Genomic DNA, 55,852 nt, shown 5'->3' with positions numbered 1-55,852 from the left:
ATACCTGCTGATCGCCGCCGATAAGGTGGGCAGGTGACCGAGACCTTCGCCCAGGCGATCACCGACCGCGAGGCGCTGCCCGTCGAACTCGTCGACGACGCGGGACACGCGATCGGCACCTGCCCGGTGTCGCAGGCTCACCAGGCGCCCGGACAGCTGCATCGCGCGTTCTCGGTGCTGCTGTTCGACGACGCGGGACGGGTGCTGCTGCAGCAGCGGGCCGCGGTGAAAACCCGCTTCCCGTCGCAGTGGGCCAACACCTGCTGCGGCCATCCCGCGCCCGGCGAGCCCGTCGCCGCGGCCGCCGCGGTCCGCCTCGCCGAGGAGATGGGCCTGGCCACCTCCTTCACCGAGGTCGGCGTCTACCGCTACCGGGCCGAGGACCCGTCGACCGGCCGCGTCGAGAGCGAGTGGGACCACGTCCTGCTCGGCAGGCTCAGCGCCGGTGTCCCGCGTCCGGATCCGGCCGAGGTCGCCGACTACGCCTGGATCGAGCTCGACGCGCTACACGAGGCGATGGCCGCCGATCCGGCGGCGTACACGCCGTGGCTGGCCGGCGTGCTCGAGCTGGCCGAGCGGGCGCTCACTGAAACGTAGCGGCGCTGAGCCGTCCGACGCCGGTGCGCACGCCGGGGCCGAGGCAGCCGCCGATCATCGCGGGCGTCATCCACTCGTAGTCGGCGATGATCCGGACCTTGCTGCCCTGGCCGAGCCCGTCGACGACGTCCAGGGTGCCGACGGTCGGCTGCTGCATGGTCACCGGCCACGGTCCCCACAGCCTGCTCGTCTCGCCGTCGGACCAGAGCACGTCGACGGTGATCGGGCCGTCCGCCGGGCGCAGGCAGTCCGACGTCGCGATGTGCGTGCCGGTGAAGGTGCCGCCGGTGATGCCGCCGGGGCCGCCGGTGCAGTCGCGGAGAACGCCGACGGAGGTGAAGGTGAGCGCGTGCGGGGTCATGTCGATCGCGCCGTCCGCGACTGTCCAGCGGAAGTCGCCGTTCGCGCAGCTGCCTGCGGGCGGCAAGGCGGCGGCCGGAATATCCAAGGGGACGAGCAATGCCGCGGCAATCGCGGCGGTGCTGACGATTTTCCCGAGCATCGACAACCTCTTCTCGCGGGCGGTGTACCTGCAGAAACGGATGGAGCACGAGCACGGTGAGAATCCCATACCGTCCGTGCTGTTTTAGTCCGACACACTCAGGACCGAGTCTGGATCGTTCCAACCGACAACGTTGATAGATGCGCATATCTACGTAAGCCGATATTTCAAACCCTGAGAGAAATCATAGGAAGGGCACAGGCTATGACCAGGTCGGCCCGGCAGTGTGGGGTGTGTTGGAGTTCTCCACGAAGTGAGGTGTGCGATGGTCGAAATCGAGGTCACGGGGACGACCGTGACGATCCAGGTGGTCGGCGGGCATCAGGTCCTCGCCCTGCGTGAGCACATCACCTTCGACCTAGCGAACATCACCGCGGTGGTCAGAGCCGAAGTGGACCTGCGCCCGCCGTGGGTGCGCGCGCCGGGCACCTTCTTCCCCGGCGTGATCGCGGCAGGCACCTTCCGCGGCAAAGGCCGTAAAGAGTTCTGGGACACCAGGTTCGACGGCCGCGCGGTCCGCATCGAACTCGACGGCGGCCCGTTCACCCGCCTCGTCGTCGATGTCGACGACCCGGACCTCATCCTGCAGGCCCTCCGGACCGCCGTCGCCGCCTAACAAGCCGCACGCCTTCCGATTTCCCGCACCGAATTTCGCGTGCGACTTTCGCTGCGGGAGATCAGGAATGGTGCGGCGAGCCAAAGCTACGTAGTAGGCCGGCGTACGGCTTGGGTGGGGGCGGCGCGAACTCTCCCCTGCCCGACTTGCGCAGTCCGAGGGTGATCAGTGATTGCACGGTCAGGGTCGCCGCCGCCACGCCGTCGATCACCGGCACCCCGATCTCGTCGCGGATATGCGCGCATAGGTCCGCCATGCCCGCGCAGCCGAGCACGATCGCGTCGGAGCCGTCGGCGTCCACTGCCTCGCGACAGGCCTCGGTGACGATCTTGCGGGCGTCCGGGTCCGTGTCCAGCGCTAGTACCGGTAGCTCGCAGGCGTGGATGCCGAGGCAAACCCGTTGCCGCCCATAACGTTCCACCAGATCACTGGCCCGCCCGATGGTTCGGCTCAACGTGGTGACGACGCTGAATCCGCGGCCGAGATGACCGGCCGCCTGCATTGCCGCCTCGGCGATGCCGATCACCGGCCCACTCGCCAACTCGCGCGCGGCATCCAAGCCAGGATCGCCGAAGCAGGCGAGCACATAACCGTCGACGCCCTCGTTCTCGCCGCGTCCGATCGCGGCGAGAATGCCTGGGACGCTGAGGGCTTCGTCGTAATGACTCTCGATCGACGCGGGCCCCATCTCGGCGGTCACCGCATCGAGCAGCGTGCCGGGACCGGCGACGGCCCTGGCACACTGCTCGATCGTGTCGGTCATCGCCCGCGTCGTGTTCGGGTTGACCACACGGATACGCATCAGGCGGGTACTCCCTTCACCGCCAACCTCGTTCGAGTGGCGAGTAGGTAATAGACGGCGAAGCCGAGGCCGCAGCCGATGAACCAGCTGTACTGCGCGGCGGTGTACATGCCGGTGACATCCTTGGCCAGCACCGGAATCACCGCCACCACCGCGCCGATCGCGGTCGCGATCACCGCCGCCGGGTTGTATCCCTTGCTATACCAATAGCTTCCGGACTTCGACATGGTGAACAGGTCGTCCACCACCACACGCTGCTTGCGCACCAGGTAGTAGTCGGCGATGAGCACGCCGAACAGCGGGCCGATGAACGCTCCCAGCACTTCCAGGGTGTAGTGGATCACCTCGGGGTTGTTGTACAGGTTCCACGGCGTGATCAGCACCGAGCCGACCGCGGCGATCATGCCGCCCGCGCGCCAGCTGATCCGCTGCGGGTTCACGTGCGAGAAGTCGAAGGCGGGCGAGATGAAGTTCGCGACGATGTTGATGCCGACGGTCGCGACGGTGAAGGTCAACGCGCCCAACACGATCGCGAACGTGCTGTCGATCCGCGCGACGGTCGCCACCGGGTCGGTGATCAACTCGCCGTAGACCGGGAAGGTCAACGAGGCCGTGACCACCACCAGCAGCGAGAACAGCAGGAAGTTGACCGGCAGCCCGAGCAGGTTGCCGCGGCGCACGGCGGCGAAAGTCTTTCCGTAGCGGGAGAAGTCACCGAAGTTCAGCATCGGCCCGGAGAAGTAGGACACCACCAGCGCGATGGCGCCGAGCATCACCGGAACCGAGTCCCAGCCCGTGTATTTCACGTCACCGAGGTTCAAATCGATGGCGCTCCAACCGGCTTTCGCGATCAGGTACCCGCAGAGCAGGAACATCACCACGTAAACCGCGGGCCCGCAGAAGTCGATGAACTTGCGGATGGATTCCATGCCACGCCAGAACACGCACGCCTGCACCACCCACAGCGCGAGGTAACTCCCCCAGCCGAGCAACGAAAGCCCCAGGAAGCCATAGTCATCGGCCACCGCGTACGGCGCCAAGCCCGGAAAGAGCTTCACCAGCACCACATCCAGCGCCGCCGAGGCCAGGAAGGTCTGGATCCCGTACCAGGCCACCGCGATCAAGCCGCGGATGATGGCGGGAATGTTCGCGCCGATCACCCCGAAGGCGCTGCGGCACATGACCGGATACGGCACGCCGGTCACCTGGCTCGGCTTGGCCACCAGGTTGCAGAAGAAGTAGACGATGGTGATGCCGATCAGCAACGCCGCCAGCACCTGCCAACTGGCCAGGCCGAGCGCGAACAGGCTGCCCGCGGTGACGTAGCCGCCGACGCTGTGCACGTCCGACATCCAGAAGGCGAAGATGTTGTACGAGCCCCAGGTCTGCTTGGTCAGCGGCGCGAGGTCCGCATTGGTGAGCCGCGGGTCATAGTCGGGCGCGGTATTCGGCGGCGCGGTGTCGGGAATGGCGACAAGCGTCGGCGCCGCGATGGTTTCGGTCATGGTTTTTCCCATCCGGGAGGTGAAACTGTGCTCGAAACGACCGTAGGTATTCGGCATTGCCCGGCCATTGCGCTGTTATTTCCCGGCTATTGCGCGGCAGATATATCTTCCGGCGCGAGCAGGCCGGTGTCCGTCGGCAGGGTCGCGATGACCGTCTCCAACCTGCGGTGATGGCGTTCGGCGACCAGCAGCAGGCAGTCGACGTCGCGGGCCAGGAAGGCGTCCATCATGAGTGCGTGATCGGTGTGCAGGCGCACCCGGTCGCCGCAGCTGATGTGCACCATCGACTGCACCGGCTCGGTGACGTTCCACGCCGATTCCAGCATGTGCAGCAGCCGGAACATGCGCGACGGCTTGGTCAGCGCGATATGAAAATTGCGGGATTCGCGGTGGTAGGCGACCGGATCGTCGTCCCGGATCGCCTGTTCCAGTAGCGCGTTCACCTCGATCAGCGCCGCGCGGTCGGCGCCGCTCGCATTCAACGCAGCCGCGGCCAGCGAGGCGTTCTCCAGGGTCTCCCGGACGATGTACATCTCGCGCAATTCGGCGGCGGTCAGCTGGGCCACCGCGTAACCGCCGTGCGGCTCATGGGTAACCAGTCCCTCCCCGATCAGCGTCTTGAGCGCCTCGCGGACCGGGATGTGGCTCACCCCGAACAGTTCGGCCACCTCGCGCAGCGGAATCACGGTGAGTGGTGGTACCGCGCCGTCCAGGATCACCCGGCGAAGCTCACCGAGAATCACCTGTGGTCGGCCGGGTGCGTCGATGACCAACCTCGCGAGCAGCGCCGAACGTCGTCTCGGGGGCATGCGAAACACGCTAGGCCAGGCGTGTTGCGATTTCGGTCAGGTTTGTGACGCTCAGGAAACGTCTTCGGACAGAACCAACCGGTCCCGTAGGAGGCACTGATGTCGACGCGTCACGTCCATGTAATTCTGTTCGGACACGTAACGACAGAGAGTTTCCGATGACGGTTTCGGCAGCACAGTTCGTAGATCGCCGGTTCGCGACCCTGGTCGCGGAGTTCGACCGGCTGTTCCGGCGACCCACCGACGGCGGCGGGGCGCTCGCGGTCTACCTGCACGGCGAGCCGGTGGTGGACGTCTGGGCCGGGTTCGCGCGGCCGGCGGTGCCGTGGGAACGCGACACCGTGGCCATGGCGTATTCGACCGGGAAGGGCGTGGCCAGCACGCTGCTGCATCGGCTCGCCGAGCGCGGCCGGGTCGCGTACGACGAGCCCGTCGCCACGTACTGGCCCGAATTCGGCGCTGCGGGCAAGGAACGCATCACCGTGCGCGAATTGCTCAGCCACCGAGCGGGTTTGCATCGGCTGCGCGGGCTGCTGCCCGGGCCTTACGATCGATTCTTCGATGACGCGGCAGTGACGGCGGCCCTCGCCGCGGCGGTGCCGGACCCACGTCACCTGATCACCAGCGGGTATCACGGAATCACCTTCGGGCACTTGGTCGCCGAGCTGGTGCGCCAGATCACCGGTACGGAGTTCACCGAGGTGCTGCGCACCGAGATCGCCGAACCGCTTGGCGCCGAAGAACTCTGGTTCCGGGTGCCGGACGACGAGCGCCACCGCATCGCGACCAACTTTCCCCGGCTGACGGTCGCGGGCATGAGCTGGGAGAACAGCTCCCAATTGCTCGGCCGGACCAAGTTCTCGGCCGCCATGGACACCACGCCGAAGGGTTTCGCCGATCTGGTTTCCGATCCGCGCCTGCATGATTCGGTGATGCCGGGCCTCAACGGCGTGTTCTCCGCCCGCGCCCTCGCCCGCGTGTACGGCGCGCTCGCCAACGGCGGCGAACTCGACGGGTACCAGCTGCTGCGCCCGGAAACCATCGAGCAGATCACCCAGCGTCAGGTATTCACCCCGGATTACGTGCTGGCCCTGCGTGTCCCGTGGGCACTCGGCTACCACGCCGTCCCGATGAAGCCCTCCAAGGCCGACCCCATCTCCGCTTTCGGCCATTTCGGCCTGGGCGGCTCCGGCGCCTTCGCCGACCCCGCCACCGGCATGTCCCTCGGCTTCGTCACCAACCGCCTGGGCGGCCGCCTGACTCCCCTCGGCGACGCCCGCCTCGCCCGCCTAGGCACCCTCGCCCACAACCTCGCCAAAGCAGCCTGACCGAAGGCCACCTTCCGCCGCCAAGACGCGATGAAGGGCGCCTTCAGTCGGTGAGGTGGCGGCGGGGGCAGTCTTGGGGGCGAGACACTCGGTGGGGAATCGTCGGACGTTTCGGGGCGGGGGTGGCAGCATGTGCGGCATGGAGTTGGTCGGGATGGAACGGATCATCGCTGCTGCGGAGTTGCTGGCGCCGGTGATTCGGAAGACGCCCATTGTGGCGTCGCGCGTGCTGTCCGAGCGCGCCGGCACCGAGGTGTGGCTGAAGTGCGAGAACCTGCAGCGGACCGGGTCGTTCAAGCCGCGCGGGGCCTATAACCGGATTGCTAATCTGCCCGCCGCGGACCGGGCTCGCGGGGTGGTTGCGGCGAGTGCCGGCAACCACGCGCAAGGGGTGGCCTGGGCGGCGACCTCGCTGGGTATCACCTCGACGGTGTTCATGCCCGTCGGCGCCTCGCTGCCCAAGCTGGCGGCCACCAAGGCGTACGGGGCCGAGGTGCGGCAGGTGGGTGAGACGATCGAGGACGCGCTGGACGCGGCCGTGGAACTCGCCGACCGCACCGGCGCGACGCTGATCCACCCGTTCGATCACCCGGACATCGTGGCCGGGCAGGCGACGGTGGCGCTGGAAATCCTGGAGCAGATCCCCGACGTCGGCACGGTGCTGGTGCCGACCGGTGGCGGCGGGCTGCTCGCGGGCATCGCGGTCGCGCTGCATCAGCTGGCCCCGCAGGTGCGGGTGATCGGGGTGCAGGCGAAGGAGGCGGCGGCCTGGCCGGGTTCGCTGGCGGCGGGCAAGCCGGTGCGGGTCGGGCGGATGGCGACGATGGCCGACGGTATCGCCGTCGGGCAGCCCGGCCAGGTGCCGTTCGTGCATGTGGCCGAGCATGTTTCGACGATGTTGACCGTCGACGAGGACTCGCTGTCCAAGGCGCTGTTGCTGTGCCTGGAGCGAGCCAAGCTGATCGTCGAGCCCGCGGGCGCGGCGGCGGTTGCCGCACTGATGAGTTGCGCCGCAACGGATCTCGATCTGAAGGGGCCGGTCTGCGCGATCCTGTCCGGCGGCAATATCGACCCGCTGCTGCTCACCCGCCTGATCGGTCACGGACTGAGCGCTGCGGGCCGCTATCTCGCTGTCCGCGTGACGATCTCGGATCGACCGGGCGGCCTGAGCACGCTGCTCGGGGTGGTCGGTAAAACCGGCGCCAGCGTGGTCGACGTGGCCCATGCCCGCACCGGCGCCCGGCTCGCCCTCGACGAGGTCGAGGTCTCCCTCACCCTGGAAACCCGAGGCCCGAACCACCGCGACGACGTCCTGAACGCGCTCGCCAACGCGGAATACTCTGTCCGAGTCGAGGATTGACAGCGACCTCGCCGTGGTCGGATCTCGGGCAACTCGATCCGATCACGGCGAGGTGCCGTCGAACACTCTCCCGCACAGCCGAACTCACGCCGGGCTACCCGCAGGAATACCGGCGCTCAGCTGCCCAAGAACAACATGGGGCTCACGATGGCCGCCATCGGCAGCAGCACGGCGTCCATGACGGAGCCGCCGATCGGAAAAGCGATGGCCAGGACAGCGGCCATGAACATTGCCAGACTGTTGCCCACGATGGATCCGATCATTTCCTCTTCTCCTTCTGTTCGTTACTTCCGGTAGCTGTCGAGCTTCACAAAGCCTCGAAGTGCCATAAAGCAGAGAACCGAGCAGAGGTCACCTCGCCAGTGGGCGAGGTGCTCGGACGCCTTTCAGATGGGCGCCGCGACTCATGATAAGTCATGAGTGTTCCGTCATGGGTGTTTCCAGGTATTTGCCCGAAGGCCCCGCCAGGGAGCGTGGCGGGGCCGTGACCCGTGCCGACCAGACGCGGTGGCGTCCGGTCGACCCCTCATCGGGCGACTGTCAGCACTTGCGCTTGTAGAAGTACTTCGAGTTGGCGTCCATGTCCGCCTGAGTGATCGCGATCATGTCGGTCTGGATATTGCGGGTGACCGGCTTGCCCTCGATCGCCGCGGCCGCCTGGTCGACACCCTTGGCACCGATGCCCGCCGGGTCCTGGGCGATAAGTGCCTGCACGGTACCGGCTTTCAAGTCCTCGACCTGCTTGGGGCTCGCGTCGAAACCGACCAGCTTGACCTGACCCAGCTTGTTCGCGTTGCGCAGGCCGGTGGCCGCGCCCTCGGCCGAGCTCAGGTTGGTCGCGAAGATACCGGCCAGGTCCGGGTGCGCGGCCAGCGTCGCGGTGACGATCGACGCCGCCTGCGCCGCTTCGTTGTTGTTGTACTGCACGCCGAGCGAGCTGATGCCGGGGAAGCTCTTGACCGCGTCCTCGAAGCCCTGCGCGCGAGCGTCGGTGGTGGACGTGCCCGCCTTGGTGTTGATCACCAGCACCGGCCCCTTCTCCCCCACCAGCTTCGCCAAGGTCTGCGCCGCGAGCGCGCCGCCCTTCTTGTTGTCCGACGAAATCGACGACAGCGCAATGGAAGTGTCGTCGAGCGCGGTGTCGACCTCGACGATCTTGATGCCCGCGTCCTTGGCCTGCTTGATCGGATTGGCCATCGCGGTGGCGTGCGTCGGGGCGATCAGGATGCCGCCGGGCTTGTTCGCCACCACACCGGTCAGCACCGGCGTCTGGGAGCCTGCGTCGAACTTGGTCGGCGCCTGCGTGTCCAGCTTGTAGCCGAGCTTCGTGGCTTCGTCCTGTGCGCCGCACTGCATCGAGATGTAGAACGGCTCGTCGGCGACGCCCGGAATCAGCACCAGCTTCTTACTGTCGCCGCCGCCACCCGAATTGCTCACCTGCCCACTACAAGACACCAGCAGCGCGCTGATCGACGCCATCGCGCCGATCACCACCGCTGTCCGCTTGGCCACCCTCATTGGTTACCTCCACCGTTATTGTGTTGTTCCACTATCGAATTCCTATTTCCGATCGCGGGCCCGGCGGCGGAGCTGGTCGAACCAGACCGCCGCGACCAGGACCACGCTCACCGCGATCGGCTGCCAGAACACCGGCACCTGCGCGATGACGAACCCCTTCTTCAGCACCGACGGGATGAACACGCCGATCACGGTCCCGACGATCGAGCCGACACCGCCGAAAAGGCTGGTGCCGCCGATCACTACGCCCGCGATGGCATCCAGGTTGTCGGTGGTGTGCCCGCCGATGGTGGTGGTGCCGAAGTAGGCCAGGTTCATGAAGCCCGCCAGCCCGGCCAGCACGCCGGTGAGCAGGTACACCGTCACCAGATGCCGGGTGACCGCGATGCCGGAGCGCCGGGCGGCCTCCTCGTTGGAGCCGATGGCGTAGGTGTAGCGGCCGAAGCGGGTGGTGTGCAGCACCCAGGCGGCGAGCACCGTCACGACGGTGGCGACCAGCACCAGGTTCGGTATCCCGCCCAGCGTGGTGCCGAAACCGAGTGTGTCACGCAGGTTTTCGGGGACGGTCCGGGTGTCCACGCCGCCGGTGATCAGCTGGGCCGCGCCGAGTGCGGCGCCGAACGAGCCGAGCGTGACGATCAGCGGCGGAATCTTGGCCTTGGCCACCAGCAAGCCGTTGATCAGGCCCCAAAGGCCGCCGCCCGCAATGGAAAGCAGGAAGCCGACGGCGATGATGCCCCAGCCCGCGCCGGTGGCGTCCTGGTCCGGGCTCAGCCACTCCATCGATTTGGCGCCGATCACGCCGGAGAAGATCAGCACCATGCCGACCGACAGGTCGATGCCGGAGGTGATGATCACGAACGTCATCCCCACCGAAAGGACAAGCAGCACCGAGGTTTCGATGAGCAGCGTCTGAAAGGTGAACCGGGTCGGGAACGCATCGGGCCGCAGCACGCTGAACACGATGCACAATGCGACCAGCACGACGCCGATCCACACCGTGCTCGCGGCCATCAGTCGTTGCAGGACAGTGCGTTCGGGCAGTTCGGTACCGCCGTTGCCGTTTCCGTCGACGCTGACGGACTTGACCTCGCTCACGCGGCGCCCTCCTGTGACAACGCGCCGGTCATGGCGCCCACCAATTGCTCGAGCGTGGCCTCGGCGGCGGTGAACCGCGCCACCCGCCTGCCGAGCCGCAGCACTTCGATGCGGTCCGCGACCGCCAAGACCTCCGGCATGTTGTGGCTGATCAGCACCACCGCGATGCCCTCGCCGGCCACCCGGCGGATCACGTCGAGCACCCGCTCGCGCTGCACCACGCCGAGCGCGGCGGTCGGCTCGTCCATGAACACCACCTTGCTGGCCCACATCACCGCCCTGGCCACCGCGACGCTCTGCCGCTGCCCGCCGGACAGCGAGCCGATCGGCACGTCCGCGCTCTGCAGGGTGACGCCGAGACGCCGGAAGTGTTCGACCGCTTGGGCTCTCATCGCGGTGCGGTCCAGCATGCCGAGCTTGCCGGGTAGCCCCTTGCGCACCAGCTCGCGGCCGAGGAACAGGTTCGCGGCCGGGTCCAGATCCGGCGCCACCGCGAGGTCCTGATACACGGTCTCCACGCCCAGTTTGCGGGCGGCCGTCGGCGTATTCAGCACCACCGGCTTGCCGTCCAGCAAAATCCGCCCGGAATCCGGCTGCTCGGCCCCGGAAAGGCATTTCACCAGAGTCGATTTACCCGCACCGTTGTCGCCGATCAGTGCGACGACTTCACCGGCGCTCACCTCAAAGTTCGCGCCACGCAACGCCTCGACCCCGCCATAGCGCTTCACCAGCCCCTCGGCCCGCAGCGTGACGACGGAATCGGCCTGTTTCGCCGCATCGTCCGAGGTCATCGGCCACATCCGTGCGCGCACAGCTGAGCAAACGTCCAGTCCATCCCGCGATGCTACGTTCGCCCATCATCCCGTGGGACGAATTCGGCAAAATGCGGAAGGCGCAACGGAACTCGGTTTCCAAGCCGAGAAAACAATGCACGCAATGCCCACGTTGGCAGGTTCCTCGGGTAGAGCTCGCGGTGCTCGAAGCTTCAGCGCTGAAACTCGTGGAGATTTCCGGGGACCAACTGGCTGCGTCGCACGTCGAAGAAAATGCACAACCGTTCTGTCGTCGAGTAGAAGGAGTTGCCAATGGACCGTGGACGCCCACGACCGGACCTGGGCCCCGGATGAGCCCGCGCACCGCAGCGCGACATCTGCTGGCGGACGACCAGCAGACCGAAACCGCGCCACCCAGTTACCCTGGGGATATGAGCAGCATGGACGCCGATGTGACCCTCGCGGAGTTCGAGGTACTGGAGCGCGCATCGTCCGAGGAGGTCGACGTCGAGCTGATCAATGGAAGGATCTACGTGGTTCCGGTTCCTGACGGCGAGCATGACGAGTACGCCAGCACAATCGGCGATCAGATTCGCGACCATTGCCCAGAGCTGCGATTACCGCACGAGCGGGGTCTACGCATCCCTTCCTATCGCGAGAGCCGTGCGCGCGTCGATGGGGCGGTTGCACCTCGTGGATATTTTCGTGACCAGCCGCCATGGTCCGATCCCGCCGGAGTCGTGATGATCGTAGAAGTCACCTCGGGCCGCGAACGTGACGCCGACGTCGATCGCACCGAAAAGCGCGACGCCTATGCACAGGCGTCTATCCCAGAATACCTGCTCGTCGACCGTCACCGTGGTGAGGTACTGATCTACTGGGAGCCGGCCGACAACGAATACCGGCACAACGCCACCGCCAAATTCGGTGCATCGCTACGACTGCCGGCACCCTTCGATTTCGACCTGGACACCAGCGAGTTCCTCTGATCCACCCAGCATCCGGGTGTACCGGCGGTTCGGATGGCCGTCGGTACAGCTGGGCTCAATGCGCACCGCCTAGTTCTAGGTCATGTCTCCCAATAGCTTTAGCCATTCGACAACGAGGGCCAGGACGAACGGAATCCCGGTCCGCGGCCGCTACCGCATGCCCTCGACCACACGACGGGTGTTGGCGAAGTTAGGACCAATGCGCCCTTCGGATTTCGGCAGCAACAACTCCAGCAACTCCCACTGGCTATCCGTCAGAACCTGATACCGATTACCGACCGCCGACACCACGACGACCATCCTGCCGGACGACAGCCGAAACCGTTGAGTGACAACGCTTCAGGACTGCCGCTATCCGGCTCGGCGTCGTCCAGGCTCTGCTGGTGATGTCGGCGGCGTCGAGATTCGTTGTGCGCCAGATGCCGCACCTACAGCATCAACAAAAAGTCGAACCTGGCGGCCTGGACCATCGACGGCCGCTTCCACAAAGGCAGCCAGGACGAGGCGACGATTGAGGAACCCTTCCACGCGGCGTTCACGGTGACCAAGGCCGCATGCAAAGACGGGCGTGTGCAGGTAGCCCACGGCGAAATCTCCGACACATCCCGGCGGCCATGGGCGCGGCAATAGCCACCTCGGCGACCATGCCCGCCCCACCAAGGCCACGACGGCGCGCACCCACTCCAACAGCGACTAATGGGAGACACAACCTAGTTGGAACCTCGGCCAATCCATACAGGGGGTCGGCGCCGAATACACGGTCAGCGCTGATCGTGAACCAACACATCGATCGAAAGGTAGTGCACGATGTCTATTCGTTACCACCGCTATGCAGTGGTGATCCTGGCTGGTGCTGTGGGAGCTGTCTCATTCATTGCGCAGAGCGGTGTGCGACCCGCGGCCGCCCAGGCTTCTACGGTGGTTATGACATGCACCGAAGAGGGCAAGGTCTTGTGGCCTGCGCCAGGGATTGGTAAGGAGCCTGCTGTGGTCAAATGGACGGAGGACCTGAAGTACTCCGACTGCAAAGACCCTGATGGTAAGGCGGTCAACCCGCATCCGGTGAGTTCGAAAGCTTCGGGCACCGAGAAAGTATCGTGCAATGGTGATGCCACTGACGACCACGGCACCGGAACGATGAAATGGTCGGACGGCACCACCAGTGAGTTCAAAACGGGCGAGACCTCCGAGACCGTGACGGACGGTAACGACAGCGGCGAGTTCCCGATTTCCATCACGTCAGGGACCTATGCAGGACACTCTGCGAAAGACGTAGGCACGACGACAGAGACCGGCTCCTGTCCGGGCGAGAAGGCAGCGACTGCGACAGGGACGCTGACCATCTACTGATGCCGCTGTCCGGAAGTTGTTTTGCACCACCTCACTCTCCGTCAGTGGTGGAGTGATCGAACAGCGCGATTACCCCGTCGCTGGCGGGGAGATGAATCCCGTGGTGTGGAAGTAGCGGATGTATTGGTCGAGCAGGTCGTGGTCGTCAGGTCGGCAGGTGATGCCGGATCCGTGGAGGTCTCGTTGGATTCGGCTCACGTCGAGAGCGGGGAAGTGGTGATTGTCGTACGTTTCCGCGACGGTGAGGGCGTCGCGGAACGCGGCGAGATTGGTGAACAGTGGATGAAAGGGACCCCATGGATGAGCAGGGTTCTTGGTGAGGTGCTCACTCACGGCATCGGTCCAGTCGTGATAACTGACGTCGCGGATGGTGTGACCGTGCGCGCGGAACCGGTCGATCATGTCGGAGAGCGTGGTTTCGTGGGGGTTGATGAGGTGGTAGGCCTGGCCCTGTGCAGGTTGGGTGAGGCTCAGGTGGATTGCGGCGTTGGCGCAGTAGTCGACTGGCACCAGATTCATGGGAAGGTCCCAGATAGGAGCGAGCCCTGTTTCCACCATGATTTGAAAGAACTCGGTGACAGCGACGCCGTTGGTATCCCAGTTGGATGTGGCGGAGTCCCCGCTGATGTCGTACGCACGGTAGATCGCGGTCGGTAATCCATTGGCGGCGGCATCGAACAGGAGTTGCTCGGAAACCCACTTGCTTTCGCTGTAACCCCACGAGAGCAGTTGCACATTGTCGCGCATCGGGGTGTCCTCGGTGATGTGCCGCAGCCCGAAGGTGTCCACACCCTCGACCGTGACGACGCTAGAGATGTAGTGCAGTGGGACCGCACGCCGAGCGGCCAGGCGGATGAGCTCGCGCGTGGATTCGACATTGGCTGCCCGCAGTTGCTCGTAAGGATAGATGTAATTGACGTGAGCGCCGCAGTGGTGAATTAGATCAGCGTGGGAGGCTTGGTGCTCCCATTCCTGTTCGGACATGCCCAGTCGCGGGCGACCGAGGTCACCGAGTATCGGGTGGATACGGTCAGCGGGAACCGGCCGGGTCAGTCCGCGTCGTAGTTGCGCCTGGATCACTCGGTGGCGGGCATGTTGTTCATTGCGAGCCCGGACAACAACATGGATATCGGCGTCGCTGCGATCCAGCAGCGCACGCAACATGTACGAGCCGAGGAATCCGGTAGCTCCGGTCAACAGCACATGCTTGGGTGCCTGCCACGTGGGCGCGGGTGTGGTAGCGAGCACGGATGGCATATCCCAGTCCAGGTCAGGGCGCCAGCGGTCGACGGGAGCATGCACCGTGGTCGATCCCGCCATGACACGCTCGACGGCGGTGGTAAACCCCTGCAGGGTGGGCTCGGCAAGCAGCGCGTTCACCAACCTGAAGCTATGTTTGCTGCCCAACTGCAAGTTGCGTTCGAGGCGTATGACCAATTGAGCTGCCAGCAGCGAGTTGCCGCCACAGGCGATGAAATTCTCACTGTCCTCGCCGCGGCTACCGGGCAGGGTGGATGCCCACACCTGGGCCACGGCCTCTCGCGTCGATCGCGGTGGCGCCGAATCCTCAGCCGCCACAGCGCCGCCGGACTGCAGGAGGGCGAGCCGGTCAACCTTGCCGGTGGAGGTCAAGGGGAGTCGGTCGATGACGGTGATGGTGGCCGGCACCATGTAATGGGGCAGCCGCCCGCTCAGGTAGGCGCGCAGATCCATGTCCGTGACCGGCCGGTTGGGGGTCCGGAGACTGACGTACGCGGCCAGGTACCGGCTGAGACCGTCCTCTCGGGCGAACACGCAGGCGTCCGCGACATCAGGATGATCGGCAACCGCGGCGCGGATCTCGGCAAGCTCGATCCGGAATCCGCGTACCTTGACCTGGTCGTCACGCCGACCGCAGAACTCGAGGATCCCATCGGGGCGGCGGAGTCCGAAATCACCGGTACGGTAGAGATGTTGGGGTGGATCACCAGGGCGCAGGGTTCGCGTGCAAAAACTTCCGGCGGTCTCGCCCGGATTGTTCAAATATCCTGACGCGACACCACCGCCACCGATAAACAGCTCGCCTTCTTCGCCCGGATCAGCGACGGTGCCGTCGTTGCGCAGCACATGAACGACCGTGTCGGCAATTGGCCGGCCGATCGGCACCGTCGCCGCGTCCGGTGCCAGGTCCTCAACCTCATAGCACGTGGCGAAGGTGGTTGCTTCGGTCGGGCCGTATCCGTTCAGCAGATGCTCGGGCCTGCCGTGATCGAATACCCGACGCACAGCATCAGGATCCAACACCTCACCACAGACCGCCAGATACCGCACAGTTGCGAAGGCCTGCGGTCGCTCCTGCGCGATGTGGTGGAATATGCTGGTCGTCAACCACACCGTGTCTATCTGTTGTCGCTGAATCAGCGTATGAAACTCCTCGGGGACCAGCAGGATCTGCGACGGAATCGGCACCAAACAACCCCCGTTGAGCAGAGTCGCCCAGATCTCCAAGGTGGAAATATCGAACGACAGTGACGATGCATGCAGAACACGCTCCTGTCCTCGCATATTCATAAATCCATTGGCGACCGCAGCGCGCGCCACACCACGTTGCGGAGCCGGAATAGCCTTCGGTCGACCCGTCGATCCCGACGTGAACATCACATAAGCTGGTGTAACCGCCGCGGCCACTGCACCCGGAAGAACCAGCCGATCAGAATCATCCCCGGCAATCAATACATCATCGAACTCCAAAACGCGGACACCATTATCGCAAAGCTCACCCACGCCGGGCACCCGGATCATCGCCGTGGGCTCCGAATCCTCCAGCATCCCCCTGATTCGCTCATCAGGAAGCGACAAATCCACCGGCATAAACGAAGCCCCTGCGTACAGAACTCCTAGAAATGCCATCACCGTCTCCGCGCATCGGGGCCCCAACACGCCGACCACCTCACCAGCCGACACCCCATAGTGATGCAATCCGCGAGCGAATCGCTCCGCCTTCTCGGACAATTCACCGTAAGTGAACCGATGCTCTACAGCATCGACAGCCAACCAATCCGGGTGTGCCTCCGCCTGCGCAGCGAACAGCTCTGCCAACGACTGATTCCACAACGACTCGTATTCCGCTCCGAGTTCGCCTGAACTCGGTGCCGTCTGTGATTTACGCATGAATCGCGTCCTCTCCTGCGTGAGACATGGCACGTCCAGTCGGGTAATTCAGCTGGATGAGATCGGCCGAGTAGCTGCGCTCCCCATACAACCAATCAACGCCAAGAGCGCCCAGTGGTTGTGGCTGACCCTCCTCAGAACTCCGCGATTCACCAGCTGTGCCGCGACCCACTGGCGCGTCGACACCGGCACCACAGTGCTGCGGTCGGTAGGCGCCTGAGCCCACAACCACGCCGGTGAACCCACCCCCAGCGAGAAACCGGCACCGATAGCCACGATCGCGATCGGCACTTCAGCGGTAGCGGACATGACGCACCAACTCCTCACTCAGAGATAGCGGTGACATACGAGAAACCGATAGGCACGCGTGGTAATGGGTCGCCAGACAATCCGGCAAGATCGTGTCGGTGACCTTCTGTGGGTAAGGATTCCCGTTTCGAGTGTCGTTCCCCGCGTGGCGGCAGTTCAATAGCTCCCCAGTGTCGAGCGCCGCCGAAACGGTGCTCGAGAAGGTGTCCGACGACTCGTTGGCGAACCATTAGTTACCGGCTGTTCATCGTTTCTGGGGTCGATCTGCCGCGAAGGCAACGGATTTACACCGACCAGCGCACACCACAGCAACCCGCTGTCCAAGATCTTCCAATTCTCGGCGTGTCACACGGCATGTCGATCGGTGCGACCCCGGATATCAGCTGATGCCGCGATCGTGTCTCACGGAAACCGAATCACTCATACGCCGATGACGAGCTCCTCCGGCACCATTGTCCAGAGCCGACGTGGAGCCGATGCCGAGGCTGGCGTGGGACGGATAGCCGGTGGCTTCGGTGCGCCGCTGCGGCGTAGTCGCGCGGAATGCGATGCGGGAGAGGGCGTACGTTGTCCCGCCGGGCCATATCAGGCCCTGTTGGCACAGTCAACGAGACCTTTACCTGCGAAAACGGCGGACGTTGCGCTGAAATCGGCCTTCGGTAAGTCTTTTGGGCCAACAGTGCTGAACGATTTGCCTGGCCGGCGGTCTGGGTATAGCGGCAAACGCCCCTGACCAGCTGATCAATGCTCTGGTCAGGGGCGTTTGCCGTTTGCGGTCGGCGCTGGAGCACCCGGAGGCTTGCTGATTGTTCGCTCGGAGAAGTTGCGGCAATGGGCCGTGGCTGCCGAGTCGAACCGTGAACGGAGATCAGACGAGACGACACATCACGGCAAATCAACCGTATTAGCAACAAATCACCCCTGCCCGGTCTTCTGCGGCATGCTATGAGCCAGCTGACCTTGAACATGAACCACTGAAACCGGAGATGCCGACGATTCATACTGATAGAATTCATTGTCTACTCAGGAATTTGCGTGACTGTTTCTCGCCGCTGAGGTGAACGATCCCTGGTGTGGCGGCTGGAACAGGGGTCGCAGAATGGCAGAACAAAGGAGTTGGCGCTGACCGAATCGGCCAACGAGGCGATCACTTTGCCGATTATCCGTAGTCCGGGCTGCCCCTTCGATCCGCCGACGGGGCTGGCCGACCTGTGCGAACAGCGCGGGCTCGTCCGAATGACCTTTCCGGACGGACACCTGGGCTGGCTGGCCACCGCTCACCGTACGGTCCGGGCGGTTCTCGGCGATTCGAGGTTCAGTGCGCGCTACCAGCTGTTGCACGATCCGCTCTACGATGCGGACTTGTCCCAGACGGTGTCCCCGGCCGGGGACTTCGGTGGCGCTGACAAGCCCGAGCACACGCGACTCCGGCAGGAACTCACAGCCAAATTCACCGTTCGCCGCATGAGGCTGCTGACCGCGCGCATCGCGCATATCTGCACCGACTGTCTGGATGCCATGGAAAAGCACGGGCCATCCGTGGATCTGGTCGAGGCCTATGCGCGACCCGTCGCGGCATTGACCATCTGTGAGCTGCTCGGCGTGCCTTACGACGATCACGAGTTCTTTCAGCACCAGGTCACGGCGGTCGTGGAGTCAAGTTGGTTCGAGGAGATGGGCGGCGACGTTTGGAAGCGGGTGACCGGCTATATCCGCGAGCTGGTCGTGGCCAAACGTGCCGCACCCACCGACGACATGTTGAGCGAACTCACGACTACCGAACTCTCCGATGACGAAATCGCCGGCATGGGGACCTTCCTCCTCGGTGCCGGTCTGGAGACCACCCGCAACATGATCGCACTCGGCACGTTCGCGCTGCTGCGTCACCCGGACCAGTTAGCCGCACTCCGCGTGGAGCCCGAACTCGCAGACGGCGCGGTCGAAGAGCTGTTGCGCTACTTGACAGTCGTGCACACAGGCGTCCGGACGGCACTCGAGGATGTCGAGCTGGACGGTCTGCTGATCAAGGCAGGAGAGTCGGTCGCGCTCTCGCTGAATGCAGCCAACCGCGACGCCCGTCGCTTCTCCGATCCCGATACGCTGAACGTGCGGCGACGGTCGGTCGGCCACCTGGCCTTCGGTTATGGTGTGCACCAATGTCTTGGTCAGCAATTGGCCCGGGTTGAACTGCGCGTCGCCATCCCCGCGCTGGTGGCTCGGTTCCCTACTCTGCGACTCGCGATCGCACCCGGCGAAGTAGCCATGTCTTCCGGCAACATTTGCGGGACGCACAGCCTCCCTGTCACCTGGGAGTGAATCCCCCCGGTGAGTCCGGGACTTTGATGTGCCCCGGGTTTGCCGGAGTCGGTCTGCTTGACTCTTACATTGCGACTCGCGGTAGATCGAAGTCGGTGCTGCGCCTCCGGGATGTGCGCGCTGACCGCCCCGGATCTCTTCGACCAGAGTCCCGGCGATGGCAGGTTAGTCCTGCGGGACTCTTGACGCACGAAGCAAAACCGTAAACGAGTCAGCGCCTACCGGCGCGTTCTACTTTGCGGCTCGGGACAGCTTCAGGAGTTCCGTGCCAACTTCCCTGGAGACGAGCATCGTTGCGGAGTTCCTCTGGCGTATCAGGTTGCCGGGTCTATCGAATTGCTGACGACGAGCGATACCGGGACGCATACCCCACACCAAAGCCGCTCGACTGCACGAGATCGTTAACACGTTGTCGAACGCGCCTTCAACAAGGTCAAACGCTGGCGAGCCGTCGCTACCCGTTACGACAAGTTGGCCTCGACCTACCGCGCCGGGTTCGTCCTGGCCCTCGTTGTCGAATGGCTAAAGCTATTGGGGGACATGACCTAGTGCGAACACTCCCAGGATCACCAGCCCGATTCCGCCGACCTGGAGCAGTGTCAGGCGTTCGTCCAGGAACAGGACGCCGATGAGGGCGATGACGGCGACGCCGACGGCCGACCAGATGCCGTAGGCGACGCCGATCTGTATGCCGCGCTTCATGGCCTGGGAGAGGAACCAGAAGGCGCTGCCGTAGCCGATGACCACGATGATCGACGGTATGACCTTGCTGAATCCGTCGGACAGCTTCAGCGAAACGGTGGCGGTCACCTCGGACGCGATGGCAATGGCCAGCAACAACAGGGTCATTGCCGCAGCGTAACGAGTGCCGAGCAATAGCTGGGCACCGCGCCCCGCCGACCAGCCGCGAGTGGCACACGATGCGGCCGTTGGCGCCGACGGCTGCACTCTTTCTCGGGATGCGCACTGCTTCCGGGTGTCCGCAGTGGGTGCGAATCCCAACAGAGAGTGCGGATCTCGGTCCGAGGGCCTCCGCCCCGCGAACCCGAGAGGGAGTGCGGATTTCGGCGCGGCGGGGGTCAGGTCAGCCAGGTGCGGAGTTGGGCTGTGGTGGTGGCTATTTCGGCTAGTTGGATGGTTACCTGGGTGCCTGCGGTGCCGCCCCGGGCGTTGCGGGAGGCGATGGAGCCCTGGACGGTAAGGACCTCGCGGACCTGGGGGGTGAGGGCGGGGTCGATGGTGGCGAATTCTTCGTCGGTAAGGTCGGCCAGGCCGACGCCGCGGGATTCGGCGGCGCGGACGCAAGCGCCTGCGGCTTCGTGGGCGACGCGGAACGGGACGCCCTGGCGGACCAGCCATTCGGCGATGTCGGTGGCGAGGGTGAAGCCGGCGGGGGCGAGTTCGGCCATCCGGTCGGTGTGGAAGGTGAGCGTCGAAACCAGACCCGCGATGGCGGGGAGCAGCAGTTCCAGTTGGGCGACCGAGTCGAACAGGGGTTCCTTGTCCTCCTGCAGGTCTCGGTTGTAGGCCAGCGGCTGCGCCTTCAGGGTGGCCAGCAGGCCGGTGAGGTTGCCGATGAGCCTGCCCGCCTTGCCGCGGGTGAGCTCGGATACGTCCGGGTTCTTCTTCTGCGGCATGATCGAGGAGCCGGTGGACCAGGCGTCGGCGAGGGTGATGTAGCCGAATTCCGGTGTGCTCCAGAGGATCACCTCTTCGGCCATTCGGCTCAGGTCGACGCCGATCATGGCGAGCACGAACGCGGCCTCGGCGGCGAAGTCACGCGAGGAGGTGGCGTCGATCGAGTTGGCGGCGGAGCCGTCGAAGTCCAGTTCGGCGGCGATCGCCTCGGGATCGAGTCCGAGCGAGGACCCGGCCAGCGCGCCGGAACCGTACGGCGACACCGCCGCTCGCTTGTCGAAGTCGCGCAGCCGATCGATATCGCGCAGCAGCGGATGCGCGTGCGCGAGCAGGTGATGCGCGAGCAGTACGGGCTGCGCGGCCTGCAGGTGCGTCTTGCCCGGCATCACCGCGTCGGGATGCGCGGCGGCCTGCGTCACCAGCGCGTCGACCACGTCGAGCACGCCGACCGCGACCCGGCGCACGCCGTCGCGCAGCCACATCCGGAACAGCGTGGCCACCTGGTCATTCCGCGACCGCCCGGCCCGCAGCCGCCCGCCGAGCTCGGTGCCGACCCGGTCGATCAGTCCGCGTTCCAGCGCGCCGTGCACGTCCTCGTCGGAGTCGGCGGGGGCGAACGCGCCCGAATCCACGTCCGCGGCAAGCTGATCCAACCCGGCGAGCATCCCGGCGAGGTCGCTCTCGGAGAGCAGTCCGGCCTTGTGCAGCACGCGTGCGTGCGCCTTGGACGCGCGAATGTCGTAGGGCGCCAGGACCCAGTCGAACTGGGTGGACTTGCTCAGCGCCGCCATCGCCTCGGCCGGGCCGGACGCGAAGCGCCCGCCCCACAGCGCACCGGTGTTCGTGCTGCCGCTCTGCGTCATGGTGTGCTGTCTCCTCCGGGTCGGATTGCGGTCATCAGTAAATGGGAATGCATGTTCTCGGCGACGTCGGCGGGCACCGCGCGGCCGCGGTCGGCCAGCACCGTCACCGCGTCGGCCCGTTCGGCGGTCCAGCCGTGTTCGGTGAACCAGACGACCGGATCGCTGCGCCCTTCGGTCGAGTACCACAGCGAGTCGACGTCCAGATCGATGTCGAGCGCGGCCAGCATGCGATCTCGATTGTCTTGCTGCTGTTGCCTATCCGGTATCAGGTCGCCCTGCGTCGTCATATTGAGCGCCACCCGGCTGCCCGGCACGCTCAGTGCCGCGATGTTGGTCAACAGGCGATCCTGCGCGTCCGCGGGGAGGTAGCGCAGCAACCCCTCGACAAGCCACGCGGTCCGCACGGCCGGATCGAACCCGTTGTCGCGCAACGCCGCAGGCCAGTCGTTGCGCAAGTCCACCGGGACCTCGCGACGATCGGCCGCAGGCTCGCTTCCGGCGAGCGCGGACGCCTTGAACTGCAACACCTTCGGCTGATCCAGCTCGAAAATCGTGGTGCCCGAGGGCCAGTCGAGCCGATAAGCCCTGGCATCGAGTCCGGCGGCCACGATGACGATCTGCCGGATGCCCGCGGCGGCCGCCGCTTCGAGGTAGTCGTCGAAGTAGCAGGTGCGGGCCACCAGGAGATCACCGAGCGCACCATAGGAACGCACCACGGACTGATCGATCTCGCCGATAGTGCGCTGACTCAGCCGAGTCCACGACGGCGAACCGACCGCACTCACCAGCACTTCGGCGTACGGGTCGCGGAACAACGCGTCGGCCCGCCTGCTCTCACCCGCGCGCAGCGCCGCGACACCGAGTGCCGTCGCGCCAACACTGCTCACGATGTCCCAGCTGTCGTCATCGGTCCGCATCGTCGCTCCCTTCGAGTCGAGCCGATTCCTCGGCCGCCCCCGAGACTACGACCGCTTCCTGAGTGCCACACGCACCGACCGACCCCGCTGCTCGAGCAACCATCTCGCCCACGCTCGGCGACCGAGCGCGGGCGAGGTCGCGCCTACTTCTGGTTCAGGTCCCGGCGCGCGGCGACCTTGGAGGACAGCCCGTGGATCTGCACGAAGCCCTTGGCCAGCGACTGGTCGAAGGTGTCGCCCTCGTCGTAGGTGGCCAGGTTGAAGTCGTAGAGCGACTGCTCCGAGCGACGTCCGTTGACGACCGCGTTGCCGCCGTGCAGCACCATCCGGATGTCGCCGGAGACGTGCTCCTGGGTTTCGCCGACGAACGCGTCCAGCGCGCGCTTGAGCGGGGAGAACCAGAGGCCGTCGTAGACCAGCTCGCCCCAGCGCTGCTCGACCTGCCGCTTGTACCGGCCCAGCTCGCGCTCGACGGTGACGGCCTCGAGTTCCTGGTGCGCGGTGATCAGCGCGATGGCGCCGGGCGCCTCATAAATCTCCCGGCTCTTGATGCCGACAAGCCGGTCCTCGACCATGTCGAGGCGGCCGACACCCTGACGGCCCGCCCGATGGTTCAGCTCGACGATGGCCTCGAGCACGCTGACCGGGCGGCCGTCGATGGCGACCGGGATGCCCTTCTCGAAGGTGATGATGAGCTCGTCGGGCGCCTCGAAGTTGACCGTCGCGTCGGCGGTGTAGTCGTAGACGTCCTTGGTCGGCGCGTTCCAGAGGTCCTCCAGGAAGCCGGTTTCCACCGCGCGACCCCAGACGTTCTGGTCGATGGAGAACGGGGACTTCTTGGTGACGTTGATCGGCAGCGAGTTCTCCTCGGCGAAGGCGATGGCCTTCTCCCTGGTCCACGCGTAGTCGCGGACCGGGGCGATCACGTTCAAGTCGGGCGCGAGCGCGCCGATGCCGACCTCGAAGCGCACCTGGTCGTTACCCTTGCCGGTGCAGCCGTGCGCGACGGTGCTGGCACCGTGGAACTTGGCCGCCTCTACGAGGTGCTTGACGATGAGCGGGCGGCTGATCGCCGACACCAGCGGGTAGCGGCCCATGTACATGGCGTTGGCCTGGATGGTCGGCAGGCAGTAGTCGTTGGCGAACTCGTCGCGCGCGTCCACCACGATGGCCTCGACCGCGCCGCAGTCCAGCGCTCGCTGGCGCACCACGTTCATGTCCTCGCCGCCCTGGCCGAGGTCGATGGCCACGGCCACCACCTCGGAACCGGTCTCCTTGGCAATCCAGCTGATCGCCACGGAGGTGTCCAGCCCACCTGAGTAGGCGAGTACGACGCGTTCGGACATGGTCTGTGTGCTCCTCGGTTTCGATTCTTGTCTTCGAAGTACGGACAGGCTTCCCGCCCTAGCGGCCCGCACGTCCTACAAATGATTATGCACGATGATGCAAGCCCATTCACAGCGGGGGGCCGGTATTCCGCCCGGCAAGCCCGGATCGTTCGCGAAAGTCACTGCCCATCAAGCGAATTACACCCTTGGCGGGCATCGTCCGGTGTGCGACCCTGAGAAGCGGAATCTTCGGGCGGATAGAAGGACGGACGCAATGCTGCACCTCATCGCGCAAGACTTCAGCACTCTGGGCAACGACGTCCTCAACGTCGGACGGGCCGTGGTGGACCTCATCCAGGACGTGATCAACGCGGGCACGCCGAACCACGGGCCGGGTGGCGGCGGCACCGGCCAGTACCCGTTCTCCTGACCCGAAGGTCAGGCGATCTCCTCGATCTTCGCGGCCAGTTCGGCCCCGGTCAGTGGCTCGCGGGCGATGACGGCGATGGTGTCGTCGCCCGCGATGGTGCCGACGATGTACGGCAGCGCGGCCCGGTCCAATGCGCTGGCCAGGTAGTGCGCGGCGCCGGGCGGAGTGCGCAGGACCGCGATATTGCCGCTGTGGTCCGTGGAGACCAGTAAATCGCCGAGCAGCTTCGCGAGCCGATCGGTGCCGCCGATGACGCCGCGGATGGGGTTGCCGTCCTCTGGAACGACATAGACGCCCGCGCCACCGTCAGCGGCGCGCAGCTTCACCGCGCCGAGTTCGTCGAGATCACGCGAGAGGGTGGCCTGGGTGGTCTCGATGCCCTCGGCGGACAACAGCGCCGCCAGCTCGGTCTGGCTGCGCACCGCGTGCGCGGTGAGCAGTTCGACAATGCGGGACTGCCGTCCGGCTCGGGTGCGAGCGATCTCCGGGCCGGCCTTGCCCTGTTCCGGATGCGTGACACTCACGACGCCACCTCGATGCCCGACCGTCGGCAGCCCGCACTCACGACTCCACCTCGCCGGCGCTCAGCCGCATCGAGCGCACGCGGAATTCTCGCTGACGCTCGCTCACGCCGCACCGTCACTTCGCTTGGCCAGCAACCACACCAGCAGCGCCTTCTGTGCATGCAACCGATTCTCCGCCTCGTCCCACACCACACTGTGCGGACCGTCGAGAACTTCGTCGGTGACCTCCTCACCACGATGCGCCGGTAGGCAGTGCAGCACAACGGCATCCGGTTGTGCCTGCGCGAGCAGCTGGCTGTTCACCTGGAACGGGCGGAACGGGCCGACGCGGTCGAGGCCGTCGTTCTCCTGGCCCATCGATGTCCAAGTGTCGGTCACCAACGCGTCCGCGCCGTCGGCCGCGGCGATCGGGTCGCCGGTCAGCATGATGGTGGCGCCGGTCTCGGCGGCCCGCTTACGCGCGGCCTCCAGGATCCACGGCACCGGCTCGAAACCAGCGGGCGAGGCGATGGTTACGTTCAACCCGGCGGTGACGCCACCCAGCAGCAGCGAGTGCGCCATGTTGTTCGCGCCGTCACCGAAGTAGGCGAGGTTGCGGCCCACCAGGCTGCCCTTGCGCTCGGCGAGCGTTTGCAGATCGGCGAGCACCTGGCACGGGTGGAATTCGTTGGACAGCGCGTTCACCACGGGAACCGTTGCCGTCACCGCCATTTCGTCGAGCCGGGACTGCTCGAAGGTGCGCCACACGATCGCGTCGACATAGCGGGAAAGCACCGTTCCGGTGTCGCCGAGGGTTTCCTCGCGACCGAGCTGGGTGTCGCGCCCGTCCACCACCACCGCGTGCCCGCCGAGCTGGGCGATACCCACCTCGAAGGAGAACCGGGTGCGGGTGGAGTTCTTCTCGAAGATCACCCCGACGCCGCGCGGCCCCTCCAGCGGACGCTGGGAGAACGGCGCCTGCTTGAGTTCGGCCGCGAGGGTGAGGATTTCGGCCTGTTCGGCCGGGCTCACGTCGTCGTCGCGGAGGAAGTGCCGTACCGCGTGCTGTGCTGAAGTCATTGCGCCGCAGCCTCCTTCGCATCTTGGGTCGCCGCGTCCAGGATTTCCGGCAGATCGGCGACGAAGTTGTCGGCCTGGGTTTCGGTGAGGATCAGCGGCGGCGCGAGCCGAATCACGTTGGGCTTGGCCGGATTCACCAGGTATCCGGCCGCCCGGGCGCGCGCCTCGACATGGGCGGCGGCATCGTCGGTGAGCACGACGCCGAGCAGCAGCCCTGCCCCGCGCACGTGATCGATCAGCGGATGCGCCAGCAGTTCGATGCCGTCGGCGAGCCGCTTGCCGACCGACTCCACGTGCGCGAGCAGATCCTCGTCGTCGATGGTGCGTAGCACCGCGAGCGCGGCCGCCGCGCAGACCGGATTGCCGCCGAAGGTGGTGCCGTGCAGGCCGGGAGTGAGCAGTTCGGCGGCCCGGCCGGTGGCCAGCACCGCGCCGATCGGCAGCCCGCCGCCGAGGCCCTTGGCCAGGGTGATCACGTCGGGCACGATGCCAACGGCCTGGTGCGCGTAGAACTTTCCGGTCCGGCCGATGCCGGTCTGCACCTCGTCGAGGATCAGCAGCGCGCCGTGCTTCGCGGTGATCTCGCGAGCCTTGACCAGGTAGTCGATCGGCGGCACGACGACGCCGCTCTCCCCCATCATCGGCTCCAGGAACACCGCGGCGGTGTCCTCGTCGACCACAGCTTCCAGAGCCGCGGCGTCACCGTAAGGCACGTGCACGACGCCCGCGGGCATCGGCTCGAACGGCGTCCGCTTGGCCGCCTGCCCGGTGAGCGCGAGCGCGCCCATGGTCCGGCCGTGGAACGCCTCCTCGCAGGCGACGATCTTGCGCCGGCCGGTCAGCCGCGCGATCTTGAACGCGGCCTCGTTGGCCTCGGTGCCCGAGTTGCAGAAGAAGGCCCGCCCGCTGTGCCCGGATTCGGAGGAGCCGTCGCCGAAGTGCGCGAGCAGCCGCTCGGCCAGTTCGACGGTCGGTTGGTTGATGTAGAGATTCGAGGTGTGCCCGAGCGTGCCGAGCTGCTCGGTGACCGCGGCCAGGATGGCCGGGTGCGCGTGGCCGAGGCTGTTGACCGCGATGCCGCCGAGGAAGTCGACGTAGCGGTTGCCGTCCGCGTCGTAGACCACCGCGCCCGCGCCGCGCACCAGCGCGAGCTTCGGGGTGCCGTAGTTGTTCATCATCGCGGCGGTCCACCGCGTCTGGAGGTCTTGGTCTTCGCTCATTTTTTCGTTCCGTCCAGCGAGCCTGCCCCATTCGAGGACGGCGTCACCATCGTTCCGATTCCTTCTCCGGTGAACAGTTCCAGCAGCATGGCGTGCGGCACGCGGCCGTCGATGACGTGCGCCGTCGGCACCCCGCCCTGCACCGCGCGCAGGCAGGCTTCCATCTTCGGCACCATGCCCGCGTCCAGGCGCGGCAGCAATTCCGCGAGTGCCGAGGTATCGATGCGGGTGATCAGCGACGAGCGGTCCGGCCAGTCGGTGTAGAGGCCCTCGACGTCGGTCAGCACCACGAGTTTCTCGGCGCCGATGCCCTCGGCGAGCGCGGCGGCGGCGGTGTCGGCGTTGATGTTGTGCACCACGCCGTCCACGTCCGGGGCGATGGTGGAGACCACCGGGATGCGGCCCGCGGCGATGAGGTCGAGCACCGCGTCCGGGTTGACCGAGGTGACGTCGCCGACCAGGCCGATGTCGGTCGGCTCGCCGTTGACCTCGACGGTGCGCCGCGTCGCGGTGAACAGTCCGGCGTCCTCACCGGAGATGCCGACCGCGTACGGGCCGTGCGCGTTGATCAGCCCGACCAGCTCGCGCCCGACCTGACCGAACAGCACCATCCGCACGACATCCATCACCTCCGGCGTGGTTACCCGGAAACCGCCGCGGAATTCGCCTTCCAGGCCGAGCTTTTTCAGCATCGCGCTGATCTGCGGGCCGCCGCCGTGCACCACCACCGGATGCACGCCGACGGTGCGCAGGAAGGCCATGTCGGCGGCGAAGGCGCGCTCGAGGTCCGGGTCGACCATGGCGTTGCCGCCGAACTTCACCACGACGATCTTGTCCCGGAACTTCTGCAGCCAGGGCAGCGCGTCGGCGAGGATGTGCGCCTTGTCCAGTGCCGAAAGGTCTTCGTGCAGTTGGCCCGTCATGAGCTGTAGGCCGAATTCTCTTCGACATAGCCGTGCGAGAGGTCGGTGGTGCGGATGGTGGCCTGCGCGGTACCGACATTCAGGTCGATGCGGACCTCGATGTCCATCCCGGACAGGTCGACGTCGCGGGCGCCGGGCGCGCCGACACCGTCGATACAGACCGGATTCCCGTTGAACGACACCGAGATCCGGTTCGGGTCCAGGGTGACCGGCGCCATGCCGACCGCGGCGAGCACCCGACCCCAGTTCGGGTCGGAGCCGAAAAGCGCTGTCTTGACCAGACTGTCGCGGGCCACGGTGCGCGCGGCGGCCACCGCCTCCTCCTCGCTGACCGCGCCCGCGACGGTGACCAGCACCCGCTTGGTGACGCCCTCGGCGTCGCCCATCAGCTGGGCGGCCAGGTCGTCGCAGACCGCGAGGACGGCGGCGTCGAGGTCGGCCTGACTCGGGGTGACCTCGCTGGCGCCGTTGGCCAGCAGCAGCACGGTGTCGTTGGTGGAGCAGGAGCCGTCGACGTCGAGCCGGTCGAAGGTGCGGCCGGTCGCGTTGCGCAGCGCCTGGTCCAGTTGGTCGGCGGTGACGGCGGCGTCGGTGGTCAGCACCACGAGCATGGTGGCCAGCGAGGGGGCGAGCATGCCCGCGCCCTTGGCCATGCCGCCGACGTTCCACTTGTCGTGGTGATGGAAGGCGGCTTCCTTCGGCACCGTGTCGGTGGTCATGATGGCGTGCGCCGCGTCGAGACCGCCGGACAGGCCGCCGCCCATCTCGTGCACGATCTCGGTGATCGCGGGCACCAGCTTGTCCATCGGCAGCCGGTCGCCGATCAGGCCGGTCGAGCAGACGGCGATCTCGCCCGCGCCGGTCTCGGATCCCCAATTGCTCAGTGCGGCAGCGAGTTCCTCGGCGGTCTTATGCGTGTCCTGGAAGCCGCCGGGGCCGGTGCACGCGTTGGCGCCGCCGGAGTTGAGGATCACCGCGCGCAGGCGGCCGCCGGACAGCACCTGCTGTGACCACAGCACCGGGGCGGCCTTCACCTTGTTGCGGGTGAAGACGCCCGCCGCGGCGTATTCCGGGCCCTCGTTGAAAACCAGTGCCAGGTCCGGCTTCCCGCTCGCCTTGATGCCAGCTGCGATACCGGCTGCGCGGAAGCCGAGCGGCCCCGTCACGCCCTGGTTCCGTACCAGCTTGCCGGTCTCGGTCGATGTCGCAGCGGATGTCGTCACGGTGCCACTCCTACGGTGGAAAGTCCTGCGGTCTCGTCGAATCCGACGGCCAGGTTCATGGATTGCACCGCGGCGCCCGCGGTGCCTTTGGTCAAGTTGTCGATCGCGCCGATCACCACGAGCAAGCCCGCGTCGGCATCCACCGCCACCTGCAGGGTGACGGCGTTGGAGCCGAGGACCGCACCGGTCTGCGGCAGCATGCCTTCCGGCAGCAGGTGCACGAAAGGTTCGTCGGCATAGGCTTTTTCGTAAACCGCGCGGGCCTGGGCAGCGTCCACCGCGGTCGGTGCGGTGCAGGTCGCCAGGATGCCGCGCGGCATCGGCGCGAGCACCGGGGTGAACGACACGGCGACGTCGATACCGCCCGCCGCGGACAGGTTCTGGGTGATCTCCGGGGTGTGCCGGTGCGCGCCCGCGATGCCGTAGGCCCGCGCCGAGCCCATCACCTCGGAGCCGAGCAGGCCGACGTCGAGCTTGCGGCCCGCGCCCGAGGTTCCGCTCACCGCAACGACATTCACCCGCGGCTCGATGATCCCCGCCGCGATGGCCGGTGCGAGCGCGAGGCTGGCCACGGTCGGATAGCAGCCGGGCACCGCGATCCGGCTGGCGCCGCGCAGTTTCTCGCGGCCGCCGGGCAGCTCGGGCAGCCCGTACGGCCAGCTGCCCGCATGCTTGCTTCCGTAGTACTTCTCCCACGCCCGCGCGTCGGTCAGGCGGAAATCGGCACCGCAGTCGATGATCACCGTCGAGGCGGGCAGCTGCTCCGCGATGGCCGCGGACGCCCCGTGCGGCAGCCCGAGGAATACCACATCGTGCCCCGCCAGCTCCTCGGCGCTCGTCGGCGCGAGCACCCGGTCCGCCAGCGGCAGCAGATGCGGCTGCAACTCCCCGAGCAGGGCCCCGGCATTGGCCCCCGCCGTCAGCGCCCCGATCTCCAGGCGTCCGGCTCGATACGCCGGATGCCCCAGCAGCAGCCGCAACACTTCCCCGCCCGCGTACCCACTCGCCCCGGCCACCGCGACCCGCAACGCGGGCGCGCCTGGCTCCGGCGCGTGCACCGAATCAACCATGTGATGATTATGCACGACTATGCAATCTCATTCACCCGGTGGGGTCTCCAGCCATCCCCTGATGGCCATCTGAGCCCCGCGTCACACCGCGCTCACACGCCACTGCCACGCGTCGAGATTAACCAAGCCGACGTGATCGCAGTTGCCCACCGACCGCCGCAGCGGCCTTCGTCACACGGCGCCGCCGGGGACGCGCACCCACCCGACGACTGGGGAACCTTCGCGAAGGCAAGTTGTTAGCATGACCGATGGGAGAAATCCCATTGAGCCAGTGGGCATTTCGAGCCCCGTGCGGGCAAGACCCACAGCGTAGGAACGACGCCGCCTCTCGGCGTGGAGAGCTATTTCATGATCGGCTCCGTTGCCGCGCGTCATCTTCCGACTCGACGCCCCCGCGGCTCTCGCACGCCCATCTGGCGGTGTTTCAATTTTTACGTATTCCACTGTGGCACAACAGATTTGATCGATTTCCCCAGTGCGGAACTTGCTACGCTCGATGCCGTCGACGTCGACTGGCCAGGCCAAGACAAACCCCCGGCGCGACCCACAAGGTGCCCGGGAGCGACCACGTTTCACGAGATACGTGGGTAAGGCTCTACGAAAGGCAGATCATGAAACACCTCGGAGGCGCTCTCGCTGCGGCCGGCGCGGTTCTCGCATTGGCTCTCGGCGGAGCTACCACCGCTCATGCCGATACCGATCCGGGCACCCTGGAGGCCAAGGGTAGTTTCATCTACACCCACCACGGCGACCGCCAGCGGCTCGAAGATCCCAAGAACGACCGCTGCTACCGCATCGAAGGCAAGGGTTTCGCCGAGAACAAGACCAATCGCGTTGCCGAACTCTTCCGCGGCGACGACTGCGACGGCAAGGTCGTGAACGCGATGGCGCCCGGCAAGCATGAGCGCGACGTCGAATTCCGCTCGGTGAAGTTCCGCAAGTAACCTCACGCCGTCCACCTCCTCCACCCGCGCACTGGAGGAGGTGGACGTTCGCGGATCACACCGCGGTGGCGTGCCGGATGATGATGTTGCCGAACGAGTTTCGCGCGTACACGTGCACGGTCTCGGCCGACGGGTCGACCGGTGCCATCAGGTTCTGCACGGTGCCGGACAGGGCGTTGGTTTCCAGCCGGGCCGCACTGCCCGGCCGAATACCGACCTCGAGCTCGCCCGTGGACGTTTCCAGCCGGAGCACGCCGCGCGACGCGTCGCCGACGCGGATATCGCCCTTGGCGACCTTCGCGGTCACCGGGCCCCGCGGACTCTCGATGGAGATGTCACCCGCGGCGATCTCCAGGACGGACTCACCGAGTTCGCCGGTCACCAGCAACTGGCCAAGTCCGGCAGTCGCTTTCAGCCGGGAACCGGTGGGCACCTCGATGATCACCTCGATCGACGGGTTGCCACCCAGCGGGGAGTACGTCCGCCACCCGGTCGGCGTCCGCACAGTCAATGTGCCCGCGGCGAAATCGACCTTGGTCTGCGCGGCGACGCGCACGTCGGCTTTCTTGGACTCATCGGTCGGCCGGACCTCGACATAGGTGTCGGTGCGATCCGACGCGATGACCTGGACGGTCCCGGCGGGCACCTCGACGGTGACGGCGATCGGTTCCGGGGTCTGGTAGGTAGGCATGGCTGTACTCCTCGACTGTGAAATGTGTTGGTTATGAAGTGATTACGATCAGGCCTGCACGCCGAACACCTCGTCGACGAGCCGCTGCTTCGCCTGCTGGAACAACGCGGACATGGCGACGAAGTCGAGCTGAGCGTCTCCGGCGGTCAGCGAGGCGGTCATGGTCTTGCTGCCGTCGGCCGTGCTGTACATCAGTGCCGCCCAACCGAAGAGACCGCCGTTGTGGGTATAGAGGATGTCGCCGCCGTCCGTCTCCTCGATGAACAGCCCGAGCCCGTACTCGTTTTTCGGCAGACCGGTCGCGTGCGGTGTCCGCATCTCCGCCAAAAGCGAAGCAGGCAAGAGCTTTCCGCTCATCAGCGCGGAAATGAAGGTCTGCAGATCCCGGGTGGTCGAGATCATGTCACCGCCCGCGGAGATCCAGGACGGGTTCATGCTGGAGGTGTCGACCATCTTCCACTCGTCGCCGTCCTGGTACGGGTAGTAGCCGTGCGCGTGCGGCTCGGGGATCTCGGTCTGGAAGTCCGGCACCACGGTGCCGGTCAGTCCGAGCGGATCGAAGATCAGCCGCTGCATCTCCGCCGCCAGTGAGCGGCCGGTGACGTGCTCGATCAGCAACCTGACCAGCACGTAATTGGTGTTGGAGTAGCTCCAGTCGGTGCCGGGCTCGAACCGCGCGGGCTTGGACAACGCCAGCCGCACCAGTTCCTCCGGCTGATAGCTGTGGAACAGGTTGTCCACCCACTCCTGCCCCTGCCACGGGATCCCCGGCACGATCGTGCCGTCGGGGTAGTACTCGCCGGTGAAGTTGAACACTCCGCTGGTGTGCTGCAACAACATTCGCACCGTGATCCGCCGGTCCAGCTCGAACTGGGGCAGGTGGTCGGCGGCCGGATCGTCCAGCCCGATCGTGCCCTCGGCCACCAGCTGCAGGACAACGGTCGCGACGAAGGTCTTGGTGTTGCTACCGACCCGGAACAGTCCATCCGTCGACGGTGCGGCGCTCTCGCCGAGCTTGCTCACCCCGGCGCTGCCGACCCACTCGCCCCGCTCGTCCTGCACCCGCAGCTGCACCCCGGCGTAACCGGAATCGACGATCTCCTGAATGAGCTGTTGCCGCCGAGCGTCCGTCGTGATGGCCGGTGTGGTGTCGATTGTCATGGTTCCTCATCTCTGGTCTGCCGTTCGATGAGACCAACAATCGCCACCCGCGCTGACACGGCACCGTCACCGCGCTGACGCGGCCGATGACACCGTCAAACAGCGCCGTGACAGGCCGGGGTCAGTTGCTGAAGGCCGACGGCGGAACGGTCCGCGTCGCGGGCCGCGACGTCGCGACCGAGGCCAAGGCGGTGCGCGCCGCGATCGACGTCAGCAGCGCGTCGGATGCCCGTGGGCCTGCGCCACTTTCACGAAGCGAGCGTGACCGCGACCAACTCGCTCCAGCTGGTTTCTGTGCCCGCCCGAGCCGCCTCCGCGAACGCCGCGTCGCCGAGGTGGCTTCGGGCGGCCTGCTCGATGCGGGCCACATCCGGTTGCGAACGATCCGGCAGGCCGCGCATGCCCGCGCTCGCCGCGAGCAGCCGGGCCGCCTGCTCGTACTGTTGTTCGCGCAGCGCGAGATCCGCGATCCCGACGAGCACCTGGGCGATCAGCAGCGGATGCCCAGCCTCCGACGCCGCTCGACACGCCGCGGCGCCGTGCTCCCTGGCTTCGTCGAGATCCTCGGCCAGATAGCCGAGCAACGTTTCGACCATCGACCGGACGATGGCCCGCTTGCCGTCGTCGCCGAGCAGCGCTCGGGCGACGGCGAGCTGCCCGTAGGCCTGCTCGGTATCGCCGCTCCACCGCGCGAGCTCGGCCTTCGACAGCGCCAGCTCGGCCAGCGCGTCCGGCCAGGCGACGCGTTCGGCTACCCGCTGCGCCTCGGCCATGGCGGCCGCACTGGACTCCAGATCGCCGAGTAGCCAAGACAATTGGGCCTGCCGCGAGCGCATCGGCGCGACGTCCTCGATGGCGCCGACCTCGGTGACGACGGTGATCGCCTGCTCGTAATACTCGACCGCGGCCGCGAACTCGCCGCGCGTCGCGATCCGATTCGCCAGTTCGGTCAGCGCGAACGACATGCCGAATCGTTCGCCGAGTGCCCGGAACTCGTTGAGCGCCAACCGGAGATAGTCGTCCGCCTCCTGTCCGCCCTGGCCGAGCTGGATCCGCATCTTGCCCAGCTGCAGCCGGGTCAGTGCGCGCACCCAGGGATCGTTGTCGTCCAGCGAGGGTTCCCACGCGGCCAAGACCTCGCCCGGGTGTCGCAGCATGCGTTCGAGCGGGGCGATCAAGCCGAGCGCCGGGTGGTGGTCGCGCGCCCGCTGGCTGATCTCGTAAGCCTGGTGGATCCACTCCGCCGCCTGGTGTTCGTCGCTCTGCTGACCGGAGGTCACGAACTGCACGACGAGCGCGTACACCCAGGCCTTGGTCTCGTCGGGCACCTCGCCGGGCAGGGCCGCGGCGGCCATGATCAGCTCATTGCCCTCGAGCTTGTGGCCGCCTAGCCACCAGTACCAGCCCGCACCGGCGGCGAGCCGCATCGCTCCGGCCGCGTCACCTGCCGCGAGGGCACCGCGCATGGCAGCGGCGATGTTGTCGTGCTCGGCCTCGAGTACGGCGAGCCAGGCCAGTTGCTCGGCGCGGCGCAGGTGCGGCTCGGCGGTCTCGGTGAGTTCGGTGAAGTAGGTCAAATGCGCCTGGCGGGCCAGATCCGATTCGCCTGCCTCCGTGAGCCGCTGCTCGGCGTATTCCTTGATGGTGCCGAGCATTCGGTAGCGCGGCGCGCTGTCGCCCGCGGCGACCAGCAGCGATTTCTCGACCAGCGCGGTGAGCAACTCGTCCACCTGATCCTGGTCGACTTCGGTGTCGGCCCCACTCGCACAGACTCGTTCGGCCGCTTCCAGGCTCGCTCCGCCGGAGAACACCGAAAGCCTGCGCAGCACAACGCGTTCGGCGTCGGTGAGCAGCTCCCAGCTCCAGTCGACCACCGCGCGCAGCGTCTTGTGCCGCGGCAGCGCGGTCCGGCTGCCGCCGGTCAGCAGGCGGAACCGGTCGTCGAGGCGGTGGGCGAGCTGATCGAGCGACATGGTGCGCAATCTGGCTGCGGCAAGTTCGATGGCCAGCGGCATCCCGTCCAAAGCCCGGCAGACGCGCATCATCGTTGCCACCGTGTCCGCGTCGGTCGCGAGGTCCCGGCTCACCGCGCTCGCTCGATCGCGCAGCAACCGAATGGCCGGAGCCGCCTCGATGTCGGCGGGGTCGGCGTCTTCCGCAGGCAGGACCAGCGGCAGCACCGGCCACAGTGCCTCGCCGGTGATGCCGAGGGGTTCCCGGCTGGTCGCGAGGATCCGCACCCGCCTGCACTCGCCGAGCACCCGGTGGGCGAAGGTCGCCGCGGACTCGATCACGTGCTCGCAGTTGTCCAGAATGAGCAGCATCGACCGGTCGCGGATCGCGGCGACGACCCGGTCCGTCGGCTCGACGTCGGCCGCGTCGCTGAGCAGTGCGTCGCGCAGTTTCAGGGTGGACAGCGTCGCCTGCGCGATGTTGTTGCCGTTGCCTTCGACTCCCGCGGCGCCGTCGGCGCCGATGGCCGCGAGTTCGACCACCCAGACTCCGTCCGGCAGGTCGTCGACCAGCGTGCGCGCGGTCTCCGTCGAGAGTCTGGTCTTCCCTGAGCCGCCCGGCCCGATCAGCGTGGTGAGCCGATGGTCGGCGACGAGGTCGCGGACCGCGGCGACATCGGCGTCCTTGCCGACATAGCTGGCCAGTTCGGCGCGCAGGTTGGTCTTGCGGTTCTCCTCCCGCCGTCCCAGCTCGCCGCGCAGCAGCGCGACGTGCAACGCGGCCAGCTCCGGTGACGGGTCGACGCCCAGCTCGTCGGCGAGGGTTTCGCGCATGCGCTCGTACGCGAGCAGCGCCTCGGTGTCGCGACCGCTCGCGACGAGGGCCCGCATCAACGCGGCCACCAGCCGTTCGCGCACCGGGTGCGCGGCAACGAGATCGGTGAGTTCGGTGACCAGGTCCGCGCCGTGGCCGAGGCTGATCTCACCGTCGAACCGCTCCTCCATGGCCGTCAGCCGCAGCCCCTCGAGCCGGGTGACCGCCGCGTCGAACGCGCCACTCTCCAGCAGACCGACGTCCTGCATGGCCGCACCGCGCCACAGCGCGAGGGCCTCGCGCAGCCGCCGCACCCCTTGGTCCTCGTCGTTGCGGGCCTTGGCGATGAGGCGTTCGAACCGCACGGCGTCGACGTCGTCGGGTTCCACCCGTAGCCGGTAGCCGTCCGGCTGACCATCGACCGACCCGTCCGGCAACGCCTTGCGCAGCCGGGAAACCAAGCGCTGCAAGGCATTCGCCGCGTCGGCGGGCGGCTGTTCGCCCCAGATCCAGTCGATCAGCGTCGCCTTCGGGACCGCGTGACCAGCTTCGAGCGCGAGGGCGGCGACCAGCCCGCGCAGCCGCGCGCCCGGCACGTCGGCCACAGCGCCGTCGGCCGTGCGAATTTCGAATGGTCCCAGTATCCCGATCTGCACCTGACTGATCCTGCCATGGGCGATCGGGTGCGCTCCCAGTGCTTATGGCCGGTGTCAGGGCCGTGACAGGCCGGTGTCAGGCCCGGCGATGACTGTGGTCACCACAGCCACTGATAGGAAACCCGATGACGCAAACAGTCCCCCACGGCCTGCCCACCGAGCGCGATGCGAGCCCGTTCGACCCGCCGAGCCAGATCACCGAGCTGCGCGACGCGCGCCCGGTCAGCCCGATCGTCTTCCCCGACGGTCACCAGGGCTGGATCGTCACCGGCTACGAAGCGGTCCGCCGGCTCATGGGCGACACCCGGTTCAGCTCCCGCCAGGACATCGGCATCCTGCACACCTTGGAGGACATCTCCGACATGCCGCCGGTCACCGAACCGTCCCCGCAGATCCCGGGCTTGTTCATCGCGATGGACCCGCCCGACCACACCCGGTTGCGGCGCCTGCTCACCGGCACCTTCACCGTCCGGCGGATGCGGCAGCTCGAAGAACACATCATCGAGATCACCGAGCGGCAACTGGACGAGATGGCGCGGCTGACCCCGCCCGTCGACCTGGTCAAGGAGTTCGCGCTGCCGGTGCCCTCGCTGGTGATCTGCGAAATGCTCGGCGTCCCATACGAGGACCGGGATACCTTCCAGGTCAATTCCGCCAAGTTCCTGGTCAAGGAACAGCCGCTCGAGGAGAAGATGGCCGCCTACGGCGCGATGACCGGCTACCTCGCCGAACTGGTCACCCGCAAGCGCGCCGAACCCGGCGACGACATCCTGTCCGACCTGGCCCGCAACGACGACCTCAGCATCGAGGAACTCGTCGGCATGGCCTTCCTGCTGCTGCTCGCCGGCCACGAGACCACCGCAAACATGTTGGCGCTCGGCACTTTCGCGCTGCTCGAGCATCCCGAGCAGCTGGCCGAGCTGCGCGCCGACCTCGAACTGGTGCCCGATGCCGTCGAGGAACTCCTGCGCTACCTCTCGGTCGCCGACATCTTCTACCGCTACGCCACCGAGGACATCGAACTCGGCGGCGAAACGATCACCGAGGGATCGACCATCGTCGTCTCACTGCTGGCCGCCAACCACGACCCGCAGCGCTTCGACCATCCCGACACCCTGGACCTGCATCGCAAGGCCCGCGGTCACCTGTCCTTCGGTCACGGCATCCACACCTGCCTCGGCCAGCAGTTGGCTCGCATCGAAATGCGCGCCGGTTTCGCGGGATTGGTGCGTCGCTTCCCGTCGCTCGAGCTCGCCGTACCCGCGGACGAGGTGAAACTCAGGACCGACATGAACATCTACGGCGTCCACGCACTGCCCGTCACCTGGTGAAAGGACCTGTCGTATCGCACTGCCATCGAGCGGGCCCCTCGGTGTCCCGCGGGCCCGCTCGACTGTGATGTTTACGCGTCAGGCAAGGCGTCTGTAACTCCGATTGGCGGTGGTATTGCCACTGTGGAACACCGCCGTGAGGGTCTCGCCATCGAGGGTGCGGACGACGGTCATTTCGACCTTGTCCCGCTTGAGCTGCTGGATGATTCGGTTCCCGTCGCGGCGGCAGATCCCTTTTATACTGCGACCTTGGTCATCGGACTCGACATACTCCTGGCCGAGAGTGAATTGCGAGACGGTCGTCCCGGTGGGCGTGCTGGTCGTCAGCGTGTAGTGGTCGCCCTCCTGCTTGATCTTCAGCTGGGCCGATGCCGCGGCCCGGGTGGTGGCGTCGGCGTCTATGGCGTCGAGGTACTCCTCGTACTTGTCGCTGCTGGCCACCTCGTAGATACCGGAGAAATCGTAGAAAGCTGGGGATCCCATGAGTCTCCTTCATCGTGATCAACGTGCGACACCCTGACCGATCGTCGCCTCCCCCATGATCTACGACAGCGACCCCCTACCGGGTGGAAATAGTTGCACTCCAAGTGATCACGCCGGTAGAGCCTGAAACCACCTGCCGTCCAACACCACTCGCGGACGCGACTTCCAGGTGCATGGCCCCGCACCTGCTCGGGTCGATAAGGCGACTCGCCCACTCTGGTCGAGCTCAGTCCATGCCACACCGCGAACGTGTTCGATCCCATCTGGAACGTTCACCGCTTCGAATACCCTCTCGGGCCGGACGCCTCGCGGTATCGCCGTCGCCGGGAACGAACTGACCGACCATCGACACAACGAGACTGGGAGAGGTCCGTGACTGAATCAGGTGCATTGAAGCGGTATTCCATCGGAGCGGCAACCGGTGTGGTGGTGGTGAGTTTGATGATCGGATCTGCCGGTCCGGCCTTGGCACGTCCAGCATTTCCCGACACCACCGATGACGACTTTCAATCAGAGTGTTTGGCCAAGCACAACCAGCTCCGCGAACGCCACGGCGTGCCAGCGATGACAATTTCGCCCAAGCTGGTCGCCCACGCCAAGAAACGCGTCCAGGAACTCAGCATGGAGGAAGGGCTGACGGCGGGCTATCAAGGCAACCAAGACTCCGGTTTCGGCGAGAACATCAGCTGGAAAGCCACTAATACCCCTGGATACAACTACGCCTGCGGTGACGCCGTGCAGGCTTGGTACAGCGAGGTGGACAACTACCGCTTCGGCGAGGAAGGCCACCAGCGCCGCACTGAGGAATTCACCCAAGTGGTGTGGAAAAGCTCGACCGAGCTCGGATGCGCTCGCGCGTCGGGCAAGGGCACCAATTGGGCCGGCGAGAGCTACGTATTGTGCAGCTACTCACCCTCAGGAAATTATGGCGGCAAGTACAAGGACAACGTTCCTGCCCAGCAGTGAACGTCACCCGACGACATACGGTCCGGTGAAGTCGCCGTCCGATGTGCCTGCGGCCGTGAGGGCGGCGATCTGCTCGTCGGTCAGACGTAATGTGGCCGCCGCGACGTTGTCCTCGAGGTGGGCGATCGAGGACGTACCTGGGATCGGGCAGAGCATGTCGGAGCGGGCCAGCAACCAGGCCAAGGCGACCTGAGTCGGCGTTGATCCGGTTTGTGCCGCGATCTCGGCGACGACACCGCCGGGTTGCGCGAGGGCGCCGCTCATCACCGGCCACCAGGCCACGAACGGGATGCGTTCGCGGGTGCAGTAGTCGATGACGGCGTCCCAGCCGCGGACGGTCAGGTTGTAGATGTTCTGGACGGCGGCGACGTCGATGATCGAACGCGCGGCTTCGATCTGCTCGACCGTGACCTCCGAGAGACCGAAGTGCCCGATCTTGCCCTCCTGCTGCAACTCTCGCATCGTGCCCACCTGGTCGGCGAACGGCACGTTCGGGTCGGCGCGGTGCAGGTAGAGCAGGTCGATCCGGTCCACGCCGAGCCGGCGCAGGCTCATCTCGCACTGGTGACGCAGCAGGGCCGGGTGGCCGACCGGCACCCATTCGAGGGGCCGCGGCTGCACCTGTCCGACCTTCGTGGCGATGAGCAGCTGGTCCGGGTACGGGTGCAGGGCCGCACGCAGGATGTCCTCGACTGTCCCGAGTCCGTAGCTGTCGGCGGTGTCGATGTGGTTGACACCGAGTTCGATTGCGCGCCGGGCCACTCGGATCGAGTGGTCCCGGTCCGCCGGTGGCCCCCAGATCATGGGATCGCCCAGGCGCATGGCGCCGAACGCCATCCGGAACACCTTTTTGCCGCCGAGTTCGACCTCGCCCGCGGTACCGATCGTGGTCAGTGCGTCAGTCATGATCGAATTCTCGAGCACCGCACCAGGAATGCGCTGCCTTGTTATCGGCCACAGATGTTCAACATCAGGCCACCGTCGACGTCATCGGTCGCGCCGCGCACGCCACTCCGGTGCCATCGATGGAAGATCAGGTCACCACGTGCTCCGTCGCGGGCCGCTTGCCCCGCGCAGCGCCGAACCGGCTGCGGTACTCGCCCGGGGGCAGCTCGGCGAGTCTGGTGAAGTGATAACGCAATGCCGATTCGGAGCCGAAACCGCTGGCTTCGGCGACGCGTTGCACGGTCCAGGTGGTGCGTTGCAACAACTCTTGGGCACGCCGGACCCGGGCTCGGTGCAGCCATTCGATCGGAGGGATACCCAGCACGTCGCGACACTGCCGTGCGAAGGTGCGCAGGCTCATCCCGGCGTGCTGGGCGAGCATGGCGACGGTCAGGGTCTCGGCGAGATGGTCCTCGGCCCAGTACAAGGTGTCGATCAGGGAGCGGGGCGGGGCGGGTACGTCCCAGCCCGCCCGCTGGGCCTGGTCGCCGTCACGGCGGATCGGCGCGACCAGGAACCGGGCGACCTCGGTCGCGAGCGCCGAGCCGTGGTCGGATTCGATCAGATGCAGGAGCAGGTCCATTGCCGCGGTGCCGCCACCGGAGGTGAAGATCTCACCGTCCGCGACGAACAGACGCTCGGGGTGGACGTGGATCTTCGGGTGGGCGGTGGCGAGTTGGTCGGCCCAGTGCCAATGGGTGGTCGCTTGGCGGCCGTCGAGCAGACCGGTCGCGGCTACGAGGAGCGTGCCCAGGCACAGTGCGACAACGCGGGCACCGTTGGCCCGTGCCCGCAGCATGGCCGCGGCGACTTCCGGTTGCGGGGCGTAAACCGTTGGGGCAGCGGGCACGACGACGGTGTGCGCCGACTCGGCCCACGCCAGCGTCCGGTCCGGGAGCAGCGCGTAGCTGCTGGCGTGCCCGGTCCGGGTGACCGTCGGCCCGTCCGGCCCGGCCACGGCGACCTCGTAGAGTTCAGTGCCCGCGAGATCGTTCGCCGAGGCGAAGACCTGCACCGCCACCGCCACCTCGAACGCCCCGACACCATCGAAACTCAGGACCGCGACCCGATGCGCCGCCCTCGATGGCAGCACAACCTTTTCCCGCACGAGTTCGTACCCTATCCCGCGCTGCGCACCGGCGATGCGGGCAGCGACCGCAGCAATGCGCGCACGCTGTTCTCCGGGTTCGAATCCGTGCCGGTCACGCGGTCGGCGAGGTAGCCGTCCGGCCGGATGAGTATCAGTTCGCCGGGCGCGGGCGCATAGAGCTGCTCGAATTCGCCGTCCTCGTCGAAGATTCCGTCGCCGGGGGTGCTGGTGATCCGGTACCCGTGCAGCTGGTCGGATTCGAGGCTCTCGATGAGATCCTGCGCGCCGCTGTCGATGTCGAAGGCGAGCAGGGTCCACTGCGGACCGCGGGTCAGGTCGAACAGCCCGAGCGTGCCGTCAGGGCCGCGCAACCCGGTGGCGTTCGGGGCGCGGTCACCGGCGACCGGACGCGGGTCGCCGTGGGCGGCGGCGCGATCGCCGTAGTGGATGCCGAGCCCGGTGGTCAGTGTGCTGTCGGCGAGCTTGGACAGCCCGTCGGCCACCTGCCCTATGTCGCCGTTCGCGCCGCCGGTGACGCTGTCCAACCGCTGCGTGCTGAGTTCCAATACGGTCCGGGCGACCGGAATGCGTTCGGCGGCATAGCTGTCCAGCAGGTCCGGGGCCGCGCCCGCGATCACCGCGCCCAGCTTCCAGCCGAGGTTGTAGGCGTCCTGGATGCCGGTGTTCATGCCCTGTCCGCCGGCGGGCGAATGCACGTGCGCGGCGTCGCCGGCCAGCAGTACCCGGCCGCGGCGGTAGTCGTCGACCATGCGGATGTTCACCCGGTAGATCGAGAGCCAGGTCGCGCTCGCGAGGGTGAGGCCGGCATTGCGGTCGTCGAGCAGGCGCTGGTATAGCTCGAGCGACGGCTCGGCCGGGTCCGCATCGTCGGGGATGCGGTTCTGGAACTGCCAGATATCGGCGGTGGGCAGGGGTGTGAGGATCAGCATGCCGGAGCCCGAGGTGAAGACGTGGATGCGGTCACGCGGCAGTCCGGGGACGGTGACATCGCCGAGATACCAGCGCTCGGTGTCGCGAGTCTCGCCGTTCAGTGGCAGATCGATCAGGTGGCGGACGGTACTCTTGCCGCCGTCCGCGCCGACGGCATAGCGGGCCCCGACGGTGCGCTCCCCCGCCGCGGTTCGCACAGTCACCGCCACGTGGTCCGAATCCTGTTTCAGGGCAATCGCTTCCGCGCCGTATTCGATCGCGCCGCCCAGCTGATACAGCCGTTCGCGCAGCGCGTGCTCGACATCGAATTGCCCGATCCAGAGCATGTTGGGGTAGGGGGTGTGGAAGTGGGGCGCGGCCGGGACGGTGTTCGGCGGGCGATCGACCGTGGCGCCAGACGGATCGTGGAAGCGCACCGGCAGCTCCGCGATGCCCTGTCGCACGATGTAGTCCACGGCGCCGAGATCATCGAGCACCTCGAGCGAACGTGACTGGATCCCTTTGGCTTTGGAGGCGCGGCTGGGTGCGTCCGCGCGTTCGATGACGTGACAGGCCACGCCGCGGCGGACAAGATCGCAGGCGAGGGTGAGACCCACCGGCCCGGCGCCGACGACGAGGACTTCGGTCCGAATCATGTTGTGTGCGTTCATGACTTCCTCCACGAGCAGCCTTTAGATGCGCATCTGCATCTTATGAAATCGAGGGTACTGTGGCCTGATAAGATGCACAAGTGCGTCTTAATGAGGATCACCCGGTTCAACGCCGCCGCGGCGCGGCCCTGGAGGAAGCGCTGCTCGACGCCGCCTGGGCCGTGCTGCGCGAGCACGGCTACGCCGGGTTCACCCTCGAAGCCGTCGCCGTCCGCGCCGGGACCAGCCGCCCGGTCCTGGCCCGGCGCTGGTCGGGCCGGCACGAGATGCTGCACGCCACCATCGCGCACGCCGGCCGGATGCGACCGATCACGACACCACACACCGGAACCCTGCGCGGAGACCTCATCGCCCTGCTGCGCGAACTCAACGACTCCCGCCTCGATCTCGCGACCGTGATGGGCGTGCAGCTGGGCGGCTACTACCAGGAAACCGGCGCGACCCTCGCCGACCTGCGCGAGATCTCACTGAGCAGGCATCGGCCGAACGTGGTCGACGAGATCCTGGCGGCAGCGGCCGAACGCGGCGAGATCGACCCGGCCAGGCTCACCCCGCGGCTGCGCGCACTGCCCGTCGATCTCCTGCGCCACCACATCTTCATGACGATGCAGCCGATGAACGACGCGGATATCGAGGACATCATCGATAGCATTTTCCTGCCGCTGGTCCGGCCCAGCGGACGCGATCAGCAGAGCTGAATCCGATTCGGCCGCAATACTTTCGATACACAGTTCGGTAATCCCAGTGTCGGCGGCAGCTCGATCAGCACCCGAGGTCACGTCACTCGACCGGTTCGTGCAGGAAGAGGATTGTGCGGCCGGTTCGACTGAAGACCTGCTGCTCGATGGGGCACGGGTAGTCGCCGCGTTGCCGATGGGCCGTCTGCCGGGTGCCCGGCATCGTGGACTTGGGCGAAGTGGCTGCTGCTGGTTGATCTTTCGGCGACAATCGGGCGATGACGGGCAGGGTGCGTCGGGGTGGTGCGGTGATCGTGCGGCGGGTGGCGGCGGTCGGGTTGTTCTGGTCGATCGCGATCGCGTTGCTGCTCGGGTTCGTGCTAGCGGTGACCGCGCAGTGGGTTCTGCATCGGTTCATCGACACCAGCACAACTGCTTTGGCCGCGCCGATCGACGTCACCAAGCTCTCGCTGACCGTCGTGGCAGGTGCTGGTGGTGTCGTCGCTCTTGTGGTGGCCTACCGCCGTCAGCGCGATATCGAGCAGGGGCGGTTCGTGGAGCGTTTCGGTGCCGCGGCCGCGCAGCTCGGCGCGGCCGATGTCGCGGTCCGCATCGCGGGGGTGTACGCGATGGCCGCTGTCGCCGACGAGTCGCGCGGGCTACGTCGCCAGCAGTGCATCGATGTGCTGTGCGGGTATCTGCGCCTGCCCTACGACCCCGGCCACGGAGCAAGCGGACGCACCAAACTCGTGGTCAAAGCACCTCGCGTCGAGCACGGGCAGCTACGGCCGGAAACCGAAGAACACATCGAATACCGGCAGAACGACCGCGAAGTCCGCAAGACCATCGTCCGCGTCATCGTCCAGCACCTACGCCCCACGGCCGAATACAGCTGGTCGGCAAACGATTTCGACTTCCGCACCGCACACCTCGAAACCCCGGACTTCAGTAGCGTGACGTTCGCTGGCGCCTGCTTGTTCGAGAACACGACGTTCTCCGGCACCACCCGGTTCGGGGAGGCGAGGTTCTCCGGCACCACCCGGTTCGAGGATGCGACGTTCTCCGGCGACGCCTGGTTCGAGCGCACGACATTCTCCGGCCCCACCGAATTCGGCGGCGTGAGTTTCTCCGGCACGACCTGGTTCGGAGGCGCGAGGTTCTCCGCCATTACCCGATTCGAGCGCACAACGTTCTCCGGCCCCACCAAATTCGGGAGCGCGAAATTCTCCGATATCACCCAATTCGAGGACGCGACGTTCACCGGCGCCGCCGGATTCGAACACACGACGTTCTCCTCCGGTGTCTGGTTCGAGCGCACGACGTTCTCCGACACCACCCGGTTCGAGAGCACAACATTCTCCGGACCCGCCTTGTTCAACGGCGCGACGTTCTCCGGCACCGCCCGGTTCGTGGGCGTCAACTTCGGAACCAAACCCATCTCGTTCGCGAACCCGAAGCAGTGGGGCCCACCCGCGCCGGTATTCGACTGGGACCAGGACCTAACCCAGAAGCCTGCCAACGTAGAACCGCAAGATTGGCCACCAAACCCTGCGGCATAAGCGCTAACGGCCAATTACATTGCCCCAGTGTTCATTTCGAGATATCTAACCGTCCGGCGTGGGACGATGTCGTTCGGGTCGGTATCGGGCCGACCGGTGAGAAGGCAACGCCATGTCCGATGAGCAAGCCACACCCGAAGTGACTGACCTGGGCGAGATTCCAGCGGCCACCGTGATCGAGACCCCTGCCGCCACAGATACCCGCGACAAACTGTTGCAGGCCATCGGCCAGGAAGCCCAGCGAGTCGCGGAGAACTCCGCCGGGCAGGCAGCCACAGCGCTGGAAACACTCGCCCGCGCTTACACCCTCGTGTCCGCCGGACCCGCCGTTGCATCCAGAATCGAACGGGGAATAGTGAGGGTTCAAGATCCGCTCGAAATCGTCGGATTGCGCGGGGAAACTGTTACCACTGCCAGCGGATAGACGAAACCGGGCTACGCACCCGGTGTCGAGCGCGGCGGTGCTGGACAGGGACCAGACTCACGCGCACGCGGGATAGATCCGCGCGGCCGGTGATGTTCGGAGATGGACCGTTCATTAACGGTCCATCGACACCTGACCGATTGAGCTCAGAAGCTAGCGGGGCCTCCATTTTTCGCCGGTGCGCCTGTCACCAGGGCACTGTTCCGGCGTCGTCGAAGAATTCGCCGGTCGGTCCGTCGTTGGGGAGGGTCGCGAGGTGGATCGCGATTGCGGCACCCTGTTCGGGGGTGCGGACGCCACGGAAACCGTTGAGGTCTGTTGCGGTGAAACCGGGGCAGCCGCAGTTGATCAGGATGTTGGTGTCGCGCAGTTCTTTTGCGTATTGGATGGTGACGGCGTTGAGGAAGGTCTTCGACGCCGAGTACGCGGCGGAAATCGGACCGGTCTCGGTACCGGGCCTGGTCTGCAGGGTGAGTGAGCCGACGCTGCTGGACATGTTCACAATTCGCGGTGATGCCGAGCCGCGCAGCAAGGGCAGCATCGCGTTGGTGACGCGGATGACGCCGATCACGTTGGTTTCCACGGCAGCTCGCACGGTCGCGGGATCGACCGTGGTCGGCGCCTGCGGCATACCGCCGGTGATCGCCGCATTGTTGACGAGGACGTCGAGGCCGCCGGCTCGATCGGCGATGAGATCGGCTGCGGCGGCCACGCTCGCATCGTCGGTTACGTCGAGCGGTACACCGAACGCATCGACTCCGGCCGCCCGTAGCTTCTCCACCGCGGTGTCGCGGCGTTGCGAATCCCGCGCACCCACACCGATTCGCCAGCCAAGCGCACCTAGGCCCGCCGCGATCTCGTATCCGATTCCTTTGTTCGCGCCGGTCACCAGCGCGATCGTCTGTGTACTCATACCTTCGATCCTGATCCTGCGCCTGGGTGCGCGTCCAAGACCGACCGGGTAGGCGGCGATACCGTGCGGGTATTGGCCGTGGTCATCGCCGGATATCATGACCTGGTGGAGACGCGAGAGATGCGATATTTCGTCGCCGTCGCCGAGGAGTTGCACTTCGGGCGGGCGGCACAACGGCTTGCGATCGCGCAACCACCGCTGTCCCGGGCGATCCAGCAGCTCGAACGGCGGCTCGGAGTCGTTCTGCTGCACCGCAACTCGCGCGCAATCGCTTTGACCGAGGCCGGGTCGGTGTTGCTGCGGGAGGCCCGGGCCGCGCTGGACGCGGTCGAAGCCGCGGAGCGCCGCACTCGACGCGCCGCTGCCGACCGGCCGGGCATAGTGCTGGCGACGAAGGCCGGAGCGTCCAGCGAACTGTTGTCGAAACTGCTCGACGCCTACGCCGCCGAACCGGGCGCCGTCGCCGTCGAAGTGCTGCTGTGCGGACCCGGCGAACAGGAAAAGCTCCTGCGTGACGGCCGCGCCGACGTTGCCCTGCTGCACCGCCCCTTCGACACCACGGCCGGATTCGACACCGAGGACCTGCACACCGAACAGCAAGTCGTGGTCCTGCCCGCGGGCCACCCCCTCGCCAACCGGGCGCGTATGTCTTTAACTGAAGTCTCCGCCTTGACCGACCTACCCTTGCCGCGCTGGCCTCGACCGGATGGAAGCTATCCGGACGGCCCCGGCCCACCGGTTCGCGACCACACCCAGCTGACCCAGCTGATCGCGCTCGGCCGGACCTGTGCGGTCATTCCCGAGTCCGCCGGAACTCACTTACGCGCCACACACGCCATCGTGCCGGTACCCGACGCCCCAGCAGTCACAACCGTCATCGCCTGGCCACCGCACAGCAGATCCATAGCCGTCGCCGACCTCGTCCGCACCGCAATACGCCTATAGCCGATACCGCGACACTGGCGAGCCAAAACCGTTGCGGCTCAGAACAATCATCCAAGACCGCCACGGCGGCCCTTGGAAACGCGCATGGCGGCTCCCGATCACCTTCAGCTGCCCGACCCACCGCCCGCTGCTGGTTCCGGGCTGTTCGGGAGGGACCGTAGCTTCGTCCGCGACGGGTCCGACTCAGCGGCGATCGGTGTGTGCGATCGCGGCGGTGAGAACGGGATGCGTTGCGGGACACGGGCGATGGGCCCGGCGCTGACGGGTGTGGGTCCTGGGGAGAGGACATTTGTACTAGGCAAGACCGGATGGTCGGCTCTACGCATGGCCTGCGTGCGCTTCGTAGCGTTGTAGAGGTGCGAAATGAGAGCGACGCCGTGATATTCGCCGGCGTCACCAAAAGTTATGGAGCGGTGCGGGCGGTGTGCGGTCTCGACCTGCGTCTGGCGCGGGGGCAGACCGTCGCGCTGCTGGGGCCCAACGGTGCCGGCAAGTCCACCGTGATCGGCATGCTGCTCGGCCTGATCCCGCCGGATGGCGGCACGATCTCGGTACTCGGCGCCACGCCGGAACGGGCCGTACGTGACGGCCGGATCGGCGCCGTACCGCAGAGCGGCCGCCTGATCCCGGGGGTGACTGTGCGGGAGTTGGTCGGCTTCGTGCACCGAACGTACGCGCGGCGCCGACCGGTGGGTTCGCTGGCCGAGCTCATGGACACAGCGCAGCTCACCGAGCTGGCAGGGCGGCGCGCGGACCGGCTCTCGGGCGGCCAGGCGCAGCGGGTGCGGTTGGCGATCGCGGTCGCGGGGGCACCGGACCTGATCATCTTGGACGAGCCGACGACCGGCCTGGACATCGAATCGCGGCGTGAGCTGTGGGCGAATATCCGGTCCTACACCGAACGTGGAGCCACGGTGCTGTTTTCGACCCACTACCTGGACGAGGCGGACGATCACGCTGACCGGATCGTCGTCATCGACCGAGGTCGCGTGATCGCTGAGGGGACGAGTGAACAGATCAAAGAACGGGTGCCTGGCCGCCGGGTCAGCATCGAATTCACATCCCCGGCACCGGTTCTCGACGCGCTGCCTGGCGTGGTCGGCAGCGAGACACGCGGCTCTCGCGTCCACCTGCACACCACCGATGCCGACGCTACCGTGCTGGCGTTGGCCGAGGCCGGCCTGCTACGCAACCTCGAGGTCGTTGGCGCCAGCTTGGAGGAAGCATTCCTCACCCTGACCAGCAGGGAGGCCATCCGATGACGATCGGGGCGTACGCGCGGCTGGAGATGATGCGGATCCTGCGCGATCCCGGCTATCTGATCATGACCCTGATCTCGCCGCTGACCATGTATCTGGTGTTCACCAGCCTTCACCTGACCGGCCAGGGCAACCACGCCGATCCCTACTCGATGGTCGGCATGGCGGCCTTCGGCGCGGTCGGCGCGGTGATGACCAACGGTGTCGCGATCGCCGAGGACAAGCCACTGGGCTGGATCCGGCAGCTCCGGCTGCTGCCGATGCGCCCCACCGACGCCGTGCTGGGCCGGACGCTGTGTGCGATGGCGGTGTCCCTGCCGCCGATCCTGGCGGTGTGCCTGGCCGCTGCCCTGATAAACGGGGTATCGCTGTCTGCTGGTCAGTGGGTTGCCGTGCTCGCGCTGCTGTGGCTGGGGATCGCGCCCATGGCGGTGCTCGGCACCGGTGTGGGCTATCTGCTGACCGCCCAGCAGGCGCAGATGGCCGGCTTGACCTGCTATATGGGCCTGTCACTGCTCGGCGGCCTCTGGTTCCCGATCGCCGAGTTCCCCACCTGGCTGGCAGACATCGCCGAAACCACTCCCGTCAACCGCTATGGGCAGTTGTCCTGGCAGGTGATCGGCGGCCACCCGCCCTCTGTCGGCACGATCGCGGTGCTGGCGGCCTGGGCAGCGCTGTTCGTGGCCTTCGCCACCTACGCCTATCGCCGTTCGACCCGTCCGGCGTGACCTGTTGCGACAGCGTATTCCGTTCTCCCGGATACGCTGTCGTGAGTGAACGAGGTGACCGGCTGGTGAGCCGTCCCCGACTGCGGCCGGTCCTGTCGGCGAGGTGGCGAGCCGATGTGCCACCACGCCGCCCGAAACTCGATCTGGAGCGGATCGACCGCAACGGCCCCAGCCGCAGCGCGTTCTGGGTGTGGACGGCCTTTCTGCTGATCCCGGCCGCACGGCTGGGAGCGGACCCGAGGGCGCTGTGGCTGACTGTGCCTTCTCTGCTGTTGCTGACCGTGCTGTACACGGCGGTGGTGATCACCGTGTTCGACGGCCGCCGTCCCATGCGAGTACCGCTGGCGCTGCTTGCGGGGATGACGGCGGCCACGGCGGCCACGACGTTCGCCTTCGGGCAGGGCTGGTATTCGGTCTTCCCCCTGCTGGGCGTGGCCGCCGGGGTGGTCGCCGGACAGGTGCCCACCAAGTTCGATGGCCTGGACCTGCCCCTGCTGATCCTGGTGGGCGGTCCCACAATGCTGTCGATCGTGGTGCCCTGGCTGGCCGGCGCGCCGGGCGGCACCATCTTCGGCTGGTCTTCCGGCACTGCGAGCGCGGTGCTGGTTACCGCGGTTATCTTGCGGCTGTTCGTCGTTATCGGCCTGCTCGGCGAGGCGCGTGCAGAGCTGGCCCACGCCGCCGTCGCGCGGGAGCGGTTGCGCTTCTCTCGCGACCTGCACGACCTGCTGGGGCACACCTTGTCGATCATGGTGGTGAAGGCTCAGGCTGTCCGTCGCATCGCCGAGCGCGATCCGACCGTGGCCATCGCGCAGGCATTCGATATCGAAAACATCGGCCGCGATGCGCTCACCGAGGTTCGTCAGGCAGTGACCGGTTACCGTGGTCGCGGATTGTCCGCCGAGCTGGACGCCGCCTGTATCGCCTTGTCCGACACCGAAATCGAGCTCATCGTCCGCCGCCGGTGCCCGCCGCTCCCGCCCGAACCCGACGCCCTGCTCGGATGGGCCGTACGGGAAGGCGTCACCAACGTGATCAGACACAGCGGCGCCCACACCTGCGATATCACCCTGCGTCGCCAAGGCGACGACGCCGTACTGGAGATCCGCGACGACGGCCGCCCGGAGCTGCCGCCCCGCCCCGGCGGGCACGGCCTGAACGGATTGCGGGAGCGGATCTCCGTGGCGCGAGGCACGGTCGAAGCCGGTCGGTCGCCAGGCGGCGGCTTCACCGTCACCGTCACCGTTCCGCTCACCACGCGAGAATGGGACTCATGATCAGAGTCCTGCTCGCCGAGGACCAGGGCATGATGCGCGAAGCTCTGGCGCTGCTGCTCGGACTGGAGCACGACATCGAGGTCGTCGGCCAGGCCGGCGACGGCACCGAGGTGCTCCCCACCGCCCTCACCACCCGCCCCGACATCGCCGTCCTGGACATCGAGATGCCCGGCCGCAACGGCCTGGACCTAACGGCCGACCTGCGCCGTGCACTCCCCTCCTGCAAGATCCTGATCCTCACCACCTTCAGCCACCCCGGCTACCTCCGTCGTGCCATGGACAACGGCGCGAGTGGCTTCCTGGCCAAGGACGGTCCCATCGAGGACCTCGTCGCCGCGATCCGCCGCATCCTGATCGGCGAGCAAGTTATCGACCCGGTATTGGCCACCGCCGCACTATCGGTCGGTCCCAACCCGCTGACCGACCGCGAACGTGACGTCCTGGCGGCCGCCGCCAACGGCTCCACAGTCGCCGACATCGCCGGCGCCCTCCACCTGTCGGAAAGCACAGTCCGCAACTACCTATCCGCAGCCATCGGTAAAACCCACTCCCGCAACCGAATCGAGGCCGCGGCCACCGCCCGCCACAACGGCTGGCTCTAGCCGACATGCATAGTCGCGGATCAACCGGTCTCTTCGCTCGGCCACAGTCGGTGGCCGGTCACGATCGTCCCGTGTCCGATTCCCGGCCGGAGTCGTCGCCTTTGCCGAAGCGGCGCAGGAGCCAGCGTCTCGACTGAAGCTTCGAACATGCGCTATTATTAGAACATGCGTTCGAACGGAGCCTTTGAGGAGCAGGTCAGCGCGCTGGAGCGGGCGGTGGCCGGGCTGCGTGGGCTCGATGTTTCGCGGGCTACCGAGGACGAGTTGGTTGACCTGTTGGAGCGGTTGGAGTCGGGGGCGCGGATGTTGGCGGGGGTTATTTCGCGGGTCGCCTATCGGCTGCGGCAGGTGCGGGATGCGGTGTAAGGGCAAGTTCGGTCCCTTCGCTCGGTGTCCGGCGGGCGATCACCTGGTCGGGGGTCGAAACATGTTGTGGTGGTGGTTGTTCAGGCGCGTTTGTGCCGATACAACGACCGCTGGACTGTTAAACTCGACTCGCCCGCAAACTGGGCGGTTGGGCGCAGTGCAATGGACAAAGCAGTATTCAACAGAGCCACATATATGGCGTACAGCCTCGGCACGGTGGCGGCGGCCGCCACATTTGGCCTCATTGTCTTCCTCTCGGCTTGGACGCTGCACTACTGGCAGGCCTGGGTCCTGCTGGCATCGACTTTCGTCGGCTACGGCTCGGGGATTCTGGGTTCTATCGCGCGTCGCGAGCCGGCACCGTTGCGTGGGAGTCGCGAGCAGGGACCATCGCGGCCGGAACCATCGGATGAACCGCGGGTCAAAATTCCGACAAGTCGGCGGTTCGTTCTCTACCCTGTGTGGCTCTGCTTCCCCGCCCTGCTCATCGTCCCTGGCCTCGACCATCGGTTCGGCTGGTCATCGGTCCCGCCCTCGATCAGCCTCGCCGCCGACCTCGCCTTCGCCGCGGGCCTGCTGCTCACCTACCGCGTACGGGTGGCGATCCTCCGCCGATTCGACGCGAGCACCGAGGAGGCGCAGGACCGGCGGATGATCTCGACCGGCCCCTTCGCCGTCGTCCGCCACCCCATGATCGCCGGGCTCCTGCTGTACCAGGGCGCCATGCCCATCGCCCTCGGATCCTGGTGGGGCCTGGTCGCTTTCGCTGTCATCATGCCGCTGGCAGTGGAGTGGACGTTCTACGAGGAAAAGGTCATGGGGCAGATGTCCTCCGACTACTCCGAGTACACCCACAAGGTCGAATACCGTCTGGTCCCGCACGTCTGGTGATCCGCTCCGGCACTCCCCACGGTCGCCGAGTCGGTAACGTGTGTAAGCCGTTTATCGGAAGGCTAGAGACTCGCGGATTCGATTCCGAGCACAGTGTGCAGGCCGGCTTCGCCTTTCGCGGTGACGCGGATGGCGCGGCCGGTGCCGACCCGGGTGATCCAGTCGAGTTCGTGCAGGCGGCGGCAGAGTTGCGCGCCTGCGGCACCACCCAGGTGGGTGCGGCGTTCGGTCCAGTCGAGGCACGGGCGGGCGAGTGGGCGGCGGGTGGCTCGCAAGGCGGCGGGCTGGACTCCGAGTGGCCCGGTCAGCCAGGCCAGGCCCGCTTCGGTGAGTGCGAAACCGCCGTCCTGGTCGAGCAGGTCCCGGGTGGTCATGGCGTCGGTGATGGCCACGCCGAGGCGGCCCGCGAGGTGGTCGTAGCAGGTCCGGCCGCGCGCCAAAGCCGCTGCGACAGTAGCGGTTCGGAGGTTGGTCACGGCGGGGCGCGGCGGGTCGAGGTGGGTGACCATGGACTCCAGCAGCTCGGCGACCTGCGGGCCCGCCAATTGAACGTAACGGTGCCTGCCCTGTCGGCGTTCTATGAGCAGCCCGCCGTCGAGCAGCCGATTGAGGTGTTCGGTGGCGGTCGACGCGGCCACACCGGTGTGCCGGGCGAGTTCGCCCGCGGTCCACGCGCGGCCGTCGACCAATGCCAGGCACATGTCGGCGCGGGTGCGGTCGGCGAGCAACGCGGCTAGACCTGCCAGTTCGGCACCTCTGGAAGACATGACCCCATCATGGTGCGCGATCGTTTCGGCGGCGACCGAAACGACGCGGGGATACGGTCACGGGCATGAATCGGACAGTTCCTCTGATCACCGACCCCGATCAGGTGCGCGCCACCTTGATCAGCGCACCGGTGCCCGCCGTGCCCGCGGTGGACGCGCCGGTCGGCATGGCGTGGTTGCGCGCGCATGTGCCGCGCTTCAGCACCGGATCCGAGCATCAGCGGCTGCGGGCGTTGGTCACCGCGGAACTCGACCGTCTCTCCCCCGCCGACCTGCGCGCCCGGGCAAGTACCGCCGGCGGACCGCTGCCCCATGTCCATGCGCTGGCGGAAGCCCTTGGACTACAAGACATTTCCGTCGACCAGGTGGCATTGGTCGCCGCACACTATCAGCCGTACGAGCCGGACAATCCTGCGGCCGACGAGGCCGTCGTGGCACTGGTCGAGACCTGCGGCGGCGTCGCCGACGACGCCACGGCGGCGCGAATCTGCCTGCTGGTTCAGGCTTGTGCGGCAACCGGCGCGCTGGTCGACAACGCCAGGCAGTCGAACGCGACCGGCACCGCCGAGCAGATCATCATGCGAACCATGGACGAGAACCCGCCGCTGCGCTCCACCAGGAGAGTCGTCGCCGGAGAGGTGGTCGAGCTCGACATGCGGCACCCTGGACTGGGTTTCGGCGCGGGCCCGCACGCCTGCCCCGGACGAGAACACGCCATCGCCATCGCCACCGGAATCATCGAGGGATCCGCATGAACAAGACGAAACTCTTCCACGAACTACATCACGGCGAGCAGCCGCTGGTCCTGCCCAACGCCTGGGACTTCGGCTCCGCGGCAGTCCTTGCCGCCGAAGGGTTTCCGGCGATCGGCACCACCAGCCTCGGCGTCGCGGTCGCGGCGGGACTGCCGGACGGCACCGGCGTGACCGGCGCGGCGACCATGGCGCTGGCCCGGCTACTCGCCCCGCTGCCGGTGCCGGTGACCATCGATATCGAGGGTGGCTTCAGCGAAAGTCCCACCGCGGTCGGCGAATACGCGGCGGAGCTGGCGGAATTGGGTATCGCCGGAATCAATCTGGAGGACGGCCGCGCGGAAAGCACACTGGCCGACCCGGATCACCAGGCCGAGCTGATCGCCGCGATCAAGAAGCGCGTACCGGATCTGTTCGTCAACGCCAGGGTCGATACCTACTGGGTGCAGGACGACATCGACCGCACGCTGGCCCGCGCCGAGCGGTACGTCGCCGCGGGCGCGGACGGCATCTTCGTGCCCGGCCTGACCGATCCCGACGGCATCGCCCGCATCGTCGCCGCGATCCCACTGCCCGTGAATATCCTCTACTCGCCGACCGGCCCGTCCATCACGGAACTCGGCGCACTCGGCGTCCGACGGGTAAGCACCGGCTCGCTGCTGTATCGCACAGCGCTGGCCGCGGCCATCGACACCGCCCGCGCGGTCCGCACGGACACTCCGCTCCCGCACGCCGCCCCGCCATACACCGAAATCCAGGCCCTCACCGACTGACCGCCCCGCGAACGGGACAGCGGCGAAGTGCGAGAAGCGCCGCCCTCGCTGTCCCGTTCGACGACGATTCCGTTCTGTCGGCGGAGAGTTCGGCGGAGGTGTCGATTCGGTGGGTAGTCGTTCGTGTAGTCGGTGGAGCCGGTGACGGGCCGGCCTTACCGAAGGAGCGCATATGGGCAGGATCACCGCGGTCGAGCACGTGACGTTGGACGGTGTCATGCAGGCCCCCGGCCGGGCCGATGAGGACACTCGGGACGGATTCCGGCTGGGCGGCTGGGCGCATCGCTTCAGCGATTCCGTGCAGGCCGAGGTAATGGGCGGGCACATGACCGGCCATCACGGCGCACTGCTGTTCGGCAGACGCACCTACGAGGATTTCGCCGGATTCTGGCCGCACCAGACCGGCAACCCGGTCACCGAGGTACTCGACAAGACCCAGAAGTACGTCGCCGCACGCACACTCACCGAGCCATTGCCCTGGCAGAACTCCACCCTGCTGCCGGGCGACGCCGTCCCCGCGATCGCCGAGCTACGACGTGACCTCGATCTGGTGCTGCTCGGCAGCCACGATCTGCTGCGATCGCTGATGCGCCACGATCTCGTCGACGAGTATCTGTTGCTGATCGCCCCGACCGTCGTCGGTACCGGCCGTCGCCTGTTCGACGGCATCGAGCTCGGCGATCTGCGGCTCGTCAACACCACCCCGACCACGACCGGTGTAATCATCGCTACCTATCAGCGCGGATGAGGAGGACAACCCCGATGAAGCAATACCTGCTCAGCATCTACCAGCCCGATGGCGAGGGCGTCCCCGACAACATCGACGAGATCATGCGCGACCTGGACGCGGTCAACGCCGACCTGAAGTCTTCGGGCGCATGGGTATTCGCGGCCGGGCTGCACGCCCCGAGCACCGCAACCGTGTTGCACGCCAAGGGCGATGACGTCCTGATCACCGACGGTCCCTACGTCGAAGGCAAGGAACATATCGGCGGGTTCACCATCATCCAGGCCGCCGATCTCGACGAGGCTCTGGTGTGGGGTCGCCGACTGGCCGCGGCGATCACG

The 55,852-nt window shown here is 66.7% G+C and carries 55 protein-coding genes and 1 pseudogene (2 of these 56 running past the window's edge); 27 read left to right on the top strand and 29 right to left on the bottom strand.

Going from position 1 to position 55,852, the window contains the following annotated elements; all coding sequences use genetic code 11:
* Window positions 1–37: the 3' portion of a geranyl diphosphate 2-C-methyltransferase gene (locus tag ACFWF1_RS18035; protein ID WP_379288829.1), read on the top strand. It extends 836 nt beyond the left edge of the window; only the last 37 of its 873 coding nucleotides appear in the window; the start codon falls outside the window, past its left edge; it ends in the stop codon at window positions 35–37.
* The gene (idi, locus tag ACFWF1_RS18030) at window positions 34–597 is read left to right on the top strand and encodes an isopentenyl-diphosphate Delta-isomerase (protein WP_379288831.1); all 564 of its coding nucleotides are present in this window, start codon (window positions 34–36) and stop codon (window positions 595–597) included. The genes ACFWF1_RS18035 and idi overlap by 4 nt, the downstream gene beginning before the upstream one ends.
* On the opposite strand, the gene ACFWF1_RS18025 is transcribed toward idi, so the two are convergent.
* Window positions 584–1,099: a hypothetical protein gene (locus tag ACFWF1_RS18025; protein WP_379288833.1), complete on the bottom strand. Its 516-nt coding sequence runs from the start codon at window positions 1,097–1,099 to the stop codon at window positions 584–586. The two genes, idi and ACFWF1_RS18025, sit on opposite strands and share 14 nt — an antisense overlap.
* A gap of 265 nt (window positions 1,100–1,364) precedes the next feature.
* Here ACFWF1_RS18025 and ACFWF1_RS18020 point away from each other — a divergent pair, with 265 nt between their 5' ends.
* Complete coding sequence (locus ACFWF1_RS18020; protein WP_379288835.1) at window positions 1,365–1,715, top strand: hypothetical protein; 351 nt, start codon at window positions 1,365–1,367, stop codon at window positions 1,713–1,715.
* A 61-nt stretch (window positions 1,716–1,776) separates the two neighbouring features.
* On the opposite strand, the gene ACFWF1_RS18015 is transcribed toward ACFWF1_RS18020, so the two are convergent.
* From ACFWF1_RS18015 to ACFWF1_RS18005, 3 genes are all read right to left on the bottom strand, one after another.
* Window positions 1,777–2,517: an aspartate/glutamate racemase family protein gene (locus tag ACFWF1_RS18015; RefSeq protein WP_379288837.1), complete on the bottom strand. Its 741-nt coding sequence runs from the start codon at window positions 2,515–2,517 to the stop codon at window positions 1,777–1,779.
* A complete protein-coding gene (locus ACFWF1_RS18010; RefSeq protein WP_379288839.1) occupies window positions 2,517–4,022 on the bottom strand; it encodes an NCS1 family nucleobase:cation symporter-1 in 1,506 nt (501 codons plus the stop codon). The genes ACFWF1_RS18015 and ACFWF1_RS18010 overlap by 1 nt, the downstream gene beginning before the upstream one ends.
* Before the next feature lie 86 nt (window positions 4,023–4,108).
* On the bottom strand, window positions 4,109–4,831 hold the full coding sequence (locus ACFWF1_RS18005; RefSeq protein WP_379288841.1) for a GntR family transcriptional regulator: 723 nt from the start codon (window positions 4,829–4,831) through the stop codon (window positions 4,109–4,111).
* Window positions 4,832–4,989: 158 nt separating this feature from the next.
* Between ACFWF1_RS18005 and ACFWF1_RS18000 the strand changes: the two genes are divergently transcribed.
* Window positions 4,990–6,159: a serine hydrolase domain-containing protein gene (locus ACFWF1_RS18000; RefSeq protein ID WP_379288843.1), complete on the top strand. Its 1,170-nt coding sequence runs from the start codon at window positions 4,990–4,992 to the stop codon at window positions 6,157–6,159.
* Window positions 6,160–6,289: 130 nt separating this feature from the next.
* Window positions 6,290–7,519, top strand: coding sequence for a threonine ammonia-lyase (gene ilvA / locus ACFWF1_RS17995; RefSeq protein WP_379288845.1), 1,230 nt, complete (start codon window positions 6,290–6,292; stop codon window positions 7,517–7,519).
* 116 nt (window positions 7,520–7,635) lie between these two features.
* On the opposite strand, the gene ACFWF1_RS17990 is transcribed toward ilvA, so the two are convergent.
* The 4 genes from ACFWF1_RS17990 to ACFWF1_RS17975 all read right to left on the bottom strand — a co-directional run bounded on the left by ACFWF1_RS17990 (window position 7,636) and on the right by ACFWF1_RS17975 (window position 10,926).
* Window positions 7,636–7,782, bottom strand: coding sequence for a hypothetical protein (locus tag ACFWF1_RS17990; protein WP_379288847.1), 147 nt, complete (start codon window positions 7,780–7,782; stop codon window positions 7,636–7,638).
* Window positions 7,783–8,059: 277 nt separating this feature from the next.
* On the bottom strand, window positions 8,060–9,037 hold the full coding sequence (locus tag ACFWF1_RS17985; protein ID WP_379288849.1) for an ABC transporter substrate-binding protein: 978 nt from the start codon (window positions 9,035–9,037) through the stop codon (window positions 8,060–8,062).
* Between the two features lie 42 nt (window positions 9,038–9,079).
* Window positions 9,080–10,135: an ABC transporter permease gene (locus ACFWF1_RS17980; RefSeq protein WP_379288851.1), complete on the bottom strand. Its 1,056-nt coding sequence runs from the start codon at window positions 10,133–10,135 to the stop codon at window positions 9,080–9,082.
* On the bottom strand, window positions 10,132–10,926 hold the full coding sequence (locus ACFWF1_RS17975) for an ATP-binding cassette domain-containing protein (protein WP_379288853.1): 795 nt from the start codon (window positions 10,924–10,926) through the stop codon (window positions 10,132–10,134). The genes ACFWF1_RS17980 and ACFWF1_RS17975 overlap by 4 nt, the downstream gene beginning before the upstream one ends.
* A gap of 413 nt (window positions 10,927–11,339) precedes the next feature.
* On the opposite strand from ACFWF1_RS17975, the gene ACFWF1_RS17970 reads away from it, so the two are divergent.
* A complete protein-coding gene (locus tag ACFWF1_RS17970) occupies window positions 11,340–11,897 on the top strand; it encodes a Uma2 family endonuclease (RefSeq protein ID WP_379288855.1) in 558 nt (185 codons plus the stop codon).
* A gap of 150 nt (window positions 11,898–12,047) precedes the next feature.
* On the opposite strand, the gene ACFWF1_RS17965 is transcribed toward ACFWF1_RS17970, so the two are convergent.
* On the bottom strand, window positions 12,048–12,197 hold the full coding sequence (locus ACFWF1_RS17965) for a hypothetical protein (protein ID WP_379288857.1): 150 nt from the start codon (window positions 12,195–12,197) through the stop codon (window positions 12,048–12,050).
* Window positions 12,198–12,704: 507 nt separating this feature from the next.
* Here ACFWF1_RS17965 and ACFWF1_RS17960 point away from each other — a divergent pair.
* The gene (locus ACFWF1_RS17960; RefSeq protein ID WP_379288859.1) at window positions 12,705–13,247 is read left to right on the top strand and encodes a hypothetical protein; all 543 of its coding nucleotides are present in this window, start codon (window positions 12,705–12,707) and stop codon (window positions 13,245–13,247) included.
* Window positions 13,248–13,316: 69 nt separating this feature from the next.
* Here the strand turns inward: ACFWF1_RS17960 and ACFWF1_RS17955 are convergent, their stop codons facing one another.
* A complete protein-coding gene (locus ACFWF1_RS17955; RefSeq protein WP_379288861.1) occupies window positions 13,317–16,397 on the bottom strand; it encodes an amino acid adenylation domain-containing protein in 3,081 nt (1,026 codons plus the stop codon).
* Window positions 16,398–17,822: 1,425 nt separating this feature from the next.
* On the opposite strand from ACFWF1_RS17955, the gene ACFWF1_RS17950 reads away from it, so the two are divergent.
* Together ACFWF1_RS17950 and ACFWF1_RS17945 are read left to right on the top strand one after the other, a co-directional pair.
* Window positions 17,823–19,022: a cytochrome P450 gene (locus ACFWF1_RS17950; RefSeq protein WP_379288863.1), complete on the top strand. Its 1,200-nt coding sequence runs from the start codon at window positions 17,823–17,825 to the stop codon at window positions 19,020–19,022.
* 405 nt (window positions 19,023–19,427) lie between these two features.
* Window positions 19,428–19,571: pseudogene (locus ACFWF1_RS17945) on the top strand (IS5/IS1182 family transposase); the annotation flags it as partial.
* Here the strand turns inward: ACFWF1_RS17945 and ACFWF1_RS17940 are convergent.
* The 4 genes from ACFWF1_RS17940 to ACFWF1_RS17925 all read right to left on the bottom strand — a co-directional run bounded on the left by ACFWF1_RS17940 (window position 19,551) and on the right by ACFWF1_RS17925 (window position 23,786).
* Window positions 19,551–19,871, bottom strand: a complete 321-nt coding sequence (locus ACFWF1_RS17940) for a DMT family transporter (RefSeq protein ID WP_379288865.1) — start codon at window positions 19,869–19,871, stop codon at window positions 19,551–19,553. The pseudogene ACFWF1_RS17945 and the gene ACFWF1_RS17940 overlap by 21 nt on opposite strands.
* A gap of 230 nt (window positions 19,872–20,101) precedes the next feature.
* Window positions 20,102–21,523, bottom strand: coding sequence for an argininosuccinate lyase (argH, locus tag ACFWF1_RS17935; RefSeq protein WP_379288867.1), 1,422 nt, complete (start codon window positions 21,521–21,523; stop codon window positions 20,102–20,104).
* Entirely contained in the window at window positions 21,520–22,440 is a 921-nt protein-coding gene (locus tag ACFWF1_RS17930) for a class I SAM-dependent methyltransferase (RefSeq protein ID WP_379288869.1), read from the bottom strand. The genes argH and ACFWF1_RS17930 overlap by 4 nt, the downstream gene beginning before the upstream one ends.
* A 143-nt stretch (window positions 22,441–22,583) precedes the next feature.
* Window positions 22,584–23,786, bottom strand: a complete 1,203-nt coding sequence (locus tag ACFWF1_RS17925) for an argininosuccinate synthase (RefSeq protein ID WP_379288871.1) — start codon at window positions 23,784–23,786, stop codon at window positions 22,584–22,586.
* A 256-nt stretch (window positions 23,787–24,042) separates the two neighbouring features.
* On the opposite strand from ACFWF1_RS17925, the gene ACFWF1_RS17920 reads away from it, so the two are divergent.
* Window positions 24,043–24,198 carry a hypothetical protein gene (locus ACFWF1_RS17920; RefSeq protein WP_379288872.1) on the top strand — a complete coding sequence of 52 codons (156 nt, stop codon included), beginning with the start codon at window positions 24,043–24,045 and terminating at the stop codon, window positions 24,196–24,198.
* Between the two features lie 8 nt (window positions 24,199–24,206).
* Here the strand turns inward: ACFWF1_RS17920 and ACFWF1_RS17915 are convergent, their stop codons facing one another.
* The 6 genes from ACFWF1_RS17915 to argC form a co-directional block, all read right to left on the bottom strand.
* Window positions 24,207–24,722: an arginine repressor gene (locus tag ACFWF1_RS17915; protein WP_379288874.1), complete on the bottom strand. Its 516-nt coding sequence runs from the start codon at window positions 24,720–24,722 to the stop codon at window positions 24,207–24,209.
* A gap of 102 nt (window positions 24,723–24,824) precedes the next feature.
* The gene (argF, locus tag ACFWF1_RS17910; protein ID WP_379288876.1) at window positions 24,825–25,781 is read right to left on the bottom strand and encodes an ornithine carbamoyltransferase; all 957 of its coding nucleotides are present in this window, start codon (window positions 25,779–25,781) and stop codon (window positions 24,825–24,827) included.
* Window positions 25,778–27,001 (bottom strand): acetylornithine transaminase, encoded by a 1,224-nt coding sequence (locus ACFWF1_RS17905; protein ID WP_379288877.1) that lies wholly within the window; start codon window positions 26,999–27,001, stop codon window positions 25,778–25,780. The genes argF and ACFWF1_RS17905 overlap by 4 nt, the downstream gene beginning before the upstream one ends.
* On the bottom strand, window positions 26,998–27,924 hold the full coding sequence (gene argB / locus ACFWF1_RS17900) for an acetylglutamate kinase (protein ID WP_379288879.1): 927 nt from the start codon (window positions 27,922–27,924) through the stop codon (window positions 26,998–27,000). The genes ACFWF1_RS17905 and argB overlap by 4 nt, the downstream gene beginning before the upstream one ends.
* Window positions 27,921–29,147, bottom strand: coding sequence for a bifunctional glutamate N-acetyltransferase/amino-acid acetyltransferase ArgJ (argJ, locus tag ACFWF1_RS17895; RefSeq protein ID WP_379288881.1), 1,227 nt, complete (start codon window positions 29,145–29,147; stop codon window positions 27,921–27,923). The genes argB and argJ overlap by 4 nt, the downstream gene beginning before the upstream one ends.
* The gene (gene argC / locus ACFWF1_RS17890) at window positions 29,144–30,217 is read right to left on the bottom strand and encodes an N-acetyl-gamma-glutamyl-phosphate reductase (RefSeq protein WP_379288883.1); all 1,074 of its coding nucleotides are present in this window, start codon (window positions 30,215–30,217) and stop codon (window positions 29,144–29,146) included. The genes argJ and argC overlap by 4 nt, the downstream gene beginning before the upstream one ends.
* A 611-nt stretch (window positions 30,218–30,828) precedes the next feature.
* Between argC and ACFWF1_RS17885 the strand changes: the two genes are divergently transcribed.
* On the top strand, window positions 30,829–31,161 hold the full coding sequence (locus ACFWF1_RS17885; RefSeq protein ID WP_379288885.1) for a hypothetical protein: 333 nt from the start codon (window positions 30,829–30,831) through the stop codon (window positions 31,159–31,161).
* A 55-nt stretch (window positions 31,162–31,216) separates the two neighbouring features.
* On the opposite strand, the gene ACFWF1_RS17880 is transcribed toward ACFWF1_RS17885, so the two are convergent.
* From ACFWF1_RS17880 to ACFWF1_RS17870, 3 genes are all read right to left on the bottom strand, one after another.
* Window positions 31,217–31,852: a hypothetical protein gene (locus ACFWF1_RS17880; protein ID WP_379288887.1), complete on the bottom strand. Its 636-nt coding sequence runs from the start codon at window positions 31,850–31,852 to the stop codon at window positions 31,217–31,219.
* A 48-nt stretch (window positions 31,853–31,900) separates the two neighbouring features.
* Window positions 31,901–33,013, bottom strand: a complete 1,113-nt coding sequence (locus ACFWF1_RS17875; RefSeq protein WP_379288889.1) for a serine hydrolase domain-containing protein — start codon at window positions 33,011–33,013, stop codon at window positions 31,901–31,903.
* Window positions 33,014–33,261: 248 nt separating this feature from the next.
* Window positions 33,262–36,435, bottom strand: coding sequence for a BTAD domain-containing putative transcriptional regulator (locus ACFWF1_RS17870; protein ID WP_379288890.1), 3,174 nt, complete (start codon window positions 36,433–36,435; stop codon window positions 33,262–33,264).
* Between the two features lie 125 nt (window positions 36,436–36,560).
* On the opposite strand from ACFWF1_RS17870, the gene ACFWF1_RS17865 reads away from it, so the two are divergent.
* Complete coding sequence (locus ACFWF1_RS17865) at window positions 36,561–37,766, top strand: cytochrome P450 (protein WP_379288892.1); 1,206 nt, start codon at window positions 36,561–36,563, stop codon at window positions 37,764–37,766.
* Between the two features lie 78 nt (window positions 37,767–37,844).
* On the opposite strand, the gene ACFWF1_RS17860 is transcribed toward ACFWF1_RS17865, so the two are convergent.
* Entirely contained in the window at window positions 37,845–38,249 is a 405-nt protein-coding gene (locus ACFWF1_RS17860) for a lipocalin/fatty-acid binding family protein (protein WP_379288894.1), read from the bottom strand.
* 372 nt (window positions 38,250–38,621) lie between these two features.
* Here ACFWF1_RS17860 and ACFWF1_RS17855 point away from each other — a divergent pair, with 372 nt between their 5' ends.
* Entirely contained in the window at window positions 38,622–39,215 is a 594-nt protein-coding gene (locus ACFWF1_RS17855) for a CAP family protein (RefSeq protein WP_379288896.1), read from the top strand.
* A 3-nt stretch (window positions 39,216–39,218) separates the two neighbouring features.
* On the opposite strand, the gene ACFWF1_RS17850 is transcribed toward ACFWF1_RS17855, so the two are convergent.
* From ACFWF1_RS17850 to ACFWF1_RS17840, 3 genes are all read right to left on the bottom strand, one after another.
* Complete coding sequence (locus tag ACFWF1_RS17850; RefSeq protein WP_379288898.1) at window positions 39,219–40,121, bottom strand: aldo/keto reductase; 903 nt, start codon at window positions 40,119–40,121, stop codon at window positions 39,219–39,221.
* Window positions 40,122–40,248: 127 nt separating this feature from the next.
* Complete coding sequence (locus ACFWF1_RS17845; protein ID WP_379288900.1) at window positions 40,249–41,268, bottom strand: GlxA family transcriptional regulator; 1,020 nt, start codon at window positions 41,266–41,268, stop codon at window positions 40,249–40,251.
* 11 nt (window positions 41,269–41,279) lie between these two features.
* On the bottom strand, window positions 41,280–42,851 hold the full coding sequence (locus ACFWF1_RS17840) for an FAD-dependent monooxygenase (protein WP_379288901.1): 1,572 nt from the start codon (window positions 42,849–42,851) through the stop codon (window positions 41,280–41,282).
* A gap of 80 nt (window positions 42,852–42,931) precedes the next feature.
* On the opposite strand from ACFWF1_RS17840, the gene ACFWF1_RS17835 reads away from it, so the two are divergent.
* The 3 genes from ACFWF1_RS17835 (at window position 42,932) to ACFWF1_RS17825 (ending at window position 45,511) form a co-directional block, all read left to right on the top strand.
* A complete protein-coding gene (locus tag ACFWF1_RS17835; RefSeq protein WP_379288902.1) occupies window positions 42,932–43,549 on the top strand; it encodes a TetR/AcrR family transcriptional regulator in 618 nt (205 codons plus the stop codon).
* A 257-nt stretch (window positions 43,550–43,806) separates the two neighbouring features.
* Window positions 43,807–45,087 (top strand): pentapeptide repeat-containing protein, encoded by a 1,281-nt coding sequence (locus tag ACFWF1_RS17830; protein WP_379288904.1) that lies wholly within the window; start codon window positions 43,807–43,809, stop codon window positions 45,085–45,087.
* Window positions 45,088–45,199: 112 nt separating this feature from the next.
* Window positions 45,200–45,511, top strand: a complete 312-nt coding sequence (locus ACFWF1_RS17825; protein ID WP_379289040.1) for a hypothetical protein — start codon at window positions 45,200–45,202, stop codon at window positions 45,509–45,511.
* Between the two features lie 187 nt (window positions 45,512–45,698).
* On the opposite strand, the gene ACFWF1_RS17820 is transcribed toward ACFWF1_RS17825, so the two are convergent.
* Window positions 45,699–46,424, bottom strand: a complete 726-nt coding sequence (locus ACFWF1_RS17820; protein WP_379288906.1) for an SDR family NAD(P)-dependent oxidoreductase — start codon at window positions 46,422–46,424, stop codon at window positions 45,699–45,701.
* 105 nt (window positions 46,425–46,529) lie between these two features.
* Here ACFWF1_RS17820 and ACFWF1_RS17815 point away from each other — a divergent pair, with 105 nt between their 5' ends.
* From ACFWF1_RS17815 to ACFWF1_RS17785, 7 genes are all read left to right on the top strand, one after another.
* Complete coding sequence (locus ACFWF1_RS17815) at window positions 46,530–47,369, top strand: LysR family transcriptional regulator (protein ID WP_379288907.1); 840 nt, start codon at window positions 46,530–46,532, stop codon at window positions 47,367–47,369.
* Between the two features lie 356 nt (window positions 47,370–47,725).
* A complete protein-coding gene (locus ACFWF1_RS17810) occupies window positions 47,726–48,631 on the top strand; it encodes an ABC transporter ATP-binding protein (RefSeq protein ID WP_379288909.1) in 906 nt (301 codons plus the stop codon).
* Window positions 48,628–49,356, top strand: a complete 729-nt coding sequence (locus ACFWF1_RS17805; protein ID WP_379288911.1) for an ABC transporter permease — start codon at window positions 48,628–48,630, stop codon at window positions 49,354–49,356. The genes ACFWF1_RS17810 and ACFWF1_RS17805 overlap by 4 nt, the downstream gene beginning before the upstream one ends.
* A gap of 41 nt (window positions 49,357–49,397) precedes the next feature.
* Complete coding sequence (locus ACFWF1_RS17800) at window positions 49,398–50,633, top strand: sensor histidine kinase (RefSeq protein WP_379288913.1); 1,236 nt, start codon at window positions 49,398–49,400, stop codon at window positions 50,631–50,633.
* Window positions 50,630–51,235, top strand: coding sequence for a DNA-binding response regulator (locus tag ACFWF1_RS17795; RefSeq protein ID WP_379288915.1), 606 nt, complete (start codon window positions 50,630–50,632; stop codon window positions 51,233–51,235). The genes ACFWF1_RS17800 and ACFWF1_RS17795 overlap by 4 nt, the downstream gene beginning before the upstream one ends.
* 165 nt (window positions 51,236–51,400) lie before the next feature.
* Window positions 51,401–51,601, top strand: coding sequence for a hypothetical protein (locus ACFWF1_RS17790; protein WP_379288917.1), 201 nt, complete (start codon window positions 51,401–51,403; stop codon window positions 51,599–51,601).
* A 195-nt stretch (window positions 51,602–51,796) separates the two neighbouring features.
* Window positions 51,797–52,492 (top strand): methyltransferase family protein, encoded by a 696-nt coding sequence (locus ACFWF1_RS17785; protein WP_379288919.1) that lies wholly within the window; start codon window positions 51,797–51,799, stop codon window positions 52,490–52,492.
* Between the two features lie 62 nt (window positions 52,493–52,554).
* Here ACFWF1_RS17785 and ACFWF1_RS17780 read toward each other — a convergent pair whose 3' ends face one another.
* On the bottom strand, window positions 52,555–53,259 hold the full coding sequence (locus ACFWF1_RS17780; RefSeq protein WP_379288920.1) for an ArsR/SmtB family transcription factor: 705 nt from the start codon (window positions 53,257–53,259) through the stop codon (window positions 52,555–52,557).
* A 65-nt stretch (window positions 53,260–53,324) separates the two neighbouring features.
* Here ACFWF1_RS17780 and ACFWF1_RS17775 point away from each other — a divergent pair, with 65 nt between their 5' ends.
* The 4 genes from ACFWF1_RS17775 to ACFWF1_RS17760 form a co-directional block, all read left to right on the top strand.
* The gene (locus ACFWF1_RS17775; RefSeq protein ID WP_379288922.1) at window positions 53,325–54,014 is read left to right on the top strand and encodes a hypothetical protein; all 690 of its coding nucleotides are present in this window, start codon (window positions 53,325–53,327) and stop codon (window positions 54,012–54,014) included.
* Window positions 54,011–54,784 carry an isocitrate lyase/phosphoenolpyruvate mutase family protein gene (locus ACFWF1_RS17770; protein ID WP_379288923.1) on the top strand — a complete coding sequence of 258 codons (774 nt, stop codon included), beginning with the start codon at window positions 54,011–54,013 and terminating at the stop codon, window positions 54,782–54,784. The genes ACFWF1_RS17775 and ACFWF1_RS17770 overlap by 4 nt, the downstream gene beginning before the upstream one ends.
* 172 nt (window positions 54,785–54,956) lie before the next feature.
* Complete coding sequence (locus ACFWF1_RS17765; RefSeq protein ID WP_379288924.1) at window positions 54,957–55,532, top strand: dihydrofolate reductase family protein; 576 nt, start codon at window positions 54,957–54,959, stop codon at window positions 55,530–55,532.
* A gap of 14 nt (window positions 55,533–55,546) precedes the next feature.
* Window positions 55,547–55,852: the 5' portion of a YciI family protein gene (locus ACFWF1_RS17760; protein ID WP_379288926.1), read on the top strand. 36 nt of this gene lie beyond the right edge of the window; the window shows 306 of its 342 coding nt (coding positions 1–306); it begins with the start codon at window positions 55,547–55,549; its stop codon lies beyond the right edge, outside the window.

Origin of the sequence: Nocardia sp. NPDC060255, from assembly GCF_042727395.1 — a bacterium.
In the GTDB taxonomy this organism is placed as follows: Bacteria; Actinomycetota; Actinomycetes; order Mycobacteriales; family Mycobacteriaceae; genus Nocardia.
The sequence above is the reverse complement of the archived record's forward strand: the minus strand, read 5'-3'. Positions and strand labels throughout refer to the sequence as shown.

Bases quoted from the DNA above. Each gene is read 5' to 3' on its own strand.
- ACFWF1_RS17880 (WP_379288887.1), bottom strand. From the start codon at position 31,852: ATGCCTACCTACCAGACCCCGGAACCGATCGCCGTCACCGTCGAGGTG.
- ACFWF1_RS17790 (WP_379288917.1), top strand. From the start codon at position 51,401: ATGCGTTCGAACGGAGCCTTTGAGGAGCAGGTCAGCGCGCTGGAGCGG.
- ACFWF1_RS17795 (WP_379288915.1), top strand. From the start codon at position 50,630: ATGATCAGAGTCCTGCTCGCCGAGGACCAGGGCATGATGCGCGAAGCT.
- ACFWF1_RS17780 (WP_379288920.1), bottom strand. From the start codon at position 53,259: ATGTCTTCCAGAGGTGCCGAACTGGCAGGTCTAGCCGCGTTGCTCGCC.
- ACFWF1_RS17840 (WP_379288901.1), bottom strand. From the start codon at position 42,851: ATGAACGCACACAACATGATTCGGACCGAAGTCCTCGTCGTCGGCGCC.
- argF (WP_379288876.1), bottom strand. From the start codon at position 25,781: ATGACTTCAGCACAGCACGCGGTACGGCACTTCCTCCGCGACGACGAC.
- ACFWF1_RS18015 (WP_379288837.1), bottom strand. From the start codon at position 2,517: ATGCGTATCCGTGTGGTCAACCCGAACACGACGCGGGCGATGACCGAC.
- ACFWF1_RS18000 (WP_379288843.1), top strand. From the start codon at position 4,990: ATGACGGTTTCGGCAGCACAGTTCGTAGATCGCCGGTTCGCGACCCTG.
- ACFWF1_RS17990 (WP_379288847.1), bottom strand. From the start codon at position 7,782: ATGATCGGATCCATCGTGGGCAACAGTCTGGCAATGTTCATGGCCGCT.
- ACFWF1_RS17830 (WP_379288904.1), top strand. From the start codon at position 43,807: ATGACGGGCAGGGTGCGTCGGGGTGGTGCGGTGATCGTGCGGCGGGTG.
- ACFWF1_RS17850 (WP_379288898.1), bottom strand. From the start codon at position 40,121: ATGACTGACGCACTGACCACGATCGGTACCGCGGGCGAGGTCGAACTC.
- ACFWF1_RS17925 (WP_379288871.1), bottom strand. From the start codon at position 23,786: ATGTCCGAACGCGTCGTACTCGCCTACTCAGGTGGGCTGGACACCTCC.
- argC (WP_379288883.1), bottom strand. From the start codon at position 30,217: ATGGTTGATTCGGTGCACGCGCCGGAGCCAGGCGCGCCCGCGTTGCGG.
- ACFWF1_RS17825 (WP_379289040.1), top strand. From the start codon at position 45,200: ATGTCCGATGAGCAAGCCACACCCGAAGTGACTGACCTGGGCGAGATT.
- ACFWF1_RS17940 (WP_379288865.1), bottom strand. From the start codon at position 19,871: ATGACCCTGTTGTTGCTGGCCATTGCCATCGCGTCCGAGGTGACCGCC.
- ACFWF1_RS17885 (WP_379288885.1), top strand. From the start codon at position 30,829: ATGAAACACCTCGGAGGCGCTCTCGCTGCGGCCGGCGCGGTTCTCGCA.
- ACFWF1_RS17770 (WP_379288923.1), top strand. From the start codon at position 54,011: ATGAACAAGACGAAACTCTTCCACGAACTACATCACGGCGAGCAGCCG.
- ACFWF1_RS17930 (WP_379288869.1), bottom strand. From the start codon at position 22,440: ATGCGGACCGATGACGACAGCTGGGACATCGTGAGCAGTGTTGGCGCG.
- ACFWF1_RS17805 (WP_379288911.1), top strand. From the start codon at position 48,628: ATGACGATCGGGGCGTACGCGCGGCTGGAGATGATGCGGATCCTGCGC.
- ACFWF1_RS18005 (WP_379288841.1), bottom strand. From the start codon at position 4,831: ATGCCCCCGAGACGACGTTCGGCGCTGCTCGCGAGGTTGGTCATCGAC.
- ACFWF1_RS17875 (WP_379288889.1), bottom strand. From the start codon at position 33,013: ATGACAATCGACACCACACCGGCCATCACGACGGACGCTCGGCGGCAA.
- ACFWF1_RS17955 (WP_379288861.1), bottom strand. From the start codon at position 16,397: ATGCGTAAATCACAGACGGCACCGAGTTCAGGCGAACTCGGAGCGGAA.
- ACFWF1_RS18025 (WP_379288833.1), bottom strand. From the start codon at position 1,099: ATGCTCGGGAAAATCGTCAGCACCGCCGCGATTGCCGCGGCATTGCTC.
- ACFWF1_RS17985 (WP_379288849.1), bottom strand. From the start codon at position 9,037: ATGAGGGTGGCCAAGCGGACAGCGGTGGTGATCGGCGCGATGGCGTCG.
- ACFWF1_RS17965 (WP_379288857.1), bottom strand. From the start codon at position 12,197: ATGGTCGTCGTGGTGTCGGCGGTCGGTAATCGGTATCAGGTTCTGACG.
- ACFWF1_RS17865 (WP_379288892.1), top strand. From the start codon at position 36,561: ATGACGCAAACAGTCCCCCACGGCCTGCCCACCGAGCGCGATGCGAGC.
- argB (WP_379288879.1), bottom strand. From the start codon at position 27,924: ATGACGGGCCAACTGCACGAAGACCTTTCGGCACTGGACAAGGCGCAC.
- ACFWF1_RS17975 (WP_379288853.1), bottom strand. From the start codon at position 10,926: ATGACCTCGGACGATGCGGCGAAACAGGCCGATTCCGTCGTCACGCTG.
- ACFWF1_RS17970 (WP_379288855.1), top strand. From the start codon at position 11,340: ATGAGCAGCATGGACGCCGATGTGACCCTCGCGGAGTTCGAGGTACTG.
- ACFWF1_RS18020 (WP_379288835.1), top strand. From the start codon at position 1,365: ATGGTCGAAATCGAGGTCACGGGGACGACCGTGACGATCCAGGTGGTC.
- ACFWF1_RS17860 (WP_379288894.1), bottom strand. From the start codon at position 38,249: ATGGGATCCCCAGCTTTCTACGATTTCTCCGGTATCTACGAGGTGGCC.
- ACFWF1_RS17920 (WP_379288872.1), top strand. From the start codon at position 24,043: ATGCTGCACCTCATCGCGCAAGACTTCAGCACTCTGGGCAACGACGTC.
- ACFWF1_RS17765 (WP_379288924.1), top strand. From the start codon at position 54,957: ATGGGCAGGATCACCGCGGTCGAGCACGTGACGTTGGACGGTGTCATG.
- ACFWF1_RS17785 (WP_379288919.1), top strand. From the start codon at position 51,797: ATGGCGTACAGCCTCGGCACGGTGGCGGCGGCCGCCACATTTGGCCTC.
- ACFWF1_RS17960 (WP_379288859.1), top strand. From the start codon at position 12,705: ATGTCTATTCGTTACCACCGCTATGCAGTGGTGATCCTGGCTGGTGCT.
- ACFWF1_RS18010 (WP_379288839.1), bottom strand. From the start codon at position 4,022: ATGACCGAAACCATCGCGGCGCCGACGCTTGTCGCCATTCCCGACACC.
- ACFWF1_RS17820 (WP_379288906.1), bottom strand. From the start codon at position 46,424: ATGAGTACACAGACGATCGCGCTGGTGACCGGCGCGAACAAAGGAATC.
- ACFWF1_RS17905 (WP_379288877.1), bottom strand. From the start codon at position 27,001: ATGAGCGAAGACCAAGACCTCCAGACGCGGTGGACCGCCGCGATGATG.
- ACFWF1_RS17775 (WP_379288922.1), top strand. From the start codon at position 53,325: ATGAATCGGACAGTTCCTCTGATCACCGACCCCGATCAGGTGCGCGCC.
- argH (WP_379288867.1), bottom strand. From the start codon at position 21,523: ATGACGCAGAGCGGCAGCACGAACACCGGTGCGCTGTGGGGCGGGCGC.
- ilvA (WP_379288845.1), top strand. From the start codon at position 6,290: ATGTGCGGCATGGAGTTGGTCGGGATGGAACGGATCATCGCTGCTGCG.